Origin of the sequence: Vibrio hepatarius, assembly GCF_043642085.1 — a bacterium.
GTDB classification, from domain to species: Bacteria; Pseudomonadota; Gammaproteobacteria; order Enterobacterales; family Vibrionaceae; genus Vibrio; species Vibrio hepatarius_C.
In genome coordinates, this window is the sequence record NZ_JBHZSA010000004.1 from 440,149 (window position 1) to 497,819 (window position 57,671).

The 57,671-nt window shown below is 45.2% G+C and carries 54 protein-coding genes and 1 riboswitch (2 of these 55 only partly in view); of the genes, 32 read left to right on the forward strand and 22 right to left on the reverse strand.

The window, feature by feature from the left end:
- The 5 genes from ACHUFZ_RS11305 to torD form a co-directional block, all read right to left on the reverse strand.
- On the reverse strand, window positions 1-279 hold the 5' portion of the coding sequence (locus ACHUFZ_RS11305) for a putative signal transducing protein (protein WP_394127246.1). The gene continues 27 nt to the left of window position 1, outside the view; 279 of the gene's 306 nt are visible here — the first part of the coding sequence; its start codon is at window positions 277-279; its stop codon lies off the left edge, out of view.
- Window positions 279-971 (reverse strand): TVP38/TMEM64 family protein, encoded by a 693-nt coding sequence (locus ACHUFZ_RS11310; RefSeq protein ID WP_394127248.1) that lies wholly within the window; start codon window positions 969-971, stop codon window positions 279-281. Before ACHUFZ_RS11310 ends, ACHUFZ_RS11305 begins: the two co-directional genes overlap by 1 nt.
- A gap of 144 nt (window positions 972-1,115) precedes the next feature.
- Window positions 1,116-1,709, reverse strand: a complete 594-nt coding sequence (locus tag ACHUFZ_RS11315) for a TfoX/Sxy family DNA transformation protein (protein ID WP_394127249.1) — start codon at window positions 1,707-1,709, stop codon at window positions 1,116-1,118.
- Between the two features lie 134 nt (window positions 1,710-1,843).
- Window positions 1,844-1,931, reverse strand: a riboswitch (cyclic di-GMP riboswitch).
- Between the two features lie 144 nt (window positions 1,932-2,075).
- Window positions 2,076-3,083 (reverse strand): HTH-type transcriptional repressor PurR, encoded by a 1,008-nt coding sequence (gene purR, locus ACHUFZ_RS11320; protein WP_394127250.1) that lies wholly within the window; start codon window positions 3,081-3,083, stop codon window positions 2,076-2,078.
- Between the two features lie 210 nt (window positions 3,084-3,293).
- On the reverse strand, window positions 3,294-3,941 hold the full coding sequence (gene torD / locus ACHUFZ_RS11325) for a molecular chaperone TorD (RefSeq protein ID WP_394127251.1): 648 nt from the start codon (window positions 3,939-3,941) through the stop codon (window positions 3,294-3,296).
- 236 nt (window positions 3,942-4,177) lie between these two features.
- On the opposite strand from torD, the gene torR reads away from it, so the two are divergent.
- Window positions 4,178-4,891, forward strand: coding sequence for a two-component system response regulator TorR (gene torR, locus ACHUFZ_RS11330; RefSeq protein ID WP_394127252.1), 714 nt, complete (start codon window positions 4,178-4,180; stop codon window positions 4,889-4,891).
- A 51-nt stretch (window positions 4,892-4,942) separates the two neighbouring features.
- On the opposite strand, the gene elyC is transcribed toward torR, so the two are convergent.
- Window positions 4,943-5,746 (reverse strand): envelope biogenesis factor ElyC, encoded by an 804-nt coding sequence (gene elyC, locus ACHUFZ_RS11335; protein WP_394127253.1) that lies wholly within the window; start codon window positions 5,744-5,746, stop codon window positions 4,943-4,945.
- A gap of 114 nt (window positions 5,747-5,860) precedes the next feature.
- Between elyC and cmoM the strand changes: the two genes are divergently transcribed.
- The 4 genes from cmoM to mukB are packed head-to-tail and all read left to right on the forward strand — an operon-like array spanning window position 5,861 to window position 13,152.
- Window positions 5,861-6,652: a tRNA uridine 5-oxyacetic acid(34) methyltransferase CmoM gene (cmoM, locus tag ACHUFZ_RS11340; protein ID WP_394127254.1), complete on the forward strand. Its 792-nt coding sequence runs from the start codon at window positions 5,861-5,863 to the stop codon at window positions 6,650-6,652.
- A 2-nt stretch (window positions 6,653-6,654) separates the two neighbouring features.
- Entirely contained in the window at window positions 6,655-7,992 is a 1,338-nt protein-coding gene (mukF, locus tag ACHUFZ_RS11345) for a chromosome partition protein MukF (protein ID WP_004417831.1), read from the forward strand.
- Window positions 7,973-8,698 carry a chromosome partition protein MukE gene (mukE, locus tag ACHUFZ_RS11350; protein ID WP_394127255.1) on the forward strand — a complete coding sequence of 242 codons (726 nt, stop codon included), beginning with the start codon at window positions 7,973-7,975 and terminating at the stop codon, window positions 8,696-8,698. The genes mukF and mukE overlap by 20 nt, the downstream gene beginning before the upstream one ends.
- Entirely contained in the window at window positions 8,695-13,152 is a 4,458-nt protein-coding gene (gene mukB, locus ACHUFZ_RS11355) for a chromosome partition protein MukB (protein ID WP_394127256.1), read from the forward strand. The genes mukE and mukB overlap by 4 nt, the downstream gene beginning before the upstream one ends.
- 66 nt (window positions 13,153-13,218) lie before the next feature.
- Here the strand turns inward: mukB and ACHUFZ_RS11360 are convergent, their stop codons facing one another.
- Window positions 13,219-14,259 carry an AraC family transcriptional regulator gene (locus ACHUFZ_RS11360; RefSeq protein WP_394127257.1) on the reverse strand — a complete coding sequence of 347 codons (1,041 nt, stop codon included), beginning with the start codon at window positions 14,257-14,259 and terminating at the stop codon, window positions 13,219-13,221.
- A 164-nt stretch (window positions 14,260-14,423) separates the two neighbouring features.
- Here ACHUFZ_RS11360 and ACHUFZ_RS11365 point away from each other — a divergent pair, with 164 nt between their 5' ends.
- The 3 genes from ACHUFZ_RS11365 (at window position 14,424) to ACHUFZ_RS11375 (ending at window position 17,839) form a co-directional block, all read left to right on the forward strand.
- Window positions 14,424-15,914, forward strand: coding sequence for a coniferyl aldehyde dehydrogenase (locus ACHUFZ_RS11365; RefSeq protein ID WP_394127258.1), 1,491 nt, complete (start codon window positions 14,424-14,426; stop codon window positions 15,912-15,914).
- A gap of 81 nt (window positions 15,915-15,995) precedes the next feature.
- Window positions 15,996-16,199 carry a hypothetical protein gene (locus ACHUFZ_RS11370; RefSeq protein WP_394127342.1) on the forward strand — a complete coding sequence of 68 codons (204 nt, stop codon included), beginning with the start codon at window positions 15,996-15,998 and terminating at the stop codon, window positions 16,197-16,199.
- Complete coding sequence (locus ACHUFZ_RS11375; protein ID WP_394127259.1) at window positions 16,199-17,839, forward strand: GMC family oxidoreductase; 1,641 nt, start codon at window positions 16,199-16,201, stop codon at window positions 17,837-17,839. Before ACHUFZ_RS11370 ends, ACHUFZ_RS11375 begins: the two co-directional genes overlap by 1 nt.
- A gap of 85 nt (window positions 17,840-17,924) precedes the next feature.
- Here the strand turns inward: ACHUFZ_RS11375 and ACHUFZ_RS11380 are convergent, their stop codons facing one another.
- From ACHUFZ_RS11380 to ACHUFZ_RS11405, 6 genes are all read right to left on the reverse strand, one after another.
- Window positions 17,925-18,905, reverse strand: coding sequence for an alpha-L-glutamate ligase-like protein (locus ACHUFZ_RS11380; protein WP_394127260.1), 981 nt, complete (start codon window positions 18,903-18,905; stop codon window positions 17,925-17,927).
- 2 nt (window positions 18,906-18,907) lie between these two features.
- Window positions 18,908-20,413 carry an inactive transglutaminase family protein gene (locus ACHUFZ_RS11385; protein WP_394127261.1) on the reverse strand — a complete coding sequence of 502 codons (1,506 nt, stop codon included), beginning with the start codon at window positions 20,411-20,413 and terminating at the stop codon, window positions 18,908-18,910.
- A 17-nt stretch (window positions 20,414-20,430) separates the two neighbouring features.
- On the reverse strand, window positions 20,431-21,174 hold the full coding sequence (locus ACHUFZ_RS11390; RefSeq protein WP_134836870.1) for an ATP-dependent zinc protease family protein: 744 nt from the start codon (window positions 21,172-21,174) through the stop codon (window positions 20,431-20,433).
- A gap of 240 nt (window positions 21,175-21,414) precedes the next feature.
- Window positions 21,415-22,386 (reverse strand): tRNA 5-methoxyuridine(34)/uridine 5-oxyacetic acid(34) synthase CmoB, encoded by a 972-nt coding sequence (cmoB, locus tag ACHUFZ_RS11395; protein ID WP_394127262.1) that lies wholly within the window; start codon window positions 22,384-22,386, stop codon window positions 21,415-21,417.
- Between the two features lie 85 nt (window positions 22,387-22,471).
- Window positions 22,472-23,209 carry a carboxy-S-adenosyl-L-methionine synthase CmoA gene (gene cmoA, locus ACHUFZ_RS11400; protein ID WP_394127263.1) on the reverse strand — a complete coding sequence of 246 codons (738 nt, stop codon included), beginning with the start codon at window positions 23,207-23,209 and terminating at the stop codon, window positions 22,472-22,474.
- Window positions 23,210-23,322: 113 nt separating this feature from the next.
- Window positions 23,323-24,204, reverse strand: a complete 882-nt coding sequence (locus ACHUFZ_RS11405) for a DUF72 domain-containing protein (protein WP_394127264.1) — start codon at window positions 24,202-24,204, stop codon at window positions 23,323-23,325.
- 274 nt (window positions 24,205-24,478) lie between these two features.
- Here ACHUFZ_RS11405 and aspS point away from each other — a divergent pair, with 274 nt between their 5' ends.
- Window positions 24,479-26,257 (forward strand): aspartate--tRNA ligase, encoded by a 1,779-nt coding sequence (gene aspS, locus ACHUFZ_RS11410; RefSeq protein WP_394127265.1) that lies wholly within the window; start codon window positions 24,479-24,481, stop codon window positions 26,255-26,257.
- A 258-nt stretch (window positions 26,258-26,515) separates the two neighbouring features.
- Here the strand turns inward: aspS and ACHUFZ_RS11415 are convergent, their stop codons facing one another.
- The gene (locus ACHUFZ_RS11415) at window positions 26,516-27,208 is read right to left on the reverse strand and encodes a pseudouridine synthase (protein ID WP_394127266.1); all 693 of its coding nucleotides are present in this window, start codon (window positions 27,206-27,208) and stop codon (window positions 26,516-26,518) included.
- 289 nt (window positions 27,209-27,497) lie between these two features.
- Between ACHUFZ_RS11415 and ACHUFZ_RS11420 the strand changes: the two genes are divergently transcribed.
- A complete protein-coding gene (locus ACHUFZ_RS11420; protein ID WP_394127267.1) occupies window positions 27,498-29,723 on the forward strand; it encodes an NADP-dependent isocitrate dehydrogenase in 2,226 nt (741 codons plus the stop codon).
- Window positions 29,724-29,885: 162 nt separating this feature from the next.
- Here ACHUFZ_RS11420 and cspD read toward each other — a convergent pair whose 3' ends face one another.
- Window positions 29,886-30,119 (reverse strand): cold shock domain-containing protein CspD, encoded by a 234-nt coding sequence (gene cspD / locus ACHUFZ_RS11425; protein ID WP_394127268.1) that lies wholly within the window; start codon window positions 30,117-30,119, stop codon window positions 29,886-29,888.
- Window positions 30,120-30,581: 462 nt separating this feature from the next.
- Here cspD and clpS point away from each other — a divergent pair, with 462 nt between their 5' ends.
- Together clpS and clpA are read left to right on the forward strand one after the other, a co-directional pair.
- The gene (gene clpS / locus ACHUFZ_RS11430) at window positions 30,582-30,902 is read left to right on the forward strand and encodes an ATP-dependent Clp protease adapter ClpS (protein ID WP_006879492.1); all 321 of its coding nucleotides are present in this window, start codon (window positions 30,582-30,584) and stop codon (window positions 30,900-30,902) included.
- A 42-nt stretch (window positions 30,903-30,944) separates the two neighbouring features.
- Window positions 30,945-33,215, forward strand: coding sequence for an ATP-dependent Clp protease ATP-binding subunit ClpA (gene clpA, locus ACHUFZ_RS11435; RefSeq protein WP_394127269.1), 2,271 nt, complete (start codon window positions 30,945-30,947; stop codon window positions 33,213-33,215).
- Between the two features lie 60 nt (window positions 33,216-33,275).
- Here the strand turns inward: clpA and ACHUFZ_RS11440 are convergent, their stop codons facing one another.
- The 3 genes from ACHUFZ_RS11440 to ACHUFZ_RS11450 are packed head-to-tail and all read right to left on the reverse strand — an operon-like array spanning window position 33,276 to window position 35,630.
- Window positions 33,276-33,911, reverse strand: a complete 636-nt coding sequence (locus ACHUFZ_RS11440; RefSeq protein WP_394127270.1) for a YdcF family protein — start codon at window positions 33,909-33,911, stop codon at window positions 33,276-33,278.
- Between the two features lie 13 nt (window positions 33,912-33,924).
- Window positions 33,925-34,746, reverse strand: coding sequence for an NAD(P)H-binding protein (locus ACHUFZ_RS11445; protein ID WP_394127271.1), 822 nt, complete (start codon window positions 34,744-34,746; stop codon window positions 33,925-33,927).
- Window positions 34,743-35,630, reverse strand: coding sequence for a LysR family transcriptional regulator (locus tag ACHUFZ_RS11450; RefSeq protein ID WP_394127272.1), 888 nt, complete (start codon window positions 35,628-35,630; stop codon window positions 34,743-34,745). Before ACHUFZ_RS11450 ends, ACHUFZ_RS11445 begins: the two co-directional genes overlap by 4 nt.
- A 90-nt stretch (window positions 35,631-35,720) precedes the next feature.
- On the opposite strand from ACHUFZ_RS11450, the gene ACHUFZ_RS11455 reads away from it, so the two are divergent.
- Window positions 35,721-36,149: a PACE efflux transporter gene (locus ACHUFZ_RS11455; protein ID WP_134834471.1), complete on the forward strand. Its 429-nt coding sequence runs from the start codon at window positions 35,721-35,723 to the stop codon at window positions 36,147-36,149.
- An 83-nt stretch (window positions 36,150-36,232) separates the two neighbouring features.
- Here the strand turns inward: ACHUFZ_RS11455 and ACHUFZ_RS11460 are convergent, their stop codons facing one another.
- Window positions 36,233-36,466: a TIGR02647 family protein gene (locus ACHUFZ_RS11460; protein WP_053438508.1), complete on the reverse strand. Its 234-nt coding sequence runs from the start codon at window positions 36,464-36,466 to the stop codon at window positions 36,233-36,235.
- A 499-nt stretch (window positions 36,467-36,965) separates the two neighbouring features.
- On the opposite strand from ACHUFZ_RS11460, the gene focA reads away from it, so the two are divergent.
- Complete coding sequence (gene focA, locus ACHUFZ_RS11465) at window positions 36,966-37,808, forward strand: formate transporter FocA (RefSeq protein ID WP_394127339.1); 843 nt, start codon at window positions 36,966-36,968, stop codon at window positions 37,806-37,808.
- Between the two features lie 406 nt (window positions 37,809-38,214).
- Here focA and ACHUFZ_RS11470 read toward each other — a convergent pair whose 3' ends face one another.
- A complete protein-coding gene (locus tag ACHUFZ_RS11470; RefSeq protein WP_394127273.1) occupies window positions 38,215-39,000 on the reverse strand; it encodes an ABC transporter permease in 786 nt (261 codons plus the stop codon).
- Between the two features lie 440 nt (window positions 39,001-39,440).
- On the opposite strand from ACHUFZ_RS11470, the gene torE reads away from it, so the two are divergent.
- Genes torE through torA form a run of 3 tightly spaced genes read left to right on the forward strand, consistent with a single transcriptional unit; the run spans window position 39,441 to window position 43,342 of the window.
- The gene (gene torE / locus ACHUFZ_RS11475; RefSeq protein ID WP_004413423.1) at window positions 39,441-39,620 is read left to right on the forward strand and encodes a trimethylamine N-oxide reductase system protein TorE; all 180 of its coding nucleotides are present in this window, start codon (window positions 39,441-39,443) and stop codon (window positions 39,618-39,620) included.
- A 49-nt stretch (window positions 39,621-39,669) separates the two neighbouring features.
- The gene (gene torC, locus ACHUFZ_RS11480; RefSeq protein WP_394127274.1) at window positions 39,670-40,854 is read left to right on the forward strand and encodes a pentaheme c-type cytochrome TorC; all 1,185 of its coding nucleotides are present in this window, start codon (window positions 39,670-39,672) and stop codon (window positions 40,852-40,854) included.
- 25 nt (window positions 40,855-40,879) lie between these two features.
- Window positions 40,880-43,342 carry a trimethylamine-N-oxide reductase TorA gene (gene torA / locus ACHUFZ_RS11485; RefSeq protein ID WP_394127275.1) on the forward strand — a complete coding sequence of 821 codons (2,463 nt, stop codon included), beginning with the start codon at window positions 40,880-40,882 and terminating at the stop codon, window positions 43,340-43,342.
- A gap of 51 nt (window positions 43,343-43,393) precedes the next feature.
- Here torA and ACHUFZ_RS11490 read toward each other — a convergent pair whose 3' ends face one another.
- Window positions 43,394-44,137, reverse strand: a complete 744-nt coding sequence (locus ACHUFZ_RS11490) for a substrate-binding periplasmic protein (protein WP_394127276.1) — start codon at window positions 44,135-44,137, stop codon at window positions 43,394-43,396.
- 373 nt (window positions 44,138-44,510) lie between these two features.
- Here ACHUFZ_RS11490 and ACHUFZ_RS11495 point away from each other — a divergent pair, with 373 nt between their 5' ends.
- Window positions 44,511-45,503 (forward strand): porin, encoded by a 993-nt coding sequence (locus ACHUFZ_RS11495; RefSeq protein WP_394127277.1) that lies wholly within the window; start codon window positions 44,511-44,513, stop codon window positions 45,501-45,503.
- 119 nt (window positions 45,504-45,622) lie between these two features.
- Here ACHUFZ_RS11495 and ACHUFZ_RS11500 read toward each other — a convergent pair whose 3' ends face one another.
- A complete protein-coding gene (locus ACHUFZ_RS11500; RefSeq protein WP_394127278.1) occupies window positions 45,623-46,513 on the reverse strand; it encodes a sulfotransferase in 891 nt (296 codons plus the stop codon).
- A 223-nt stretch (window positions 46,514-46,736) separates the two neighbouring features.
- Between ACHUFZ_RS11500 and ACHUFZ_RS11505 the strand changes: the two genes are divergently transcribed.
- The 14 genes from ACHUFZ_RS11505 to tolB all read left to right on the forward strand — a co-directional run.
- A complete protein-coding gene (locus tag ACHUFZ_RS11505; protein ID WP_394127340.1) occupies window positions 46,737-48,476 on the forward strand; it encodes a glycoside hydrolase family 36 protein in 1,740 nt (579 codons plus the stop codon).
- Window positions 48,477-48,529: 53 nt separating this feature from the next.
- The gene (gene ruvC, locus ACHUFZ_RS11510; protein ID WP_004413431.1) at window positions 48,530-49,051 is read left to right on the forward strand and encodes a crossover junction endodeoxyribonuclease RuvC; all 522 of its coding nucleotides are present in this window, start codon (window positions 48,530-48,532) and stop codon (window positions 49,049-49,051) included.
- A 2-nt stretch (window positions 49,052-49,053) separates the two neighbouring features.
- Window positions 49,054-49,206, forward strand: coding sequence for a hypothetical protein (locus ACHUFZ_RS11515; RefSeq protein ID WP_394127279.1), 153 nt, complete (start codon window positions 49,054-49,056; stop codon window positions 49,204-49,206).
- Between the two features lie 72 nt (window positions 49,207-49,278).
- Window positions 49,279-49,896, forward strand: coding sequence for a Holliday junction branch migration protein RuvA (gene ruvA / locus ACHUFZ_RS11520; RefSeq protein ID WP_134834485.1), 618 nt, complete (start codon window positions 49,279-49,281; stop codon window positions 49,894-49,896).
- Between the two features lie 12 nt (window positions 49,897-49,908).
- A complete protein-coding gene (gene ruvB / locus ACHUFZ_RS11525) occupies window positions 49,909-50,913 on the forward strand; it encodes a Holliday junction branch migration DNA helicase RuvB (RefSeq protein WP_053438515.1) in 1,005 nt (334 codons plus the stop codon).
- 460 nt (window positions 50,914-51,373) lie between these two features.
- On the forward strand, window positions 51,374-52,960 hold the full coding sequence (gene cydA / locus ACHUFZ_RS11530; RefSeq protein ID WP_134834464.1) for a cytochrome ubiquinol oxidase subunit I: 1,587 nt from the start codon (window positions 51,374-51,376) through the stop codon (window positions 52,958-52,960).
- Between the two features lie 13 nt (window positions 52,961-52,973).
- Complete coding sequence (gene cydB / locus ACHUFZ_RS11535; RefSeq protein WP_134834463.1) at window positions 52,974-54,110, forward strand: cytochrome d ubiquinol oxidase subunit II; 1,137 nt, start codon at window positions 52,974-52,976, stop codon at window positions 54,108-54,110.
- Between the two features lie 12 nt (window positions 54,111-54,122).
- The gene (gene cydX, locus ACHUFZ_RS11540; protein WP_000270284.1) at window positions 54,123-54,230 is read left to right on the forward strand and encodes a cytochrome bd-I oxidase subunit CydX; all 108 of its coding nucleotides are present in this window, start codon (window positions 54,123-54,125) and stop codon (window positions 54,228-54,230) included.
- Entirely contained in the window at window positions 54,223-54,525 is a 303-nt protein-coding gene (gene ybgE / locus ACHUFZ_RS11545) for a cyd operon protein YbgE (RefSeq protein ID WP_394127280.1), read from the forward strand. Before cydX ends, ybgE begins: the two co-directional genes overlap by 8 nt.
- Window positions 54,526-54,688: 163 nt before the next feature.
- The gene (gene ybgC / locus ACHUFZ_RS11550; protein WP_394127281.1) at window positions 54,689-55,108 is read left to right on the forward strand and encodes a tol-pal system-associated acyl-CoA thioesterase; all 420 of its coding nucleotides are present in this window, start codon (window positions 54,689-54,691) and stop codon (window positions 55,106-55,108) included.
- On the forward strand, window positions 55,098-55,796 hold the full coding sequence (gene tolQ / locus ACHUFZ_RS11555) for a protein TolQ (protein WP_394127282.1): 699 nt from the start codon (window positions 55,098-55,100) through the stop codon (window positions 55,794-55,796). Before ybgC ends, tolQ begins: the two co-directional genes overlap by 11 nt.
- A 5-nt stretch (window positions 55,797-55,801) precedes the next feature.
- Entirely contained in the window at window positions 55,802-56,245 is a 444-nt protein-coding gene (locus tag ACHUFZ_RS11560; protein WP_394127283.1) for an ExbD/TolR family protein, read from the forward strand.
- A 12-nt stretch (window positions 56,246-56,257) separates the two neighbouring features.
- A complete protein-coding gene (tolA, locus tag ACHUFZ_RS11565) occupies window positions 56,258-57,328 on the forward strand; it encodes a cell envelope integrity protein TolA (RefSeq protein WP_394127284.1) in 1,071 nt (356 codons plus the stop codon).
- Between the two features lie 49 nt (window positions 57,329-57,377).
- On the forward strand, window positions 57,378-57,671 hold the beginning of the coding sequence (gene tolB, locus ACHUFZ_RS11570; protein WP_370447442.1) for a Tol-Pal system beta propeller repeat protein TolB. Its footprint extends 1,020 nt past the window's final position; 294 of the gene's 1,314 nt are visible here — the first part of the coding sequence; it begins with the start codon at window positions 57,378-57,380; its stop codon lies off the right edge, out of view.

Genomic DNA, 57,671 nt, shown 5'->3' on the forward strand with positions numbered 1-57,671 from the left:
GCAGGCACCAAACTGACCTTCATTCCGCTCGCCACACTCATCGCATTGCCAGTCTTGCTTTCTTTGTTCAGACTGAAACTCTTTAATGATCTCAGATGCTTTTTCGCTGTCACGTTGATCAAACAGCCAAATGTACGGCTCGCTGCTTTCTCCAAACGGGATCTCTCCTTGCAAACCAAAGATTCCTTCACCACGAACTTCACAATCGATGTATTGAGACTTGAGAAGCTCACAGACGATGTGAGCTTCGGTGGGTGTAATGGCTGAAAATATCTTCATCAAACGTTTCCGTTAGACGCAGACGGCTCTGTTCTTATCTTAGCCATAACCCACTTAGCGATAACTGGGAATAAGCCGAGCAGAGCAAACGACGCTAAAACAGTCGGTGAGGCAATACCAGAGAGCGAGTCAATTTGCGCAAGCTGAGTGCCCGCGTTTATGTATACCGCAGTGCCCGGTAGCATACCAAGTTGACTCACCACGTAGTATCTGGCGGTTGAAATTGGGGTAAGCCCCATTAACAAGTTGATTAAGAAAAATGGGAACACTGGGATTAGGCGTAGTGAAAACAGGTAGAAAGCGCCATCTTTTTTAACACCGTTATTGATAGCAGACAGCTTCTCGCCAAACTTACCCTGTACCCAGTCGCGTAGTAAAAATCGACTGCTTAAAAAGGCTAGCGTGGCACCAATCGCACTAGCAAATGAAACGATAAGTAACCCGGTTGAAAAACCGAAAAGAGCACCACCTAATAAAGTGACGACAGCAGCTCCTGGTATAGAGAATGCAGTAATCGCCACATAGGCTAAGAAATAGGTAAGTACCGCAACAACGAAATTCTCTGAGATAAAGGCGGCTAGCTCAGCTTGTTGCGCTTTAGCGTTGTCTAATGTGAGGTACTGGCCAAAGTTTACACCTAACAGAATGATGAGTGATACAAAGATAACGCCAAGTATGATTTTTTTATTCATGTGCTGCTCCATCAAGAATCATGGCCGATTAATACAAAGTGTTAATAGACTAGACAGGGAAAGCAAGCAGTAAATTTCAATAAACAAAAAAAAGTCAGCACAACGGCTGACTTTTTAAAAAGGGAAAGGAAAATGTGTTGCCGATTAATGACTTAATTGGTTGAGTAACTCTTCACGACGGCTATGAGGGATCACAGACCAATGTGTGCCGTTAATTGCGCCTTCTAACGCCCAAAGCAACTCGACGTTAACTTCAGCAGAATGCGAAGATTGAATCGCTTTAAATGCGTTTACCGCACCTGTTTCTTCCAGATTTTCAACGCTATCAATACCGGCTTTTTTCAGCATACGTTCCGTTGCCAGTCTTAAGTTCGGCAGATCTTTAAGGCGATTAGGCTTAGCTTTCGCTTGCTGTTTCTTTTCGCTGTTCGCTGCAGTTAGCGCAGCTTGGGCAATCTCAAGCGTATTCTCCTTGTTCTCAAACCAATCATCGCTTAGAGCGAAGTATTTGGTGACCACGGGAAAGCCGCGTTTTTTGTAGATGTAAGGTTCTAAGCTAAGAGATTTAAATTGCTTTGCAAGTGCGTCGTCTGCCCTAACGTGCAACTTATCATTGACGACTAATGCAAACATAGTGTCGTCGGCAAATATACCGAAGCCACCAAACATTGAGCGAGACTTGATTAAGCCTAACGGCTCAAATAGTCGCATTGAGTCTTTTAGTATTGGTTTATCCATGCTGTGTATTCTCGGTGTATATGTATACGCCACCAATTCAGGTCCGAGAGAGTAGCAAAATTATGCAGGCTTTTTGTCAGTCTGGTGTCATACGATTGCTAGCAATTACAATATGACTTGTGTGCATATTTACCATCGGCAACCCCGCTACCAAACAATTAACTTGTTGAAGGCCGGAGGCTTTGCGTCCCATCCTTTCGAAATGGTTTGCCCTGTTCGTGGCATAATCGAACAATAATAAGGATAAATGGATTTTGGGCTGGACATCACGTCCGAATAGGATAAGTGTGATCTCGGTTCAGTAAATAGGGCTGGCTCATACACTTAGCCAATGAAAGTATCTCGGCTAAGTGTATGTCAAATAAGTTATTTCTTAATGTTCTGTACGGTATTTCGCTCAACGATCTCTGGGTGCATTTCAAAGATACGCTTTTCGTGCTCTTTGTCTTTAATGCGTTCTAGCAGAATCTCGAAGGCGTTTTTACCTACACGACGTTTTGGTTGGTGAACCGTGGTCAAAGGTGGCGAGAAGTACTCTGCTAGCTCAATATTGTCGTAACCAATCACAGACATATCTTCTGGGATACGAATACCCTTCTGCTGTAAGCGACTCATTAGGCCCAGAGCCATAGTGTCGTTGAAGCAGAAGATCGCGCTTGGCTTGTTGTCCATTGCTGCGATTTGGTCAGCCGCAAGCACAGCAGTGTCACACTCGAAGTTACCTTCTAAAATCCAATCTTCTTTAACTGGAAGTTTTGCTTCGTTCATCGCACGTTTAAAGCCACGGATACGTTCCTGACACGCTGCTTTTTCAAAGTGTCCGCTTAGGCAGGCAATATCAGTATGACCACGGTCAATCAGGTACTTAGTCGCTAAGTAGCCACCTTCTTCTGAGTTATCGATGATCTTATCTGCTTGAGAGCTCTCAGGACCCCAATCCATAACCACTTTCGGGATGTCTTTGTGGCGGTCCAGCATTTCGCTCAGTTCTTCAGTTAAGTCTGAACACATCACCAAAATACCGTCTACGCGCTTTTCAGCAAGCATGCGAATGTAGTCGCGTTGCTTCTCATAGATACCACCGGTATTACATAAAATCAGCGTATAGCCTTGGCGGTAACAGTAGCTTTCTACGCCATCAATGACTTCAGAGAAGAAAAGGTTTGTAGACTGAGTCACCAGCATACCAATCGTGCGCGTGGTATTACACTTCAGGCTGCGTGCAACAGCGCTTGGTGCGTAGTTTAGCTCTGTCACTGCTTCCATTACTTTTTCTTGAGTAGCTTCAGCAACAAAGCGCGTTTTATTGATTACATGTGACACAGTTGTCGTTGATACACCAGCTAGGCGAGCAACGTCTTTAATAGTGGCCATAAGGTTCTGTCCTGTCGATGACTGCCTAGGAATTATATTCAGTTTAGAATACCTAGGTAGAAAGTATCAGAAACACAAAAACCGCTCTATTTAGCGGTTTGTATTTGATTCGTTTGTTTTTATCGTTTGCGATCACAATTTTAGACCGCAAAACTCTTAAGAGCAAACAAAAAACACTAAAGCAACCTGCTGGAGGTCACAATGTTGTCTTTATTCGCCTAACAGATAGCTACAATCTAAAGCTAAGAAGGCAACAGCGAATGTGCTGATTGCCGAGTAGAAACCGAACTCATCAAACTTCTGACACTTGTCTGAAAACTGTGGCATCCAACTTAGAAGGTGTTGACGAATAAACTGTTCTTGAACAGCAAAAGCTTCTTCGATCTTAGCTTCGTCTTCTGCTTCATTTGAACGGATGATCAAGTTACCTAAGAAATCGAGTTCAATCGCAATGTGGTCTGCTGGTTCGTTAAGGTTTTTGTCTACCTCGACACCATGTTCAGCCATCACTTCTTCCATCTCTTTGGCTGGCGTATCGTTTAATAGGCCAGACTTACCGATATACATTGACGCGTATGGCAGGGCAGAGTCTTTATCTGACTTTAAGAAAAGGTCACAAAAATCAGCCGCTAGCTCAAGTTGTGCGTCTTCGCGGTCCATAAGACGGTTTAGAGCATCAGTAATGCGGTCGATTGACGGCTTAAGTTGCTCGTTTTCGCCCAATCCAGTAAGAAAAGAACGGATCTCAGGCGAATGATATTGCGTGATGTTTTCTTCAGTTAGCTCTTTAGCGAAAAGGCTCGACAGCCACCAGTAGATTTCAGCGCGTTTTTCATTGAATGCTTTGATTTCTTGCATTAGGTGTTACTCCCCAAATAATTACCGCTATTGTAACCAATAAAAATGAACAGCGGTAACCACTTATATGACAAGTTAAAATCAAATATTGGAAGATATTAATGTGTGGAAAAGTTTTGTCTTGAATCAATAAAAAATCATCTTTCTAGCTTTTAAAGTGATAAATACTAGAAATGTTACTATTTATGAATAGAATAATAGAAAGAGCAAATCCCAATGTAAATTAAGTGGTGTAGATGAGTTATCACGTACTAGTTGTAGAAGATGACGCAGTTACTCGCAGTAAGCTGGTGGGGTACTTTCAAAATGAAGGTTACAACGTCAGTGAAGCGGAAAGCGGCGAGCAAATGCGCGACATGCTACAAAGTAATGCGATAGATTTGGTGATGTTGGACATTAACCTACCTGGTGAAGATGGTTTAATGTTAACTCGCGAACTTCGCAGTCAGTCTGACATTGGAATTATCCTGGTAACAGGACGCACGGATAGCATTGATAAAATTGTTGGCCTAGAAATGGGCGCAGACGATTATGTCACTAAACCTTTTGAACTGCGCGAGCTACTGGTTCGAGTTAAAAACTTGCTGTGGCGAATTTCTGCTGCGCGCAACTCTGCAGGAAACGTCGAGAGCGACAAAGCGAACGAGAATATGGTTCGCTTCGGTGATTGGACGTTCGATGTTCAACGTCGCGCTTTGAGTCGCAACGGCGAGCCAGTGAAGCTAACGAAAGCAGAGTATGAGTTGCTAGTGGCGCTGTCTTCGTACCCGAACCAAGTATTAAGCCGTGAGCGTATTCTAAACATGATTAGCCATCGTGTTGATGCGCCAAACGATCGTACGATTGATGTCTTGATTCGTCGTATGCGTGCAAAGATGGAGTTCGACCCTAAGAACCCACAAATCTTTGTCACAGTGCACGGTGAAGGTTACATGTTCGCTGGTGACTAACGAGATACAAACATAAAAATACCGAGGCATGCCTCGGTATTTTTTTATCTGTTAAAGCGCACTTTCGGCGGCATTGAGACTCTGTTCTTCATAGTCTGACGCCCAGTCGCGTAATGATTGCCAGATACGGCCAAGCGTTTCATGCCAGTAGCGTTCGGTCTGCTCAAGATATTTGCCTTTTGGCGTGTACTTTTCCCACGCTTGGGTAATGTTATCGTGAGCTAGGTAGTTCGTTGGGGCAGGGTAAGGATCCATGCCTGCCGAGTGAAACTCATTCAGTGCTCGTTTCATATGGCTAGCTGACGTGACAACGACCAGTTTCTTTGTTGTAACGAAAGCCGCAGCCTGCCTTGCTTCTTCCCAAGTATCTTTTGCTGTTTCTAGCAAGATAATGTCAGATTTTGAAACGCCGAGTGATAACGCTACCTTTGCCATCATGCGCGCATTACTCACTTCTGAACCACCAGAGTAGCCAGATAAGATAAGCTTAGAACCTGGGTAGATGCGCATTACTCGAATACCTTCGGCTAAACGCATTAAACCTGCGCGACTTAGCTCTGACGTCGGTGGGATCTTGTCATCGACAACATGACCACTTCCTAACACCATAACGTAGTCAATAGATTCATCGACCGGGAAAAATGCGGAGTACTGACGCTCTAAAGGCATCAATAGTCGAGAAGAAACCGGTTGGAAGGCAATTAAGAAAATGCCAATAAAAGAGAACAAAACAACAAAGCATCCTGTCTTCTGCTTACGAGTAAACATGATTAACATAAGACCCAACATACCAATGATTAACATCGCTGGTAGGGGCATTAGCAAAGAAGACACAACTTTTTTCAGCTCAAACATACTTAAATAGTCCGAAAAAACATCAATTGATTATATTTTAAGAGAAAGCCTCTTTATTCCTGCCTTTCTTGTGACAGAATAGCAGCACGATTAGACATAATAACTCATGCTGCTGTGACTGAAGACCGCAATTTCGACGATATTGCCCACAAATTTGCAAAAAATATTTACGGCTCTGATAAAGGCGAGATACGCCAAGTCATTGTTTGGGAAGATCTTCAACAGGTACTTGATACTGTTGATGGGGCAAATAAACAACTTAATGTGCTTGATGCAGGTGGTGGATTGGCACAAATGTCTCAAAAGCTTGCTAAGCTCGGACATCATGTAGCGTTATGTGATCTATCTTCTGAAATGCTGCAATTAGCAGAGCAGGATATTGCAAATAACGGCCTGCTTGAGCAGTATCGCTTCATTCATTCTCCTGTTCAATCTATTGAGAAACATCTCGATAAGAACGTTGATGTGGTACTTTTTCATGCAGTGATGGAGTGGTTAGCAGACCCTAAACCCGCACTGGAAAATGTACTTGAACAGGTGAAGCCGGGTGGGGTGGCGTCAATTATGTTCTATAACCATCATGGATTGGTATATAAGAACGTAGTGTGTGGCAACATTCCTCATGTACTCGATGGAATGCCACATAGAAAGCGATTTAAGCTGCAGCCGCAAAAGGGCTTAAAACCAGAAGAGGTCTATCAATGGATAGAAGACGCTGGTTTCACGATTTGCGGTAAATCTGGTATTCGTTGTTTCAGTGACTACATAGGCAATATGGAGTACATGGGCGACTACGAATATGAAGATGTGCTAGCACTAGAGAAACAACTTTGTAGACAAGAGCCATACCTCTCGTTAGGCCGATACATACATGTATGGGCACAAAAGAAAGAAAAGCAGGACTAACAATGAGCGAGATGACTCTAAATGCTGCTGAGCAACCCATCGATGAATTGGTTGGCTGGGTTAAGCAGAATGACTTCTCATTGAACCTCACGACAGAGCGGCTAGCATTTTTGATTGCTATCGCTGTGCTCAGTAACGAAAGGTTTGATGAAGAACTAGGAGAGGGCGAACTCCATGATGCGTTCACTATCGTTACTCGATTATTCGAAGAAACGGGTGATGCATCGGCATTTCGTGCCAACAACGCGATTAATGAGATGGTCAAGCAGCGCCTAATTAGCCGCTTTACCAGTGAAGTGACGGACGGTGCAAGTATCTACCGTTTGTCACCGCTAGCGATTGGTATTACCGATTACTATGTGCGTCACCGTGAGTTTTCAAAGCTAAAACTATCGATTCAGCTCTCTATGGTGGCTGATGAAATGGCGAAAGCGATTGAGTCGGCGCGTCAAGGTGGTACTCCGGGTCACTGGCGTAAAAACGTCTATGGCGTGTTGAAGTATTCTGTTGGCGAGATCTTCGATCAGATTGACCTTAACCAACGTGTGATGGATGAGCAGCAGCAATCTGTGAAGATTCAGATCGCTGAGCTGCTGAATAAAGATTGGCGTGATGCAATTAATAACTGTGAATCACTGCTATCTGAAACGTCGAACACACTGAAAGAGCTGCAAGATACATTGCAAGCTGCTGGCGATGAACTTCAGACTCAAATCTTAGATATCCAAGAACTGGTTTACGGTGATGACGAATTAGAGTTTATCGCAGAGACACTGTTTGGTCTGCAAATGAAGCTGGACCGCATAACCAGTTGGGGTCAGCAAGCGATCGATCTTTGGATTGGTTATGACCGCCACGTACATAAGTTTATCCGAACTGCCATTGATATGGATAAGAATAGAGCATTCAGCTCGCGCTTACGCCAATCAGTGAAAGACTATTTCGATATGCCTTGGTATCTGACTTATGCAGATGCTGAGCGTCTCTCAGACCTTCGTGATGAAGCTTTGGTACTTCGTGATGACGAAGTTACCGGTCAAGTGCCATTAGAAGTGGAATACGAAGAGTTTCAACAGGTCAACGATGAGCTGTCAGAGCGTATTGGTGGCATGCTAAAAGTTCACAAAGAACAAGGCTCACCAATCGATTTGGGCTTAGTGTTACGTGATTATCTTGCGCAGCATCCACAGACTCATCATTTTGATTTAGCACGAATTGTTATCGACCAAGCTGTGCGTCTGGGCTATTCAGAGTCCGACTATCAAGCGATCCAGCCAGATTGGCAAGCGATTAACGATTTTGGTGCAAAGGTACAAGCAAATGTCATCGACCGATATTAATGAATACATGTCAGATAAGCTGGCAAAAGCAATTTCCAACCCTCTGTTCCCAGCGCTAGATAGCATGCTGCGTGCAGGGCGTCATATTTCAAGCGAAGACCTCGACAACCACGCACTGCTGTCGGATTTCGAAATCGAGCTCTCATCGTTTTACCAGCGCTATAACACTGAGTTAGTGAAAGCGCCGGAAGGTTTCTTCTATCTGCGTCCACGTTCGACCTCTTTGATTGGCCGTAGTGTGTTGTCAGAGCTCGACATGTTAGTGGGTAAGGTATTGTGTTTCCTTTATCTAAGCCCAGAGCGTTTGGCTCACGAAGGTATCTTCACTAATCAAGAGTTATACGAAGAGCTCCTAGCGTTGGCTGACGAAAGCAAGCTAATGAAGCTAGTGACTAACCGCGCGACAGGCTCTGACCTAGATAAAGAAAAGCTATTTGAAAAAGTGCGTACATCACTACGTCGTCTACGTCGCCTAGGCATGATCATCAATATTGGTGAAACCGGTAAATTCAGTATCAGTGAATCGGTATTCCGCTTTGGTGCTGACGTACGTGTTGGCGATGATATGCGTGAAGCTCAACTACGTCTGATCCGTGATGGTGAAGCAGTAGTACACACCAAAGAACCAAGCCAAGGCAGCTTACTAGAGCAGTCTGCAAGCGAAGAAGATCAAGCCGAAGAAATGATAGAAGAAGGTGAAGCATGATTGAACGAGGTAAATATCAATCGCTGACCATGGTCAACTGGAACGGCTTCTTTGCACGTACATTTGATATTGATGGACTAGTAACCACGCTTTCTGGTGGTAATGGTGCGGGTAAGTCGACCACGATGGCGGCATTTATCACCGCATTGATCCCTGACCAAACGTTACTGCACTTCCGTAACACAACAGAAGCCGGTAGTAGCCAGTCATCGCGTGACAAAGGCCTTTACGGTAAGCTGCAAGCGGGCGCATGTTACGCCGCGCTTGATGTAGTCAACTCACGTAACCAGCGTCTATTGTTTGCGGTTAAGCTTCAGCAAGTAGCAGGTCGTGACAAGAAAGTCGACATCAAACCTTTCGTTATTCAAGGTCTGCCAAGTCACGTAAAACCGACTGATGTGCTTATTGAAAGCGTATCGGCAACTCAAGCGCGCGTTCGTCAGATCAACGAAGTGAAAGAGGCGATTGCTGAGTTTGAAGGCGTTCAATTCAAAGCATTCTCTTCGGTAGTGGAATACCACTCACAAATGTTTGAATTCGGTGTTATTCCGAAGAAATTGCGTAACTCTAGCGACCGTTCTAAGTTCTACCGTTTGATTGAAGCATCACTTTACGGTGGTATTTCAAGTGCGATTACTCGTTCACTGCGTGATTACCTATTACCACAAAACGGCGGGGTTAAGAAAGCGTTCCAAGATATGGAATCAGCGCTGCGTGAAAACCGCATGACGCTAGAAGCGATCAAAACCACTCAAGCAGACCGTGACTTGTTCAAACACTTGATTACCGAGTCGACCAACTATGTTGCTGCGGACTACATGCGTCATGCTAACGATCGCCGTAACAAGTTAGATAAGACCTTATCACTGCGTTCAGAGCTATTTGGTTCTCGTGAAACTCTGTTAGAGCAAAATAACCTGCTTAACCGCGTTCAAGAAGAGCTTGAGTTATTGGTTGAATCGGAGTCTTCGCTTGAGCAAGACTACCAAGCGGCATCGGATCACTTACAGTTAGTGCAAAATGCGCTGCGTCAGCAAGAGAAAATCGAGCGCTACCAAGAAGATCTTGAAGAGCTGCAAGAGCGTCTTGAAGAGCAGATGATGGTGGTTGAAGAAGCGCAAGAGCGTGTTCTGATGGCTGAAGAGCAAGCGACCGTTTCTGAAGAAGAAGTGGATAGCTTGAAGACTCAGCTTGCTGACTACCAACAAGCCCTAGATGTTCAGCAGACTCGCGCATTGCAATACCAACAAGCGGTTCAAGCGCTGGATAAAGCTAAGCAGCTACTGGGTAATGACGGCCTAACGGCAGAGTCAGCACAAACCTTAGTCAATGAACTGAAGGCACAAGAAGCACAAAGCACCACTGAACTTCTGGCAACCAAACACAAGCTAGATATGTCGTCAGCAGCGGCAGAGCAGTTTGAAGCAGCGCTTGAACTGGTTCGCTCGATTGTTGGCTCTGTTGAGCGTCAGGACGCAGCGGCTAAAGCGAAAACAGCGATTCAACAAGGTCGTGATGCTCAGCAATTAGCACAAAATGAACAGCAATGGCGTGCGCAGCACCGTGATGTTGAGCGTCGTCTACATAAGCAGCGTCAAACACAAGAGCTGGTGGCTGAGTACCAAAAGCAGCACAACGCTGATTTGGTTGACGAGCTTGCGTTTGAGCAAGAGCGTGAACGCCATGCAATGCAAATCGAATCCCTTGATATGTCTCAAGAAGATCTTCGTGAGCAACGCAGTGAACAGCGCCGCCTTGAGCAAGATGCCGCTTCTGAGATTAATAAGCTTGAAGCGATTGCACCGACCTGGATTGCTGCGAACGATGCACTTGAAAGCTTACGTGAGCAAAGTGGCGCAGAGCTAGAAGATAGCCAATCGATCATGGCGCACATGCAAGTGGTGCTGGAAGACGAAAAGCAGCAATCACTAGCGAAAGATAAACTGGCAGAGCGTCGCTCGCAGCTAGATACTGAAATTGAGCGTCTAGCATCGCCTGGTGGTTCAAACGACCCGCGTCTTAAAGGCTTAGCCGATACATTAGGCGGCGTGCTGCTGTCTGAGATTTATGACGACATCACTATCGATGATGCGCCATATTTTAGTGCAATGTACGGTCCTGCTCGTCACGCGATTGTAGTGTCTGACCTATCAGGTATCGAAGAGAAGCTTGTTGAGTTGGATGACTGTCCAGAAGATTTGTACATCATCGAAGGCGATATCGACGCGTTTGATGACAGCTCTTTCGATGCTGAAGAGCTAGAAGGCGCAGTGTGCGTTCGTATGAACGATCGTCAGATGCGTTACTCACGTCTACCAGAGATTCCTCTGTTTGGCCGTGCGGCACGTGAGCAGCGTTTAGAGCTGCTACGTAACGAACGTGATGAAGTGGTCGAGCAACACGCGAAAGCGGCGTTTGATTCGCAGAAACTTCAGCGTCTATACCAAGCGTTCAACAACTTTGTCGCGAAACACATTCAGGTAGCGTTCGAATCTGATCCTGAACAAGCGCTGGTGGGTGTACGTGAAAAACGTAACCAAGCGGCGCGTCTGCTGGCTGAACTGGATGCCAAAGAGCAGCAGCAACGTAGCCAACTGCAGGTGAGCAAACAAGCACTATCAGCACTGGATAAGATTGCGCCAAATATGGCGTTGATTGAAGATGATGCGCTAGCGGCTCAGTTTGAAGAGCTTGCGCAGAACATCGAAAAACTGACCGAAGCGAAAGCGTTTGTTGCTAACCATGGCAAGGCGCTATCAGAGCTTGAGAAGATTGTTTCAGCGCTGGATGCCGATCCAGAGCAGTTTGATGCACTCGAGAGTGAATACCAAGCGGCTGACCAGAAACTGCAAGCGCTAAAGACACAAATCTTCGCGCTGGCTGATCTCGTTGAACGTCGTCACTACTTCGCTTACTCAGATTCTGTTGACCTATTAAACCAGAGCAGCGAACTGAGTGAGCAGCTTAAAGCTAAGCTGGTAGAAGCAGAAAAATCGCGTACACGTACTCGTGACGAACTAAAACAAGCACAAGGTCAGATGAACCAATACAATCAAGTATTGGCATCACTTAAGAGTTCGCACCAAGCGAAACTTGAGACCGTGCAAGAGTTCAAGCAAGAGCTACAAGAATACGGTGTAACGGCGGATGAAGGCGCAGCAGAGCGTGCACAACGTCGTCGTGATGAACTGCAAGAGCGTCTACACACTTCTCGTTCACGTAAGAGTGAGTACGAGCGTACCATCACCTCAACTGAGCTAGAAATGAAGTCGCTGGCGAAGCGCCTGAAGAAAGTTCAGAAAGAGTATATTGAGCTGCGTACCTTCGTGGTTGCCGCGAAAGCAGGTTGGTGTAGCGTACTGCGTTTAGCACGTGAAAACGATGTTGAGCGTCGTTTGCACAAGCGTGAGCTTGCCTACATGTCAGCCGACGAGCTGCGTTCAATGTCGGATAAATCATTGGGTGCTCTGCGTCTAGCGGTTGCGGACAACGAAGATCTACGTGATGCGCTGCGTCTATCTGAAGACAACGCCCGTCCTGAGCGTAAAGTTCTGTTCTACATTGCCGTTTACCAGCATCTACGTGAGCGTATTCGCCAAGACATCATTCGCACTGACGATCCAGTTGAAGCGATTGAAGAGATGGAAGTAGAGCTTGCGCGTCTAACAGAAGAGCTAACGCAGCGTGAAAACCGCTTAGCAATCAGCTCTGAGTCTGTGGCGAGCATCATCAAGAAGACGATTCAGCGTGAGCAAAACCGTATTCGTATGCTTAACCAAGGCCTATCAAACATCTCGTTTGGCCAAGTTAAAGGCGTGCGTCTAAACGTGAAGATCCGCGAAAGCCACGAAGTACTACTGAACGGTCTTTCAACGCAGCAAGAGCAGCACAAAGATCTGTTCGAGTCTTCACGCTTTACCTTCTCTGAAGCGATGGCGAAATTGTTCCAGCGTGTGAACCCGCATATCGACATGGGCCAACGTTCACCGCAAGTTCTGGGTGAAGAGCTACTTGACTACCGTAACTACCTAGAGCTAAGCGTTGAAGTGAACCGTGGCTCTGATGGTTGGCTACAAGCCGAGTCTGGCGCACTATCAACGGGTGAAGCGATCGGTACCGGTCAATCAATCCTACTGATGGTTGTCCAAAGCTGGGAAGAAGAGTCACGCCGCCTGCGTAGCAAAGACATTGTGCCTTGTCGCCTATTGTTCCTTGATGAAGCAGCGCGTCTGGATGCGAAGTCTATCTCGACCCTATTCGAGCTTTGTGACCGTCTGGATATGCAGCTTCTTATCGCAGCGCCAGAGAACATCAGCCCAGAGAAAGGTACGACCTACAAACTGGTGCGTAAGGTGTTTAAAGACCACGAACACGTACACGTAGTTGGTCTGCGCGGCTTTGGCCAAGAGAAGAAACCGAAAAGTGAAGTTCAGCAATTGGTTGAAGAACTCTAACGCTAGACCCAAGTAAAACTAAAAGCCCGCATCTTGAGATGCGGGCTTTTTCATTACGGTAGGCGATTATTTAGCGCTCTCTTCTGTTGGCGTTTGGCGATATTGTCGCGGCGTGCAACCGCTCCATTTTCGAAAAGCATGGCGAAAGTTGGCGCTGTCTGAGAAGCCAATGCGTTCCGCGATTTCCTCGACAGACATTTGCGTGGAGGTAAGGTAGTGGCGAGCGAGATGTAAGCGTACGTGATCGAGGATCTGCTGATAGCTGGTCTCTTCTGCTTTAAGGTGCCGTCTTAACGTTCTTGATGACATGCCTAACTCGGCAGATAGTTCTTCAATCGAAGGATAGTCGCCTAATCGTTCAACAAACATTTGTGTGATTTTCTCTTTCAGACTGGCATCCCCAGTGACCTTTTCCAGCATCTCATCGCAAGATTTCAAACACATCTGGAGCGTCATCGTATTGGCTGCTGGGAGCGGATCATACAGTTTCGTCGCGTCGAATTGCCATTCTAGTTGTTCGCTATTGAATTCGATTTTGCAGTGGAATATTTGTTCATAGAGTTCGCTATATTCAGGCTCGGGATAGGGGAACCTGATTAGCGTGGATGGAAACGGCTGTTGCATCACTTCTTCGCATAAATTCTGAATCGCAGCAAACCAATATTCACAACAAAATGGTAATAGGGACTGAAGATCGATCAGTTGTTCAGCGCGAAAGTAACCTTGGTTATCCTCAACCCACATCTTTTTCTTCAACACAGGGCCGGCAAGTCGTAAATACTTAAAGCCCATCATCAACGCATCGAGCAAGGTATTGCTGCTAAACACGGCGTAACCGAGTACGCCAAAGTCACTAAACCGCGCTTGTTGGCCGATTTTCAAACCCAATCCGAGTTCTTGTGAGTGCTCTAGCGCATTACTGAAGATGGTCAGCTTTTGCGCCAGTGTGATGTGAGTATCGGGAACATGCAGCGCAGCAGCATCGACATCACTACCATCAAGTAAGTGTTCAACATCGACTTTGGTTTCTAAATAGCGCCTAAGCAGCTGTAAGTCGAGGATGCCACAAGATTGAGTATCTGGTACGTAAACTGCGGTGTATTCCATTTTTATTCCTTTTATGCGGGCCATTATCCTAGCGTCAGTCGAAATGTGATTCTGTCGTCATTGTCTCAAAGCTGTCCGAATTTCACCTTTTATTGTCTTTTTGTAACCTTTGCCACATGTTATGAAAATGTTGTAATCGACAAATTGAATAGTGGGAGACAAACATGAATGTACTGGCTAAGCAAGATATGGAAGTACAGCGCGATCAAGGATTGATTGACACTAATGAGTCTAAAGAAAATGAACTCGCAACATGGTTTTCCGAATTACAATCCTCTTATCAAGCTGAACCTAGCGTGAGTTATGCGGTGAGAAAGCAACGTTTGGTGGCCCTCAAGAAACAACTTTCTCGATACCAAGATGTATTAGCGGAAGCAATGAGCCAAGATTTTGGTGGTCGTAGCCATACTGAATCCATCATGGCGGATATTTTGGCGCCTATTCTTGATATCAACCATGTGGTTAAACATCTAAAGAGCTGGATGAAACCAAGCTCTCGTCCTACTGAATGGTTGTTTAAAGGCAACAAGCTGGAAGTTCGGTATCAACCCAAAGGTGTGGTCGGTATTATTTGCCCTTGGAACTTCCCGATATATTTATCGATAGGTCCGATGATCACGGCGTTAGCGGCAGGCAACCGTTGCATGATTAAAATGCCACCAAACTGCCCCGAAACCACACGTCAACTGCGTTGTATGCTTGCGGAGATTTACCCAGAGAATTTAGTGCGTATTGTTGAAGGGAATCATCCAGAAGCGATGGAAATCTCTCATCTTCCTTTTGATCATCTTGTGTTCACTGGATCGCCAGCGAGCGGAAAGATCATCATGGCAAATGCCGCCGCGAATCTTACTCCTGTGACTTTGGAGTTAGGGGGTAAATCTCCAGTGGTGGTTTTTGACGATTACGATGTCACCAAAGCAGCAGAGCGTATTGCTCATGGCAAAGGCTTTAACTCTGGTCAAATTTGTATCGCTCCAGATTACGCATTTGTGCCAGAAGGTAAGCAAGGGACTTTTGTTGAAGCGTTAAAACTCGCACATAAAAAGATGTATGATGAGATAAAAGCTAATCAAGATTACACAGCGCTGGTGGATGCTACACAGCATAAGCGTTTCCATGAATTACTCAAGGATGCGTGCGAGAAAGGCGCAACCATTACCCAGTGTCTTGATTATGGCGAAGGGCGTCAAACACCGCTATTTATTGCGACCAATCTGATGCCGGACATGCGTATCTGCCAAGAAGAAATTTTTGGGCCGCTTTTGCCCGTGCATACCTATCGTTCAATCGATGAAGTGATTCAATACATTGTTCAGAGACCTCGTCCACTGGCTTGTTATCTGTTTAGCAACAACTCAGATCAACGCGAGACTTTGCTTACTCAAACCCATAGCGGCGGTGTCACCATCAACGATTGGGGATGGCACGTACTTAATCATTCAGCACCATTTGGTGGTGTAGGTAATTCAGGTATCGGAAATTACCATGGGGAAGAAGGTTTCCGCGAACTTAGCCACGCGCGTACAGTACTTAAAATGCGTGATTGGTTTCCAATTCAGTTGTTTGCACCACCATACGGAAACATAGTGCAAAAACTGGTGCTACGAGTGTTTGTGGGTAAACCCGACCGGAAATTAAACAAGCGCTCATAACCCTCAATTCTTATTTCCCTACCTATAGAATCTTCAGCAGCCAGTGCTCGCTGGCTGCCTTGCGACCAAAGGAGATCATGGATGCATAACCTTGCTGTCAATCTAGAGCGTAGTGCTGCGCTCTTTCCTACAAAAGCGACACTCAGGATAGGCGATGGAGATATCAGTTTCTCACTGCTCACCCAGCAGTTGAATCATGATGCTACGAACACCTTGCCAATGACAAAAACAGGCAAAATTCTAAAACGAGGAACTTCATGCATAAAATACCGAGGAGGCCGCTAATGGAGAGCTACGATTTCATCGTCGTTGGAGGCGGTTCAGCTGGCTGTGTTGTAGCTTCTAGGCTAACCGAAGACCCAGATGTTTCTGTATGTTTGTTGGAAGCGGGGGGGACGGATTCAAGTCCTTTAATTCATACGCCAGTTGGTGCGGTCGCAATGATGCCAACTAAGATAAACAATTGGGGGTTTGAAACGGTTCCTCAACCGGGGCTGAATGGACGCAATGGCTATCAGCCTAGAGGTAAAACCTTAGGTGGTTCGAGCTCGATTAACGCCATGATGTATGCCAGAGGGCATCGCTATGACTATGATTTGTGGGAAAGCTTAGGGAATAAAGGATGGAGCTATAATGAGTGCTTGCCGTATTTCAAAAAGGCGGAAAACAACGAAGTCCATCATAATCAGTTTCATGGTCAAGGTGGTCCCTTGAATGTGGCCGATCTCCGATCGCCAAGTGATTTGCTTGAGCGTTATTTACAAGCTTGCGAATCGATAGGTGTACCACGAAATCATGATGTTAATGGCGCAGAACAAGTCGGTGCAATGCCAACCCAAGTGACTCAATTAAATGGCGAGAGATGCAGCGCTGCTAAAGCTTACCTCACCCCAAGCTTAACTAGGCCCAATCTAACGGTTATCACTAGGGCCACTACTCACAAAGTTCTATTTGAAGACAAAAAGGCAGTGGGTGTTGAGTATGGTTTGAAGGGACAACGATTTCAGATCAAGTGCACCAAAGAAGTGATATTGTCAGCAGGTGCATTTGGATCTCCGCAACTTCTGATGTTGTCAGGTATAGGCGCTAAAGAAAATCTTGATGTCCACGGTATCCCTCAAATTCACGACTTGCCCGGCGTAGGGGAGAATCTACAAGACCATATTGATTTGGTTCATAGCTATCGTAGCAGTTCTAAACGAGATACTTTCGGTGTATCAATGCAGATGGTTGTTGAAATGAGCAAAGCCGTTCCGCAGTGGATAACACGGCGTAGTGGTAAAATGAGCAGTAACTTTGCAGAAGGGATTGGTTTTCTATGTTCTGAAAGCGACGTACAGGTGCCGGATTTGGAGTTTGTGTTTGTTGTGGCTGTGGTTGATGATCATGCTCGCAAGATCCATGCGAGTCATGGTTTTAGTTCTCACGTGACGTTATTGCGGCCAAAAAGTATTGGTACAGTAAAGCTAAATAGTGCTGATCCTTATGATGCGCCAAGAATTGATCCGGCGTTTTTTAGCCATCCTGAAGATATGGAAATCATGATTAAAGGTTGGAAGAAACAACGCCAAATGCTAGAAAGCAACGCGTTTGATGATGTGCGTGGGGAGACTTTTTATCCAGTCGATGAAACGGATGATAAAGCTATAGAGCAAGATATCCGTAATCGTGCTGATACCCAATATCATCCAGTTGGCACCTGTAAAATGGGAACACCAGATGACAAGTTCGCTGTGGTAGACAGTGATCTGAAGGTTTACGGCATGAGTGGCTTAAGAGTCGTAGACGCTTCAATTATGCCTACCTTAGTTGGAGGTAATACCAATGCGCCAACTATTATGATTGCAGAGAAGGTGGTTGATAGCATCAAGCAGCAGTATGCCTTGTTAAAACAAACTAAGACTGCGTCGTGTGAGCCTAGTTAACCACAATAATAAACGAGTTCTAAGATCAAAAGAAAAGCCGAGGTCATGATAACCTCGGCTTTTATTATTGAAACCTAACTGCGAACTAGAATTGCGCGGAAGATCCAAACTGTCTAGCAGCGTACTCGACTCGCTCTGCTGGTTTTGGGTATTCAGCTGGCATGCCGAGGCTTTCAATGTGGTGCAGCCTTGGTAGTAGACCTGCACCATTGGCAATTTGTATCGCTAAGCCAGGTCGAGCGTTGAGCTCAAGAACCATTGGACCTTCATCTCTATCAAGTACCATGTCGGTACCCATATAGCCCAACCCCGTCATTTCCCACGCGCTGGATGCTAGAACTAACAAACGTTCCCAGTGAGGAACTTGTAGTGTTGATAGATCTTTACCGGTGTCAGGGTGGTGAGTGATCGGTTGGTCAAACTGAACCGCTCGAATTGCTTTACCTGTTGCGATATCAATACCAACGCCAACCGCACCTTGGTGAAGGTTAGCTTTGCCGTCAGACTCCGCCGTTGAGCAGCGCATCATCGCCATGACAGGGTAGCCCTTAAAGACGATGATACGAACGTCAGGTACACCTTCATAACTGAAGCCTTCGAAGCAATCATCAAATTTAATTAGGTTCTCAACGATAGCTACGTCGTTCTTACCACCTAGCGAGAACAGTCCTGCTAGTGCGTTACTGATGTGACGTTCTACATCCTCTTTGTTGATAGTGGCACCCGATGGCTTGGTGTACACGCCATCTTTATGCGAGGTGATAACCAAGATGCCTTTACCGCCACTACCTTGAGCTGGCTTGATTACGAAACCAGGCCAATTCTCCACCATCTTATGGATAGTTCTTACTTCTGCCTGATTACAGATCTTGCCAATCAGTTCCGGTGTGGTTGCACCGTGCTGCTGGGCAATGATCTTGGTTTTTAACTTGTCGTCAACCAATGGGTACTTTGAGCGATCATTGTATCGCCCAATGTAACTATGGTTTCGCTGGTTCATGCCCATAATACCTTTATGGCGCAGTTTACCCGGCGAAGTAAATTGAGAGGTAAAACGTGAAAACATGTTTAGTCCTCCGCAAGTGGTTTAAAGCGACGAAGCTCTGTCAAACGGTAACCTGTGTAAGTACCTAGCAGTAGAATACCGCCTAGAACGATTAGCTGTAGGCCAATAAAGTTAAACGTTAGGTGCTGAATGTATGGGTTAGTCATTGCAAGGTAAACCAGTACCGCAGTCAGAAGTGAACCACCACCTTGAAGAACCACCTCTTTGGCACCTTCTTCTTCCCATAGGATCGACATACGTTCAATCGTCCAAGACAAGATAATCATTGGGAAGAAAGTAATGGAAAGACCCTCAGTCAAACCAATCTTAAATGCAACAACGGTAAACACAGAGATGATCATAATTACCGTGATGATCACCGCGGATATTCGCGCGACCAACAGCAAGTTGAGCTTGGACAGATAACTACGAATAACAAGACCAGTACCGACGATCAGTAAGAAACCAACAATACCCGTCACCAGTTGCGTTTGGACGAAGGCAACAGCGATCAGTACAGGCATGAATGTGCCTGATGTCTTAAGACCTATGATGACGCGCAGGAAAACAACAATAAGCGCACCAATTGGAATCAGCATGATGGTCTTAAACATCGCCTGTTCTTCCAGTGGTAGGCTATGGATTGAGAAGTTTAGTAGCCCATCTGCTTCGACTTTCTGCTGAGTTGCTTGAGAAGGAGAAACATCCTGAGCAATCATCGAGAAGTGCACTTGGCTGTTATTACCACCAACTACATCAAGCAGGGAAACATTAGACTCATCCCAAACCAAGATGTTTTCTTTGATTACCTGATTAGGATCATTGGCATTAAACAGTACCCAGTTATTACCATCCCACACTTGGTTCATGTGTTGAATCGTTTGGCGACGACGGCCATCTTCTAACTCAATAACGCCAACAACTTTGCTTGGGATCTTCGCATAAGCCAAAATCTTATCGACCGCATCCACTTTAGACATATGGTTGAGGAGCAGAGAGGCATTTTGGCTGTCACTGTCGTTGAGAGACTTAATCAGTTCACGTGTAAAGGTGATGTCGTCAGCTGAACGCTGGTTTGCTCGCTCAATGACGGCGATTGCTGCAGCTTCTGTTGGGCCATCAAAGGTTGGAGGCGTGATTTCACCGCTTGGTGGGATAGGGTCTACATTCGCTTGAGGGTCAACTAGGAATTGAACTTTGTAGTAGATTGTTTGAGCGCCTGTTGCTTGGCGGATTGACCACTCAGCGCGTCGGCCAGACTCGGTATTGACATAGGAAACGCCGTAACCTGGAGAAGATGAAGATTCGTTGATTAGGGTAAAGCCACTTTGTGTATGTGGCGCCGCAAGAGATGCTTTAACCGGCTTATCTTGCCCGTTGAACTCTACGCGAGCTTCAATATCCCAAACTTGGCTCGTTTCACCAGGTGTCCAAGGAACACCGTAGTTCTGATGACGAAACATACTTAAGACAATACCAGCAACGATAATCATTGCGACTGATATATAAAACGGGATTTTTGATGTCATAAGCTTACGCTACCTTACTATTTTTTTGGGACTTCCGTGTGGATGTATTTCTTGCTTACATCAACCATCGCAATATCTCTAATGAATTCACGGCCTAAGAGCACAGGATGGCTCATTTGAGAACGGTCTGCCAATGTAAATTGTGCTTTTTCATGGATTTTTCCGAGTTTAACCCATAACTCAACGACTGCGCGTCTTTCAACGTCTTCGGTGGTTGATTGACGGATTTTCACGAATCGAACGATAGGTGCTTCAATCCAATTGGTATCGTTGAGTTCTCTATCGCCATCAGACAGGTGGAATCGAACCCAGTTCTTGCCATTGCGTTCGAACTGTTCAATGTCTACGGCATTTAATGATGAAGTTGCTGCGCCGGTATCTACGCGCGCATCAAAAGATTGTTTAATCGAGTCGATTGTTACTGACTCGACTTCGCCAAGGATAATTCCATGAGTGGGAGTTTGAGCAACCGGTGCAGGAGCAGGGATCACTACCGGCTCTGGCTTTTTACGAACTTCTTCTAATGCTTCTTGCTTGAAGGCATTCAGTTGCTGTTCTAAATCATGAACCTGATCTTCGAGGCTTTCGATGTAATCAGATTGATTGCTTAGCTGTAAATTTAGGTTTTCATATTGATTGGTTAGATTTGCTTCAGAGGCTTGAATTGCCGCTAAGGTTTCTTGGTGATATTGCGTACTGTTAGTCAGGGTACAGCCTGAAAGTACCAGCATCGCCATAATAGGGGTCAATCTTTTCAACATTGATAAACCTGAATGAATTTAAATTGAAGATAAATAACAAGTTTAGCGTATAAAATTTGCCGCAAACAAGTGGTTGTGTGGCCTAAGCTCTCAAAAAATGAGGAATAAGTGGTATACGCAAAAAAATAAGGATGCATTGCATCCTTATCATTGTATGGGGGATTAAACATAAGAGAAACGGTTTGATACTCTAGTTGAGTTAACTCTTTGTCAATTTGTCCGTTTCACTCACATTTCCGACTAAGGTTTAGTAGCAACCAGTACCGCGCGACGTGGCGCTGGGTGCCCCTCAACTGTCTTAGACGGGTCGTTAGGGTCTAAGTAATTTGGTAGTGAGTTATGAGTCATCCAATCGGTGGTACGTTGCTCATCGGTTGATGTTACGTTTTCATCGACAATTCGAACATCTTCAAAGCCGACATTTTCTAGCCATACCTTCAAGGCACGAGCTGACGGGAAGAAATAGACATTACGCATTTGTGCGTAGCGATCGACAGGAACAAGCACAGACGTTTCATCGCCTTCAATTACTAAGGTCTCTAACACTAACTCACCGCCTGAAACTAACTGGTTTTTAAGCTGAATGAGGTGGTCTAGCGGTGAGCAGCGGTGATAAAGCACACCCATGCTGAACACAGTATCGAATGCTTCAAGCTTTGGTAGCTGCTCAATACCGAGCGGCAGTAGGTGCGCACGTTGGTCGCCGCCCATTAGTTTGCGGATCGCTTCAAATTGAATCAGGAATAGGTGCGATGGATCGATACCAACGGTTAGACGCGCGCCTTCACCTAGCATACGCCACATGTGGTAGCCATTGCCGCAGCCTACATCTAACACACTGCGATTTTTTAGCGGAGAGATATGCGGTAGTACACGATCCCACTTCCAGTCGCTACGCCATTCGGTGTCAATATGAATGCCGTGCACTGTGTATGGACCTTTACGCCAAGGGTGGAAGGTACGCAGCAGGCTCTCTAACTTTTTAAGTTCACCAACGTGGAATGGGGTGTCGTTGGTTAGCATCACCGCATTTTTGATATCAATTTGATCTGGGTGACCTTCTGGGATTTTATTGAGTGCTTTAAGCCAACGGCCGAAATCACCATGTTCAGCGTTTTGCCAATCTGTCAGTTGCTGAGGTAGCACATTTAGCCAAGGCTGTAGACGAGTATCTTGGGCAATAAGTTGGAAAAAGTTAGCAAAATTAAACATAGTTTTTCACTGAATTAGTCGTTTAAAAATTAGTATTGTTATTCCCTACAGTAGGGGGACGAAAGTGCTAGATTATTTGCGAAGTTTATTTTATCGCGAACATCGAACCGAAGTTAAAACACTGGAACCACACGTCGTAACTACTGAAGCCGATTTTAGCAAAGCGTTCTTTGTGTTCTTTCTTAGAATCTGGACGCATTACATTTTCAATCGCGCTGCGTTTTTGGCTGATTTCGAGTTCGCTGTAACCGTTAGCACGTTTAAAGTCGTGATGCAGATCGATCAATAGCTCATTAGATGCTTGATCTTCAAATACAAATTTTTCCGATAGGATCAAAATGCCACCTGGACGAAGACCTGCATAGATTTTTTCTAGCAGCGTGTAACGATCTTCTGGCGATAGAAATTGCAGCGTAAAGTTAAGCACAACCACAGAGGCGTTATTAATGTCGATATCGCGAATGTCAGCTTCAACCACATCAACCGGAGTATCGCTGCGGTAGGCGTTAACGTGTAATTTACAACGTTCAACCATCGCTGATGAATTATCGACGGCGATGATTTGACAACCTTCTTGCTGAATATGACGACGCATAGAAAGCGTTGCAGCGCCCAGTGAACAACCCAAGTCGTAAACATTTGAGTGTGGTTTAACAAATCGCTCAGCCAGCATGCCGATAGCAGAAATGATATTGCTATAACCAGGAACAGAGCGCTGAATCATGTCAGGGAACACTTCCGCAACACGCTCGTCAAAGGTGAAATCCCCAATTTTATCGATTGGAGCCGAAAAAATAGTATCTGGATTGGTCTTAGGGTTCATAACTCTGTTCTCATAACTATCAACGTATGGCGATATAGCTTGCGCATCTGCCACAAAAAGGCGCGTATTTTATGAGAAATTCGTCGCCATGTCATGTTCTGTCGCCGAATAGCTTAAAACATCTGTATTTGAGCATTGCCGTTACCGCCAGGAAACTCAGCTAAGTCAGGCAGTTCAGCATGTAATTGCAATTGGCTGTAGAGTTTCGCAGCGAGTTCAGGGGCAATCAGATTGTCTGAGGTATGAATCATCAAATAGGGCTGCTTCCCTTCAGCGATCCACTGCGGCAATTTAGTCAGCCAAGGTGCAAAGAAGGAATGGTTGAGTGCCTCTTCAGGGTGGCCAATAAAGCGAATCAGCGGGTTATTTCCGGTCGCGATGGCATGAACTGGCACTCTTGGTTTCTTCTGTTGAGCATCTAACAGGGATTCATAGTGAGGGTGCGTCGAGGTGATTTGTTCAGAGAACACCGGACGACTGTCCATGATGATGCGATCAAACCCTTTTTCCACTAACCATTGATTTAACCGTTTTTCATCGTCTCCCTTGTCAAAGAACGCAGGGTGACGGACTTCGACGCCAATAGGAAAATTAGGAGGAAACAAGGCACAAAAGCGCTTTAGTTGTTCAAGGTTTTGCGGACCAAATGCGGCGGGTAACTGTATTGTCCACTGACCAATTCGTTCGTGCAGTGGTTCCATAATCGCCATAAAACTTTTCAATTCACTTTGGCAGCCTTGCAGCATTTGCTGGTGGGTAATATGTTGCGGCAGTTTAAACGTGAAACGAAATTGATCGTGGGTTGCGGCGTGCCAGTTTTTGACCGTTGTCGTGTTCGGTGTGGCGTAAAATGTGGTGTTGCCTTCAACCGTATGAAAGACACTGGCGTACTTTTCCAGCCTTTGGCTTGGCTGAGTGCCGCGGCCATAAAAGCTTTGTTGCCATTGATTGTTGGACCACATGGTGAGGCCAAGACGAACTGGATAAAGGTGCATATTTGTTATTACGGTTCACATGAAAACGAGTTGCGCGAGAGTTTTGCTCAACGGACCAATATAGGGCTATAATCATCGCCAATTTTTTTGCTATTGGTGCAGTTTTACGCCTTTGTTGGTTTAAAAAGCATCAATAGATAATAAATCGCAATAAATTGTACGCTGGGTAGTCGATTTCATCTAACTTTCAGCGTATAAATGGAACTTTGCTCTATCGATAAATGTACACCGATAGATAGTAATCAACAAATTTTAAGAGATTGGGAAATTCATTATGCGTACCCATTACTGTGGTCACCTGAACAAGTCCCTTGCAGGACAAACTGTAGAACTTTGCGGCTGGGTTAACCGTCGCCGTGATTTGGGCGGTCTTATTTTCATCGATATGCGAGATCGTGAAGGCATCGTTCAGGTAGTTGTTGACCCAGATATGGCAGATGCGTATGAAGTAGCTAACACACTTCGTAATGAATTCTGTATCAAGCTAACGGGTGAAGTACGCGTTCGTCCAGACAGCCAAGTAAACAAAGATATGGCAACGGGTGAAGTCGAGATCATTGCGAAAGGTCTTGAAATCATCAACCGTGCTGACGTACTGCCACTAGACTTCAACCAGAAGAACTCAGAAGAGCAGCGTCTTAAGTACCGTTACCTAGACCTACGTCGCCCTGAAATGAGCGACCGCATCAAACTACGTGCAAAAGCGTCTAGCTTTGTTCGTCGCTTCCTAGATGACAACGGTTTCCTAGATATCGAAACGCCAGTACTAACGAAAGCGACACCAGAAGGTGCTCGTGACTACCTAGTGCCAAGCCGTGTTCACAAAGGCAGCTTCTACGCGCTTCCTCAATCTCCACAGCTATTCAAACAGCTACTAATGATGTCTGGTTTTGACCGTTACTACCAAATCGTTAAGTGTTTCCGTGATGAAGACTTGCGTGCTGACCGTCAACCAGAATTCACTCAGATCGATATCGAAACGTCATTCATGACGGCTGAGCAAGTCCGTGCGACTACTGAGAAAATGGTTCGTGATATGTGGCAAGAGCTTCTAGACGTAGATCTAGGCGAGTTCCCAATCATGCCATTCTCTGAAGCGATGCGTCGTTTCGGCAGCGATAAGCCAGATCTACGTAACCCACTAGAGCTAGTTGATGTAGCTGACCTAGTTAAAGACGTAGAGTTCAAAGTATTCTCTGGTCCTGCTAACGATGAGAAAGGCCGTGTGGCTGTTATCCGTGTACCGGGTGGCGCTAAGCTAACTCGTAAGCAAATCGATAGCTACGGCGAGTTTGTAGGCATCTACGGCGCGAAAGGTCTAGCTTGGATGAAGGTTAACGACCGTGCAGCAGGCATGGAAGGCATTCAGTCTCCAGTTGCTAAGTTCCTAAATGAAGACGTAATCAACGGTATTCTAGATCGCACTCAAGCAGAATCTGGCGACATCATTCTATTTGGCGCAGATAAAGCAAACACAGTATCTGAAGCTCTAGGCGCACTTCGTCTGAAACTAGGCATCGATCTAGAACTAACAAACGAGTCTGCATGGGCGCCACTATGGGTTGTTGACTTCCCAATGTTCGAAGAAGATGACGAAGGCAACCTGCACGCGATGCACCACCCATTCACATCGCCACTAGGTGTAAACGCGGAAGAGCTAAAAGCGAACCCAGCAGCGGCTAACTCAAACGCATACGACATGGTTCTAAACGGCTACGAAGTAGGCGGCGGTTCTGTACGTATCCACAACGCAGAAATGCAATCAGCAGTATTCGATATCCTAGGTATTGAAGCTGACGAGCAGCAAGCGAAGTTTGGTTTCCTACTAGACGCACTTAAGTTCGGTACACCGCCACACGCAGGTCTTGCATTCGGTCTTGACCGTCTAGTAATGCTACTTTGTGGTACAGAGAACATCCGTGACGTTATCGCGTTCCCGAAAACAACGAATGCTTCTTGTCTACTAACAGACGCTCCAAGCCTAGCTAACCCAGCTTCGCTTGAAGAACTAGCGATTGCTGTTAAGGCAGCAGAGAAGAAAGAAGAAGAGTAATCTACTCTTCATACTTGAAGTGGCAGCGTTGTTAACTGCGTAAGTTCACCCTAATTACATAGAAAACCTATGCGCATAGGGATGAACTTACTTGTTGCCTAGCTGAAACTCCAATTATTTTGAGTATATGGTTTCGCTGAATAGCAAAAGCCGCTTCAAACGAAGCGGTTTTTTTGTGTCTGGAAGTCCAAACTATATAGCGTCATTCCATAGAGTGACGAAGGAGCGAGTAGGGAATCTCTATAGATGTTCGACTATCTAAAGCTCAATCTCTTTCCATTCACCAGGCTGCAAGTCACCTAGTGTCACATCACCCATCGAATAGCGAATCAAACGCAGGGTAGGGAAGCCTATATTGGCCGTCATACGACGTACTTGGCGGTTACGCCCTTCAATAATCGTAATCGCTAACCATGTGGTTGGAATATTGGCGCGAAAACGAACTGGTGGGTTACGCTCCCACACAGAAGGCTCATCCATCACTTCCACTTTTGCAGGCAGTGTCATGCCATCTTTAAGCTCAACGCCGTTACGTAACTTGTTGAGATCTTCTTCGTTTGGCGCACCGTCCACTTGTACCCAATAGGTTTTTGGCGATTTAGAGCTCGGCTGAGTTAAACGTGCCTGCAAGATGCCATCGTTGGTTAGCATCATTAAACCTTCACTGTCTCGATCTAATCTGCCTGCAGCATAGATATCTTTGACTGGAATATAGTCAGCAAGTGTTTTTCTACCTTCACCATCAGTAAATTGGCTTAAAGTGTCAAAGGGCTTATTAAACACCACCACCTTACGATCTTCTGGCGCGATTTTAGGTTTATTTTTTATAGGCTTACGTCGTTGTCGGGATGAAGAACTATTGACGCTATTTTGATTATTTTTACGTTTAAAACCCGATTGATGCTTTTTTGATGGCGATGAGGATGAGTCACGGCGTGAGCGTGGTGACATGTTAACTACCTTGCAAAAATGTAAATAAAGTGTGGGTGAAAGTATCTAAAGAATCCGATTTGAGCTATCATTTGCGCGCCCAAAAACAGGATTGTTGGACAAGATAATAGACTATTATCGTGTTTTTGTTTAATTATAACTAATCGCTCTCAAGGATGTCGTACTTAAACGACGAAAACAAAAGAGACGGATAAATCGCAACAAGTGAGGGGATTATTCATAACTTGTTAGCGTTCACACACACAGGGCCACGTACCAAGCGGTCCGGTTAGAACAATAGGGAAATTTCATGCCTACAGAAAAACCTACAATTATTTACACTATTACTGATGAAGCACCTGCGCTAGCGACATATTCACTACTACCGATTATTCAGTCGTTTACTGCTTCTTCAGGCATCAATGTTGACACTCGTGATATCTCTCTAGCTGGGCGCATTATTGCTAACTTCCCAGAGCACCTAACTGACGAGCAACGCATTGGTGATGCACTTGCAGAACTAGGTGAACTAGCAAAAACTCCAGAAGCAAACATCATCAAGCTGCCAAACATCTCGGCATCTGTTCCTCAGCTAAAAGCAGCAATTAAAGAGCTTCAAGAGAAAGGCTTCAACCTACCAAACTACCCTGAAGAGCCAAGCACGTACGAAGAAGAAGCGATCAAAACGACGTATGACAAAATTAAAGGTAGTGCGGTAAACCCAGTGCTACGTGAAGGTAACTCTGACCGTCGTGCGCCTCTATCTGTTAAGAACTATGCGAAGAAGAACCCGCATTCAATGGGCGCATGGTCTGCAGACTCTAAATCACACGTTTCTAGCATGACTGGTAACGACTTCTTCGGTAGTGAAAAATCGCACACGGTTGCAGGCGCAACTGACGTTAAGATTGAATTCGTTGCGGCTGACGGCGCAGTGAAAGAGCTTAAAGCTGCTTTCCCTCTACAAGACAAAGAAATCATCGACTGTTCAGTAATGAACAAGAAAGCGCTAGTAGAGTTCTTTGAAGCGCAAATCGCTGAAGCGAAAGAGCAAGACGTTCTGCTTTCACTTCACATGAAAGCGACCATGATGAAAGTCTCTGATCCAGTGATCTTTGGTCACGCGGTTAAGGTTTACTACAAAGATGTATTTGCGAAATACGGCGAGCTGTTTGACAAGCTAGGTGTTGACGTAAACAACGGTATTGGTGACGTTTACGCGAAGATTCAATCACTACCAGCAGCGCAAAAAGAAGAAATTGAAGCGGCGCTTCTAGCGGTTTACGAAACGCAGCCACCGCTAGCGATGGTTGATTCTGACCGTGGTATTACTAACCTACACGTTCCAAGTGACATCATCGTTGACGCGTCTATGCCAGCGATGCTGCGTTCATCTGGCCAAATGTGGGGTCCAGATGGCAAGCAGAAAGATACTAAAGCAATGATCCCTGATCGTAGCTACGCGGGTATCTACCAAGCAGTTATCGACTTCTGTAAAGAGAACGGTGCGTTCAACCCAACAACTATGGGTAGTGTGCCAAACGTCGGCCTAATGGCTCAAAAAGCAGAAGAGTACGGTTCACACGACAAAACATTCATGCTAGATGCGTCTGGTACAGTACGTGTTGTTGATGCGTCAGGTGCAGTACTACTTGAGCAATCAGTAGAGGAAGGCGACATCTTCCGTATGTGTCAGGTGAAAGATGCGCCAATCCAAGATTGGGTTAAGCTTGCAGTAACACGTGCTCGTGCAACAGGTGTTCCAGCAGTATTCTGGTTAGATGAAAACCGTGCACACGATGCTCAGCTAATCAAGAAAGTAAACGCATACCTTCCACAGCACGATACTTCTGGCCTAGAAATCAAGATTCTTGCTCCACTTGAAGCGTGTCAGTTCTCGCTAGTTCGCATTAAAGAAGGTCAAGATACAATCTCAGTAACAGGTAACGTACTACGTGATTACCTAACTGACTTGTTCCCAATCCTAGAGCTAGGTACGTCTGCGAAGATGCTTTCTATCGTTCCGCTAATGAACGGTGGTGGTCTATTTGAAACAGGTGCTGGTGGTTCTGCTCCTAAGCACGTTCAACAAGTAGAGAAAGAAAACCATCTACGTTGGGATTCTCTTGGTGAATTCCTTGCACTAGCGGCATCTTTAGAGCACTTAAGCACAGTAGCGGGTAACGCTAAGGCACAAGTACTTGCCGATGCATTAGATAAAGCAACGGGTGATTTCTTAGACAACAACAAGTCGCCATCGCGTCGTGTTGGTGAACTAGATAACCGTGGTAGCCACTACTACCTAGCGACTTACTGGGCACAAGCTCTTGCAGCGCAAACAGCAGATGCTGACCTAGCCGCTGAGTTTGCTCCTATTGCTGAAGCACTTGCTTCAAATGAAGAGAAGATTGTTGCCGAGCTAAATGATGCGCAAGGTGTTGCAGGTGAACTGGGTGGTTACTATGCGCCAGTATTTGAAAAAGCGGCACCATTGATGCGTCCAAGCGCTACGCTAAACGACATCATCAATGCTTAATCATGCTTGATTGATAGATAAAACAAACCCGCCGAAAGGCGGGTTTTTTATGATCTTTACAACTGATATAAAAGAGTTTGTTATACCAATCTGGATAAGTAAGTGATTTTTACGAACGAAGGATCATTTACGTATTGAGGTTGGTATCTATTATGGCAGCGATTATTTTGCGGGTTGAGCTTCTAGTTGAGCTTCTACAGGTACCACAGAGCTGGCGTGATAGCCTTTAGGTCCTTCTTCCACTTCAAAGTTAACTTGTTGACCCGCTTTCAGAGTACGGTATCCATCCATTTTGATTGTCGAATAGTGCGCGAACACATCTCCATCTTCTCCTTCTGAACAGATAAAACCAAATCCTTTGGCGTTGTTAAACCATTTTACTGTACCTGTAGCCATGCTATACATCCCTCATGCATTTTGTTACTGACGTTGTTTAGGTGTTTACGTTGTTTCCTTGTAAACAGAAAGTGAATTTCCATTCAGCCGCTGCCAAATTTTCAGTCACTATTTGACCAATGTAGCTAATGATGAGGCGCAGTCAATAGGAAAAAGGTATTAAGGTCTACATATTTACAAACAATTCACTTTTGAGATTTACATTTTTGTTACTAATGAATGGTCGCTTCATAGGCATTAATTGGTTTAGTGAATGGTTTTTGGTTTCTTTTTAATCAATTAGATAGATGTAGTCGTTTGATAGAAATCTTTTATTTGCAGCGACTCAAATGCTGCATTAGTCTCTAAGTAAGAACAAAATTTTTTTGTCGCATTTTGTTCTAAATAGTAAGAGCTAAATTCAAAACTTTTGCTTTATGAAGTGGTAAAATTAATAAAGTTCAACATCAACATCGAAAAGCCATGAGCAAACATTTTGAATGGGTTACTCCAGATTCTGATCTACTGGAGTTAGAGAAAACCAAAGTAAAGCCACCGTCCATGTATAACGTTGTACTTAACAACGATGACTACACCCCAATGGACTTTGTAATTGAGATCCTAGAACGTTTTTTTTCTATGGATATCGACAAAGCGACGCAAGTGATGCTCCAGGTGCATTATGAAGGCAAGGCAATTTGTGGCACGTATACTGCAGAAGTTGCTGAGACTAAGGTAGCGCAAGTTACCATGTATTCTAAAGAGAATGAGCATCCTTTGCTTTGTACAATGGAACAAGCCTAACGCTTGTTTGAGCAACTTAAGTTGTTCTTAAAGGAGGTACTTATGCTGAATAAAGAATTAGAGTCGAGTCTGAACGGCGCATTTGCTCGCGCAAGAGACAAACGACATGAGTTTATGACTGTCGAGCACCTCCTGTTAGCATTGTTGGAAAACGATGCTGCGAGAGAAGCTCTGCAAGCCTGCCAAGCGGATATTGACGCATTGCGCAGTGAACTTGACATATTCATTGATCAAACAACCCCACTTATTCCAGAAAATGACGAAACACGTGAGACTCAACCAACCTTGAGCTTCCAACGTGTACTTCAGCGCGCCGTTTTTCATGTTCAGTCTTCTGGGCGCAGCGAAGTGACAGGTGCTAACGTACTCGTCGCGATATTCAGCGAACAAGAATCCCACGCTGCTTACCTGCTTAAGAAAAACGATATCAGCCGTTTAGATATTGTGAACTTTATCTCTCATGGCATAACTAAAGCGTCTAGTTCAGATGAGGATTCTGACTCTTCAGGCTCATTTGGTAGTGAAGCTGTGGAAGAAAACAGTTCCGAAGATCGCCTAGAGAGCTTTGCCACCAATTTGAATCAAATTGCCAAGCAAGGGCAGATTGATCCACTTATTGGCCGTGATAAAGAGCTAGAACGTACCATTCAAGTTCTATGTCGCCGTCGTAAAAACAACCCTTTGCTAGTCGGCGAAGCTGGTGTCGGTAAAACGGCCATTGCTGAAGGTCTTGCTTGGCGCATTGTTGAAGGGCAAGTCCCAGAAATTATTGCCAACAGCGTTATCTATTCGCTAGACATCGGTTCTTTGTTAGCGGGTACTAAGTACCGTGGTGATTTCGAGAAGCGTTTTAAAGCGATCTTGAAACAACTTGAGAAAGAAGACGATGCGATTCTGTTCATAGATGAAATTCATACCATCATCGGTGCGGGTGCGGCGTCGGGTGGTCAGGTTGATGCTGCTAACCTGATCAAGCCATTGCTAAGTAGTGGTAAGTTGCGTTGTATCGGTTCAACGACTTACCAAGAATACAGCACAATTTTTGAGAAAGAACGCGCACTGTCTCGTCGTTTCCAAAAAATTGATGTGGTTGAACCATCACTTGATGACACCACTAAAATCTTGATTGGTCTGAAGCCGAAATACGAAGCGCACCACGAGGTTCGTTATACCAATAAAGCACTACGTGCTGCGGTAGAGCTATCAGCGAAATACATCAACGAGCGTCATTTGCCGGATAAGGCGATTGACGTGATCGATGAAGCCGGTGCTCGCAGCCGTTTAGCACCAGCGAGTCGTCGTAAGAAGACTGTCGGTGTTGCAGACATTGAAGCGATGGTTGCTAAAATGGCGCGTATTCCTGAAAAATCCGTTTCTTCTTCAGACAAAGAGATTCTGCAGAATCTAGATCAGAAAATGAAGATGCTGGTATTTGGTCAAGATGATGCGATTGACGTACTAAGTGAAGCGATCAAGCTAACTCGTGCTGGCCTAGGCGCTGACCATAAGCCCGTTGGTTCATTCCTATTTGCTGGTCCTACGGGGGTTGGTAAAACGGAAGTGACCGTTCAGCTTTCTAAGCTGCTGGGTATTGAGCTGCTTCGTTTTGATATGTCTGAGTATGGCGAACGTCACTCTGTGAGTCGATTGATTGGTGCGCCTCCGGGTTACGTTGGCTACGATCAAGGTGGCCTACTGACTGATGCGGTTATCAAGCATCCTCACTCTGTTGTTCTACTCGATGAGATTGAGAAAGCGCACCCAGATATCTTCAACCTGCTTCTTCAGGTGATGGATAACGGTACGCTAACAGACAACAATGGTCGTAAAGCGGACTTCCGCAATGTGATCCTTGTGATGACCACCAACGCGGGTGTTCAGGAAACGGAGAAGAAATCGATCGGCCTGATCCAACAAGATCACAGCCATGACGCGATGTCAGTGATCAAGAAAGTGTTCACGCCGGAGTTCCGTAACCGTCTTGATAACATCATTTGGTTCAATAGCCTGGATGAACACGTTATTCATCAAGTGGTTGATAAGTTCATTGTTGAACTACAAGCTCAACTTGATGCACGTGGCGTCTCACTTGAGGTCTCCGATGATGCTCGCCATTGGTTAGCTCTGAAAGGCTACGATAAAGCAATGGGCGCCCGTCCAATGGGACGAGCGATTCAAGAGCAGCTTAAGAAGCCGCTGGCGAATGAACTGTTGTTTGGTTCGTTAGTTGATGGGGGTACGGTGAAAGTGAATCTGAAAGATGATGAACTGAAGTTCGAGTATCTCAGTGAGAAAGAAGCCGCGATTCATTAAGATGTAACGATATGAGAAAGCCAGAGCAACTGCTCTGGCTTTTTTTATTGGGTACTAAAGCTATTCAAAGTAGGGCTTAACGGCTTGATAGGAATCCTCAACCGATTGAGGGATCACTTGTTCGCTTTGAAATCCAAGCTGCGGGTACTCTTTAATTCGCTGAAAATCACCCAGCATTGCGGTGATGGTTGTTTCAATATCAATCTCATCATTGAAATAGTCGCAGAATGAAAGCTTAGGGGAGGTGACACAGGCTAGTTGATATGGGCTTGGCCATTGCTTTTCAAACGTGGCTAAAGTGCGTCTTTCCATATAAGGCTTTTGCACCAAGATAAATGAATTGACGTTGATGTTTCGCTCTTTAAGCAGTCGATGAGTGAATTTAACGTTCTCACCAGTATTGGTCGCTTGGTTTTCAATGATGATCGCGTGATGAGGCACCCCCATCGTTTGAGCGATAGCGGCAAAGGTTTCTGCCTCGCTACTTTCAAATGTCCCTTGCGTTAATCGACCGACGCCACCGGAAAAGATCAGCCAATCTGCCCAGCCTTGTAAGTATAAATTCGCAGCGTGCTCTGCTACTCGTATGTCATTGCTGCCCAGTACAAAAATACAGTCTGATTTTTCTAATTGATGATCGAGCTGCATATAGTCCCAAAGGTGTTCGATATGCTGGTAGAGCTTCTTGTTACTCATCCAGTGTTCCTTCTTAAAGCATTTCTAACGTATGTTGGAAATGAAAATGGTATCCCAACTGTATCAATCGATCGGCTACGATGCGTTTGTCAGGTGTTGCTGAGAGAGGAGGAAGCGGGTCATTGCTGCCAGATTGTTCGAGAGCCGCCTGATAAAACTCCGCCTTGCTGACGGTATTAGGTGTGGTGGCATTCACGACTACGTTGGTCGCGTTCAAGGTGACAAAACATGTTGCACCGATAGCATCGTGCAAATGGAGCATGTTGGCTGGGGCCTGATTACTCACTTGCTTTAGTTTGGAGACAAACCGGGCCGGGTTTCTGTCTGGGCCGATAAGACCACTGCAGCGAACAACGCCGTAGCCTAAACCGGAATCAATCAGATATTGCTCTGCTTGGAGCATCACTTTGGCGTTGTCGGTGAAGTCCGCACTGGATTGAGCCAAAGCTAACGTTGCTTGGTCTTCACTCATCTCTTGGGCGATATTTGGATAAACCGTGGTTGAGCTGACCATAACCAAGCGCGCCACGCCAACTTGTTGGCATATCTGGATCAGCTTGTTCCAGTGATGAGCATACTCGTCGCCTTTGCCCTTCCTAAAGCCGGGTGGGAAACAACCAATTACGATATCTGGACTAAGCGCTTTGAGTGACTGTGACAGTACGGAGATATCTTGATTCAGATCGAACTCAAATCCATTCAAGTGTTTTTCAGTGAGCTCTATGACACCCTGTGCAGTAGTGCGACTTACGGAGACTTTATGGCCAAGGTTTTCAAGACATTGTGCGAGTGGTTGTCCTAACCAACCGCCACCAATAACGGTTATCTGCTTCATGACGATTTCCCTAATAGTTGTCTTAATTCGGAGCGTAGATACGCATGGATGGGGTGAGAGCTAAACGCTGGGTGCTGAATAATATCGACGTTTGCATGCCAGCTTAAATTTTCAAACTCTGCAGGTAGACGTACGATGCCACTCTCTTTGAGCCCATAATTGGCAATATGTTTTGGTAGTACGCCCCAGCCAAATCCTTTCTGTACCAACTCTCTTAACATGTAGTAATTATCAGCATACCAAATGTCAGGGCTATAGGCTTTTTGAAAGCTACTGGTCTTGCTATTTTTTGACCTGACCAACAGTTGGCGGTGCAATATCAGTTGATCAATATTACTGACCTTATGTTTAGCAAGAGGGTGATTAGCGCCGACATAAACATCAAACTCAATACTTCCGACAGACTCAAAGTCTAAGCCCGCAGGTAAGGATACCTCGGAGAACATCACTCCTGTCGTTGCTCTCTTTGACTCAACCAGTTCGATCACATCTACGCTGGAGGCGGAAAGGAACTCAAATGTCACGCCAGGAAATTTCTCTGCGACATGTTCGATGACGCTAGAAAGGTTATCCATAGGAATGCCTTCGTCCACCGCTAAGCTTAATTGTGTCGATTCATCGTTGGCTATCTGGGTGATGCTTTGGCGCAATCGGTAATGCTGCTGTAGTAAAGCGTGCGCATGAGGTAACAGCTTCTCCCCGTTGGTAGTGAGCTTTGGGTAACGGGATGAACGATCAAATAGTTCCAGTCCGCTGTCGATCTCAAGGTTCATAATGTGTTGGCTAATTGCCGATTGCACTTTGTTTAGCGACCTTGCCGCCGCCGAAAAGGACCCTTGTTCGACCGTGGCAACAAACGCTTCTAGCTGTTCAATACTAAACATATCACTTTTACTGATGGTATCTAATTATATTACATCTTTAATATAGATGATAATGAGTGCATCGACTATGACATTGATTGGAAAATTGAAATGAACAAGCAAGAGAGAATATTTCACGCAGTAGTATTTGAAGCGTTGGCGTTAGCGATGATCGTGCCAGTTTCAGCGTTAATCACAGGCAAAGGCACCAGTGACTTAGCGTTTGTCGGTATTGGACTCAGCCTGTTTACCGTGGTTTGGAACTACTACTACAACCTGATGTTTGATCGCGTGTTTGGCCAAGACAGAGAAAACCGTTCATTGAAAATGCGTATTGGGCATACTGCCGGGTTTGAAGGAGGGCTTATCTTTATCACCGTTCCTTCCATTGCATGGTTTTTGCAAATCACTATTGGCCAAGCTTTATTGCTAGAAGCCGGTTTCTTGGTGTTTTTCTTCTTTTATGCGACCGCATTTAACTGGGGCTATGATCGTATTCAGCCATATCAGCGTTGGATTCAGAATCAAAGAGTGTCGTAATTGAATGGAATAGGGGAAGTACGACAAAGGGGATAAGAGCTTGGTAGGACACCAAGCTCTGATTTAGCTGTAATCGGAGTCGCTTAGCTAGACAGCACTCTTAGAATTTTATCTGCGTGTTCTGCGATTTCGATACCTTCATCAGTTAGGTAACCACCATCTGGTAACGTGCATAGGCCCTTCTCATAAAGACGTTGGACTGCCGCCTGCATTTCTTCGGACGCATCATGATGAACTTTAATCCCCGTCGCAGCACTGCTGATATCAAATTGAAGCAGAAGGTTAAGTTCAGACATATATTCAGGCGTAAGTTTCATATTTAATTCCTTCATAGAAAGTACTTATCTCAACTTAATCAGGATGTTGGAAATCAGCAACTTTATCCATTGAGAAATGTTAGCCATCCCTTACTTTCTAGAAAAGAATCAGGCGATTTGGTGTCTGAGTAATCGAATGCCAACAGATTAGACCCAAATCAAAGATTAATCAGAATTACCCTGTTGGGGGATGGTTATTCACTTTTAATAGCGAAACTGCATATTAAATCAGGTTATTATGAATAATCAGCCTAAAGTGACTGTGAGATACAGAAATTTATACCTGTATATTTCTAAGCTTATGAATTTTAAATAGTAATGTTTAAATCTAAGTGGTTCGTTTATCTAATTTTAGCAGCGTGTTTTGATTCAATTAGCGAAAGTTTCCTTAAGATTAAAAACATTTTGTTTAACGCAACCAATTAGCGCTTGAATTTGATCACAAATCACGTAATTATCCGCGGCCAATAACCCACATGTTGCAAAATGTTTCGTAATGATAAATCTAAACCAGTTTGATTCTTTACTTCCTCCTCAAATGGCAGAGCGTGCGGCGGAAATTGGCGTAGGCAAAGCAACCAAAGACCCAATGAAGTCTTTCTTATTGGCAATATCTGCTGGAATTCATATCGGTATTGCTTTTGTGTTCTACACCATAGTAACGACCGGAGCAGGTGACTTGCCGTGGGGCATCACACGCTTACTTGGCGGCTTAGCGTTTAGCTTAGGTTTGATCTTAGTGGTTGTAACTGGTGGTGAGCTTTTTACCAGTTCAGTACTGACGCTGGTTGCTCGCGCGAGTGGCAAGATTACGTGGAAATGTTTATTTAAGAACTGGGCAGTGGTTTACGGCGGTAACTTAATCGGCGCACTGTTGCTTGTCGTTTGTATGCTGCTGACCAAGCAATACATGTTTGATCACGGCCAAGTCGGCTTAAATGCGATGGCCATTTCTCAGCATAAAATGCATCACACTTTCTTATCTGCAGTTGCACTTGGTGTAATGTGTAATGTACTGGTTTGTATTGCGGTGTGGATGACATTCAGTGCTCGTACATTGACAGATAAGATTGCAGTTATGATTTTACCAGTGGCAATGTTCGTTTCTGCTGGCTTCGAGCACTGTATTGCAAATATGTTCCAAGTTCCGATGGCGATTGGTATTAAGAACTTTGCGCCAGCTGAATTTTGGCAAATGACAGGCGCGAATATCGCAGACTACGCGGATCTAAACATGATCGATTTCATCACCAATAACCTAATTCCAGTGACGCTTGGTAACATCATTGGTGGTGGTGTGTTTGTCGGCATGTGGTACTGGCTAATCTACCTTCGCGACTAATTAGACGTACAGAGATGATTCATAAGACTCACTTAGGTGGGTCTTTTTTGTTTGTGGAGAAAGTTCGAACCCATCGAATGAAGCTAGTGGGGCAGGTGTGGTGATCAACCAATCATGAAGATCGGGTGAATTTGTCTTCACCACTCCGAATTCATTGCTGTCGACACTATTAGACATGGTCATTGCCTCTCTTTGTTCGCATTGTGAACACAATAGAAGGGGGGAATGACAAAATTATTACGTCTCACGAATTAATCGATATGCGCCTGAATGCAAAAGAAATTTTTGTTGACCTTGATGGCAAAGTCAGTACGCCAGATTGTTTGCGAAGTATCACCACGGTTATCCACAGAATCTGTGGATAAGATCTTTAATCGTTTGTTCATGGAACAAAAGATCGGGCAGATTACTGTGATCTAACCAAGATCTTCCCCTGATTATTGATGCAATTTCGTACCGTCAGTCGTAGTGAAAGTGTGATAGAAATGGACATCATGACGAAGATCGCCACCATGATCATGATCTGATATTTAATGGCGACAATTGGGCTCGCCCCCCCAAGAATTTGGCCTGTCATCATCCCTGGTAACGTGACAAGTCCGCTGGTGGTCATTGTGGCTAGCGTCGGGGCGAGAGAGCGCTGAATGGCTTCTCTGACAAAAGGTAAAGTGGCGTACTCTTTAGATGCTCCTAATGAAATCGCCGCTTGATACTCTCCTTGTCTCTCTTCTAAAGCGCTAAAAAAGCTTTGTAATGAGACGATATTTCCACTCATTGAGTTACCAAGCAACATACCAGCTAATGGGACTAAATATTGCGCATTATAGAGTGGCGTAGGTTGTATGATGGCGAGGGTAATAATAGATAAGACAGGTAAAAGGCCTAGAAGTAGACCGATGACTACAGGCATGATCATAGGCTTTCTTGGCAGTTTTGCCTTGGAAATGATCGCACTAGCGCCAATCAACATCATCAGGGCAATCCAGACGATATTGATCATGAAACTGTTAAGGGTAAACAGGTACTCAAGGTAGACCCCAACAAGCAGTAATTGCAGTGTCATTCGACCAACACTCAGCAAGATTTCTTGACTGATTTTTAGTTGGTAGAGCCGACTAATGGCGAGAGGAATTGCTAACAAACTGAAAAATAAAGCTAATGTTAGCCAAGGTATATCGACCACGCTTTCCATAAATCCTCCCTACAACAATCAGTGTATTGTACTGATTATTGTCGTCGAGTCACCATGCCTTAATTTTGAAAAAATGACGATTTATCACCTAGCATTGAAACAACTCGGTTACAAATAGACTAAAATTAGCACGTAATGTCTGTGCCTCTAAAGTGGTAGATGTTACATTTGTTAAGTCAGTGTTGTGATGAATGGTGGTTTTTTGCTGCCAATTGTCTGTTAACAATTGTTCATAAGGTTTGGTTTATTTACATATAAAATTGTAATTAAACACATCTCTGGATGAGCTCAAAAAAGTGTTGAATAACAACGACTGATGGGTCGGAATTGATTGAACCCTACTTATAGTATGGTCTAACATTTCCATCTAGAGATAGAAGAAAATTTAGCTCAATTATAAGAGCTAACCAAATAACACTAGATACAAAATAGGCAAATGTATGAGTGATGTTAATAAAATCGAGAGTGGTGAAAAACGCTCTTTGGAGTGGAAGTCTTTCCTCTTCATCGCGGTCGTTCTCTTCCCTGTGTTGAGTGTGGCATTTGTTGGCGGTTACGGATTCCTTGTATGGGCAATGCAAGTGTTCTTCTTTGGACCTCCAGGTGCACACGGCATGTAAGCTGTGAGCTCATTTCCACATTTTTGAACAGATTTTAAGAGAGCAAACTATGAAATCATTTATCATCAAGCTGTGGCGTACAATGACGCGTCCTGCAGTTCATATCAGCCTTGGTGTGCTGACTATGGGCGGCTTTATTGCTGGTGTTATTTTCTGGGGTGGCTTTAACACAGCACTTGAAGCGACCAACACAGAAGAGTTCTGTATCAGCTGTCACACAATGCGTGATAACGTTTATGTAGAGCTACAAGAAACCGTTCACTGGAAAAACCACTCTGGTGTTCGTGCGACATGTCCTGATTGTCACGTACCACATAACTGGACTGACAAAATTGCACGTAAAATGCAGGCATCTAAAGAAGTATTCGCTCAAGTATTTGGTAACTACGATGAACCAGGTGTGTTTGAAGAGCGCCGTATCGAACTTGCTAAACACGAATGGGATCGTTTCTCTGCAAACAAATCTTTAGAGTGTAAAAACTGTCACAACTACGAATCTATGGATTTTGAGCAAATGTCTCCAACTGCTCGCATCCAAATGAAGCAAGCAGCAGAGAAAGATCAAAGCTGTGTTGACTGTCACAAGGGTATTGCGCACAAACTTCCAGCTGGTATGGACAGCATCGGTGGTATTGTTGGCGATCTTGAAGGTCTAGCTTCGAACACTAACTACGGTGTTGGTCAGTCTCTAGTGAGCGTTCGCCATCTACCTATCTACTTCGATGCTGAAGGTAAAACAGAAGCGGGTCTATTAAATCCTGCATCAGTAGTTAAAGTTCTTGCTGATAAAGGCGATTACGCAGAGATCGAAATCGACGGTTGGCGTAAAGCGAAAGGCTTTGGTCGTGTAATTCAAGAAGACTTTGGTAAGAACATTGCGGTTGCTTCACTACTTAAAGAAGCGTCAACAGACAGCAACGTTGTTACAACCGGCGAGAAAAAAGTGGATGAGCTAACAGGTCTTCCATGGGAGAAAGTGGCGGCGAAAGTATGGATCAAGAAAGAATCTATGCTGAACGACATTACGCCTGTATGGGAAAAATCAGCTGAAGCATACAAAACTAACTGTTCAGTATGTCACACGCAGCCTGACGAAGCGCACTTCGATGCGAACACATGGCCTGGTATGTTTGACGGTATGCTTGCATTCGTTAACCTAGACACAGACAGCGAAGCACTGATCTTGAAGTACCTACAGAAGCACTCTTCAGATTATGCTGAAGGCCACCACTAATAAGCGTCGGATTGGAGTAAATTAAATGGCTATTTCACGAAGAAGTTTTCTTAAAGGTGTTGCGACGACAAGTGCAGCATCAGTAATCGGTCCAAGCTTATTGGCATCAGCATCTGCAAGTGCAGCTGAGTCTACAGGTACTTGGAAGGTTTCAGGTTCACACTGGGGCGCGTTCCGCGCCCACATCTACGCGGGTAAAGTTCAAGAGATTAAAGCACTTGAGCTTGATAAGAACCCAACTGAGATGTTGAACGGTATTAAAGGCATTATCTACAGCCCATCACGTGTTCGTTACCCAATGGTACGTCTAGATTGGCTGAAAAAGCACAAGTACAGTGCAGATACACGCGGTGACAACCGTTTTATCCGTGTAACTTGGGATGAAGCACTTGACCTGTTCTACCGTGAACTAGAACGTGTACAGAAAGATTACGGTCCATGGGCTCTACACGCTGGTCAAACAGGTTGGAACCAGACTGGTGCATTCAACAACTGTACAGCTCATATGCAACGTGCTGTTGGTATGCATGGTAACTTCATCACTAAAGTGGGTGACTACTCAACAGGTGCTGGTCAAACAATCCTACCTTACGTTCTAGGTTCTACAGAAGTATACGCACAAGGTACTTCTTGGTCTGAAATCCTAGAAAACGCAGACAATATCGTTCTTTGGGCAAACGACCCAGTGAAGAACCTGCAAGTAGGTTGGAACTGTGAAACGCACGAATCTTTTGACTACCTAGCTCAACTAAAAGAGAAAGTAGCAAAAGGCGAGATCAACGTTCTTTCTGTTGACCCAGTTAAGAACAAGACTCAGCGTTACCTAGATAATGATCACCTGTACATCAACCCGCTAACAGACGTAGCATTCATGCTTGCTGTTGCGCACGTGCTGTACAACGAAGACCTATACGACAAGAAGTTCATTGAAACTTACTGTCTAGGCTTTGACGAGTTCATCCAGTACGTTCAGGGTGAGACAAAAGACAAAGTTGTTAAAACGCCTGAATGGGCTGCTGAGATCTGTGGCGTTAAAGCTGACAAGATCCGCGAATTTGCTCGCATGCTCGTAAATGGCCGTACACAGATCCTGATGGGTTGGTGTATTCAGCGTCAGGAACACGGTGAGCAGCCTTACTGGGCAGCAGCGGTTGTTGCAGCAATGGTTGGTCAAATTGGTCTACCTGGTGGCGGTATCTCTTACGGTCACCACTACTCAAGCATCGGTGTTCCTTCTACTGGTTTTGCTGGCCCTGGTGGTTTCCCTCGTAACTTAGATACAGGTATGAAGCCAAAATGGGACAACAACGACTTTAACGGTTACAGCCGCACAATTCCTGTTGCGCGTTGGATCGACTGTCTACTTGAACCAGGTAAAGAGATCCGTTACAACGGCGGTAAAGTTAAACTGCCTGACTTCAAGATGATGGTTATCTCGGGCAACAACCCGTGGCACCACCACCAAGATCGTAACCGCATGAAGAAAGCATTTAAGAAGCTTCAAACGGTTGTGACGATTGAGTTTGCTTGGACTGCAACTTGTCGTTTCTCTGATATCGTGCTTCCTGCATGTACTCAGTGGGAACGTAACGACATCGACGTTTACGGTTCATACTCAAGCAAAGGCCTGATCGCAATGCATCGCTTAGTGGATCCTCTGTTCCAATCTAAGCCTGACTTCCAGATCATGAGTGAACTGACTCAACGCTTTGGCCGTCGTGATGAATACACACGTGGCATGAGTGAAATGGAGTGGATCGAAAGTCTATACAATGACTGTCGTGCTTCGAACAAAGGTAAGTTCGAGATGCCAGACTTCAATGAATTCTGGGAGACGAGCGTACTAGACTTCGGTCAAGGTAAGCCTTGGGTTCGTCACGCTGACTTCCGTCAAGATCCAGAAATCAATCCACTGGGTACACCTTCTGGTTTCATCGAGATCACTTCTCGTAAGATCGGTCGTTACGGTTACGAACACTGTCAAGAGCACCCAATGTGGTTCGAGAAATCTGAACGTTCACACGGTGGTCCTGGTTCTGACAAACACCCATACTGGCTGCAATCTTGTCACCCAGACAAGCGTCTGCACTCTCAGATGTGTGAATCAGAAGAGTTCCGTGCAACTTACGCTGTTCAAGGTCGTGAGCCTGTATACATCAACCCGGTTGATGCGAAAGCGAAAGGCATTAAAGATGGTGACCTAGTACGCGTATTCAACGACCGTGGTCAGCTTCTAGCGGGCGCAGTTGTGACTGATAGCTACCCACGTGGCGTTATCCGTATTGAAGAAGGTGCTTGGTACGGCCCTCTAAACGAGAAAGAAGGCGCTATCTGTACTTACGGCGATCCAAATACGCTGACTCAAGACATCGGTTCTTCTGAGCTAGCTCAGGCGACCTCTGCGAACACATGTATCGTAGATTTCGAGAAGTTCACTGGTAAAGTTCCCCCAGTTACTTCATTCGGTGGTCCAATCGAAGTCGCGTAATCCAACGTAGTTGAATGAAAATACCAGCCAATAGGCTGGTATTTTTTTATCTTAAGGAAATGCGATCCCATATTTCTCCCTGAGCAATTTCATTTGAGCCGCTCCATGCTGTTTAAAATATAGGTTTAACGCGTTGACGATCTCTTGTGCTTGGGGGTGAGTTCTTCTCACAGCTGCATGTACCGGTGATGAGTCTAAAAACTTCCGGCTGAAATGGAGCTGCTCGGCTTCTATACCCATCTCCTTTATTGTCCATCGGCCAACAATCTCATCGGTCACCAGTACATCAGCACGTGAAGAAAGCAGTAAGCGAATACTATTTGGTAGATCTATCGAGCTCACTCGGTACATATGCTGATAATTGCTCAACTTTGCTGCGTAGGCATAGCCATTTATCATGGCGACGCGCTTTTCTTTTAAGTCCTCAATGGAGTGATACTCAAAACCGACCTCAACAGGAGAGACAACCGCCATCTGGTTATACATGTATGGCTCAGTAAATAGGTACTCTTGATCTCTTTTGGGTGTTTTCCAGATAGCGACAATGATGTCGCTCTTTCCTCTTAGCGTCTCTTTAAGAATTCTTGCCCACGGTTTTTCAACAAACTCAACCTGATACCCAGCGTTTATTAATCCTTCCATGACGAGGTCATGTGCAATGCCTCTCCCTTGAGGAGAGTTCATGATAAAGGGAGGCCAAGCCGTTTGCGCGACTCGAAGTACTGAAGCGAAACTGGATATAGAAAAAGCATAAAAAAACAGCACACAAAAGAGGATATACCCGCGAATAGACACCTGATCCTCCTAAATAAAGACACTATTAGAAAGTGTAGACGAGAGTAATAAAGTCAAAGATTTTTAGTTAAATCTCATTTATTAAGAAAATGAATGAACTTTTCTTGCTATCTGTAAACACTAAGTGGTTTTAGGTGTTTTTATGAATTTAACAGAAACGGTGTGATTTCATTCACTTTATTTGATGGTTTTTGGTTGTTATTTGTTCGCTTGCGCGTGGTTTTTAGAAATTTACCGTGCTTTCTTGGTTTGTTTCTTATCTATTTTTTGATCGTTTTATTTGTCAATCATTGGTTGTGGGAATAGTTTCTTCGGCCAGGGCAAGCCGGTGGAACTGGCGCTCATAAATAAAAATTTATAGGAACAAATAAAAATGAAAAAGACAGTATTAGCAGTAGCTCTTTCACTTGTTGCTGGTTCTGCAATTGCAGCAGACGTAAACCAAGACGTTTCAGAACGTGCTCGTGAATCAATCATTGACCTGATCCTTTCTGGTGAAGAGTTCTCTGTTGGTGGTCAAGTAGCAGTTGGTGGTTACTACGCTGAAGGTCCAGAGCGCGTTGGACAAAAAGACGAATTCTACAACGGTGGTGTAACTGGTTTCGATCTGTTCATCAACTACCAAAAAGGTAATGTACTTGGTCAGTTCGCAGGTGAATTCGACCTAGCTGACAACTACTCTTCAATGGATGCTTCATTCGCAGTTATCGATACTTGGGTTGGTTACAAAACAGGTTTCGGTGTCGCTTCTATCGGTTATGCAGCTGACTCTGCTCTAGACGCAGTAGACGGCGCAGCTGACCTAACTGTTGAATTTGGTGCTTCAGCATCAGACGCTTCAGACGTTAACCAAGTAGTTAAGTTTGAAGGTATCAAAGAAGGCTTCAAATACGGCGTATCTTACTACGGTGACCGTCAAGCAAACGCTAAAGGCCAAAAAGGTTTCAACGGTTACGTTGGCTTCCAAAACGACAGCTTCCAAGTTAACGCTGGTTACGAAAACAACGACGAAGACAACAGCGAAAAAGACCAAACTGAGCAAATCATGCTAGTAAACGGTGTAGCTTACTTCGGTGACTTCGCTGTAGGTGCTAACCTTGCTCAACACGAAAACTTCGCTGGCCAAGACTCTCTACTTGTTAGCACATCTGTTGGTTACACAATGGACAAAGTGTACCTAGCAGCGGGTTACGCGAACCAAGAAGCATACGTTTCTTCTGAAGCAGATACTGAGTGGGTTAACTTCGGTGCAACTTACCAAATCACTAAGAAAACATCTGCACTTGTAGACTTCAAAGTTGATCTAACTGACGACAACGGCAGCGATGATCTAGAAGCATTCTTCAAGCTAGCTTACGACTTCTAATAGCCTTTTGGCTCTGTAAATAACGGCCTGCATAGCAGGCCGTATATTTTTAAAGCAGGACGCTTTGCGCAATAATCCACTGCCTTTTTGCCCTCCGGAGATGGAGGGCTTTTTCGTTTTTAACAGGCGAGTTTGGCTGGGCACCATCGCTCGATGGTCTCTCTCGAAGTTGTTTCGATCTGCTTAGTTAATTGGCGGTTGGAATAGATAGTATTTTCCAGTTTATGGGTTATTCGCTGATCATTGCTTAAATGACAAAACGACATGATCGAATGAATGGCATATTTAGGGTTGCTGAGAAACTGTTCATAATGAATGGTCAGCATGTTCGCTTTGACTCGTGCCTGTTCTTCTTTTGTCGTCGTCAAAATCTTATTTAGCTGGAATGCCGTTCCCGCGACAGGGTTTCGAGCGATAGCGTTATAAGTATTGAGTTCTTTCTTTGAATAGGCACCATGCCACCATAACTGCTTTGCCCCTTGCTGCTGCCAAAATGGAGTATTTAATAAAGAAGTCACGGTTGCTGTCGGCTCTCGGACAATATTAATGAAGTAGGCATTTGGGAAGATACTGTGCAGATATTCAAGCCGAGCGGGTCCTGTCAGTTTCAAGGCGAGGCGTTGTTTTCCTTGTAGCTTGAGCATGGCATCGAACGTATGGCGGATTGTCTGTTTTTCTGTTTCAGAAGCGCGTTTGTAGAGCAAAAAATCGCGACTAAAATCGATATCGCTGCGGGTCATCTTTTGCCATAAACTCCACGCTTCAGCAGGTCTGGGGACATAGTTATTTAGAAATTTTGTTTTTTGCTGCTGAGATTTTTCTCCCGAAATCCACCAAAAGTCATTGTTACTGAGCCGTGTTAAGGCAGAAAGCCAAGGCAGTGTTGGCTGCCATTCTGAGTAGTTAGTAGGGCCGCCGAGCTCGTGATGAGCAAACACGATTTCTGAAATAATCGTTGAGCCAGAACGTCCGGGCCCGATCACGATAATGGGTTTCTCTAAACGTTTCATCGCACTTCCTCGCAAAGGTATTTGTAGTGAATCAGCAATGTACGTACCAGCTTTAATTTCCCCGGTTTTCATAAACTTATTGCACACAGAATGAACACTCTCATTTTGCTTCTCATATTGATTTGAAAAACGTGAGCTTGGTAAAAAAGTGCGGTGCTGAGCAAATAGACAATAACCATGCGCAGTGCTCTAATTGAGTAATCATCAAGTGGTTGAGTGCTTTATTGTGAGAAGTATTGAGTTAGAGAATGAACGCAGATTGCTGGTTACCAATAGCGATCTAGGTGTGACTGTTTTTAAAAATGAGGCAACGTTTTCTTACCGAGGATTATCGAATTCGTCCGTCGATGATCACTACCTGCTGTTTCAGACTGAGTTTGATTTTGAAAGGCAGGCAACATTATTAGGCGATGGTTTCCAAATGTTGGCTCAAACAACAGGAACCTGTGATTTACCGGTCGATATTGGACGTTGCCCAGATAACAATTCAAGTTATCGCATCTACTCATCTCAAGACCCTAAGCGCTATTACAACTATTTGGTAGTTGAAGATTCGCTTGGCTACGCGCTGTTCGGCTTTACCTCTTGTCATCGTTTCGCTGGCTATTTCACCGTTAGTGACAGAGATGGTAAGTTGCAGGTGAACGCCTATATCGATGGAGAGAATACTCATCCACAAGATTGGGCAACGAGCCAGCTAGAGTCAGTGGTAGTATTGCGCGGTGAGTCGTTATCCGAACTCTACAGTGAATTTAGTGGCTATATTCATGCTCAGCATTCAGTGCGCCCAGGTGTTAAACAGTCAGCGCCATTAGGTTGGTGCTCTTGGTACGCGTATTACGCTGAGGTGACTGAGCGCAACATTGAAGACAATGTCGAGTATATGGCGGCGAACTTAAAGCAGTTTGAGTACGCCTTGCTCGATGACGGCTACCAAGCGTTTATGGGTGATTGGTTGACGCCTTCCGATAAGTTTCCATCAGGGATTAAGTCGGTAGTGACTGAAATTAAATCCCGAGGCAAAAAGCCGGCGATCTGGATGGCGCCTTTCATTGCTCAACCTGAGTCTGAAATATTCACGCAGCACCCCGATTGGTTTGTGCGCCACGCTGATGGCAGTTTGCTCAAAGCAGAAGACATCACCTACGCGGGCTGGCGCTGCACGCCTTGGTACATTTTAGATACCACCAATATTGATGTTCAAGAGCACCTGACTCACGTGGTTAAAACCATGCATGAAGAGTGGGGTGTTGAACTGTTTAAGCTCGATGCCAATTACTGGGGCGCTTTAAAAGGCGTTCGAAGCGTATCTGGTGTGACAGGTGTAGAAGCGTACCGAATTGGCATGCAGGCCATCGCCAAAGGTGCAGGTGATGCGTTGATCTTAGGCTGTAATGCGCCGATGTGGCCCTCTCTTGGTTTGGTTGACGCTATGCGCGTGTCTGATGATGTAGAGCGCTGTGGTAGCCGCTTTGAACAGATTGCCAAAGAGACCTTTTACCGTAGCTGGCAACATCGCAAGCTTTGGCAAATCGACCCTGATTGCGCCACTTTTGTTTCTTTAGCCAACCAAGCAACCGATCGTCACCATTATGAGTTTCACCGTGACGTCCTGCTCGCCTGTGGGGGAATGCTGTTATCCGGAGACCCGCTGCCAGAGTTGACGCCATTTGCGAAAAAGTCGCTCAAAAAATTGGCGCTAAGGCAGAAACACAACCAAGAATCGGCGCGCTTTACTGCATTGAATCTTCACCATGCATTCCTGCCGCTTACTGAGCGTAATGACTTACACTGTTTGTTCAATTATCGCCAATCGGCCCGCGAGGTAACGCTTACCGCTGATTATCCAGTCTATTGGTATGATTACTGGAGCGGGGAAAAGCTGACATCAGAGCCAACACAGGTTTATGAAGTGGCATTGGAGTCAGGTTTAGCCAGCAGAGCGATAATTACCTCGCCATAGCGCACAGCGTGGACTAAAATGGCGCTCAGAAACTAGCGACAATAAAGAACCTGATGACAATTATACTTGGGATCGATCCGGGCTCTCGGATTACAGGCTATGGAGTGATCCGCCAAACGGGTCGCCATTTACAATACCTAGGCAGTGGTTGTATCCGAACCTCTGAAAAGGAACTGCCGGGCCGTTTAAAGCAGATTTATGCCGGTGTTTCAGAGATCATTACTCAGTTTCAGCCAGATGTGTTTGCGATTGAACAAGTCTTTATGGCGCGCAATGCCGATTCTGCGTTAAAGCTAGGGCAGGCGAGGGGCAGTGCGATTGTTGCTGCGGTGAATGCAGATTTACCCGTTTCTGAATACGCGGCAAGGCTAATTAAGCAAGCCGTGACGGGGACGGGTGGCGCTGACAAAGAGCAGGTACAGCACATGGTTCAGCAAATGCTTAAGTTGCCGGCTAGGCCACAAGCGGATGCCGCTGATGCTCTAGGTGTTGCGATATGTCATGCCAATACCAATAAAACCTTAGTTGCGCTTGCCGGTAAGGCAACAGGCGCGCGAAGAGGCCGTTACCGTTAATTATGTTTGAGCCGATTTTAGACCCTGAGCCGATCCCAGAACAACGCCCTGAAGGTTGCTCGGATGAGCAACCCAACATCAGCACTAACTGTTTAGGCTGCCCTCGTGCTTGGGTATGCCCCGATCATTTACAGGTTTGGCAAGATTCTCTCTAGGCCAGTTTTTACTGGCTATCCATCCAGTTCTTTATTATCCTGTCGCAAATTCATTTCAAAAGAGTATTAACCGTGATTGGACGTCTACGCGGCATTCTAATTGAGAAACAACCACCTGAACTGCTTATTGAAGTTAACGGTATTGGCTATGAAGTACAGATGCCAATGAGCTGCTTTTACGAGCTACCAAACATCGGTGAAGAAGCGATTATCTATACTCATTTCGTGGTTCGCGAAGATGCGCAGCTGTTATACGGTTTCAATACTGTGAAAGAGCGCGCGCTATTTAGAGAAGTAATCAAAGCCAATGGTGTTGGGCCTAAACTAGGTTTAGGTATTCTTTCTGGAATGACGGCGAGCCAATTTGTTGCAAGTGTTGAACGTGAAGATGTTTCGACGCTGGTTAAGTTGCCGGGCGTAGGTAAGAAGACTGCCGAGCGCCTTGTGGTTGAAATGAAAGACAGACTAAAAGGGTGGGGCGCAGGCGATCTATTTACTCCGTTTACTGACGCAGCACCGGTAGACTCAGCGCCGCAGGCCACACAAGAAAGTGCCGAAGAAGAAGCGATCAGTGCACTGCTTGCCCTTGGTTATAAGCCAACACAAGCATCTAAAGTCGTTTCACAAGTTAAGAAAGCGGATATGAGTAGCGAGCAGCTTATCCGTGAAGCATTAAAGTCGATGGTATAAAAGGCATAAGTCATGATTGAAGCGGATCGCTTAATTGCGCCAGACAATACAGTATATAAAGAAGAAGATGTTATCGACCGCGCGATTCGTCCGAAAAAGCTTGAAGACTATAAAGGCCAAGATCATGTGCGTGGTCAGATGGAGATCTTCATCAAAGCGGCTCAGTTGCGTAATGAAGCACTCGATCACTTGCTAATATTTGGTCCTCCTGGTCTGGGTAAAACGACCTTGGCGAATATTGTTGCCAACGAAATGGACGTGAACATCCGCACTACGTCAGGCCCAGTGCTTGAAAAAGCAGGCGACCTTGCTGCATTGCTGACTAACCTTGAAGAAAACGACGTGCTCTTCATCGACGAAATTCACCGTCTTAGTCCAATGGTTGAAGAGGTGCTGTATCCAGCAATGGAAGACTACCAGCTTGATATCATGATTGGTGAAGGTCCGGCTGCCCGATCAATCAAAATCGATTTACCGCCATTTACTTTAATTGGTGCAACCACACGTGCGGGTTCATTGACCTCACCACTGCGTGACCGATTTGGTATTACTCAACGTCTGGAGTACTACAAGATCCCTGACCTGCAAAACATTGTACAACGTAGTGCCGATTGCCTAGGTTTATCGATGGAGTCAGAAGGGGCGTTAGAAGTGGCAAGACGAGCACGTGGTACGCCGCGTATCGCTAACCGATTATTGCGCCGTGTCCGTGATTACGCGGAGGTGAAGGGCAATGGCCATATTTGTGCTGATGTTGCCGATAAAGCGCTCAACATGCTTGATGTCGATGCACAAGGTTTCGACTACATGGATAGAAAGCTGCTTCTAGCGATTATGGAGAAGTTTGGCGGTGGACCGGTTGGCCTTGATAACATGGCTGCAGCCATTGGTGAGGAAAAAGACACCATCGAAGATGTCCTTGAACCCTATCTTATCCAACAAGGCTATTTGCAACGCACGCCGAGAGGGCGGATTGCAACCGACCGAGCCTACCTTCATTTCGGAATTGAAAAATAAGTTTTCAGAAGCCTGCTAAAAATAGCAGGCTTTTTTATTTAGTGATCAAGATCACAGTGGTAATAATTATTTACTACTTAATAGGTAACGGGGTTGAGTGACTTGTTAAGTTGTTGTTTTGCATAAATAGTGATCGGGGGCTGCGGTATAACTCGTACGTAACAAAAGGGGCTTATTTTGGTTGATACAGATCAAATTGATGAAATTCTAAACAAGAATGCCGCACAAAAGTTGATACAAATCAAAGCGAACTCTGCCTATAAACCTTTTGAAACAACCTGTTTTTACCAGTAATATTAGCGCCAGCTATATTAGCTGATGCTTAACAATTAACTAACCGTTACGGTACATTTTTGCAACAGTATGACGTTATTTGATAACAAATCTAAATATTGAATAACGACTATTTATGCTGGCATGGATGTAAGAAAGTGTCTTCAGCCGACACATAGGAGTAATCATGATCGATGTTGTTGATCTATCGCGGTTGCAGTTTGCACTGACTGCGATGTATCACTTCCTCTTCGTACCTTTGACTCTAGGTATGGCATTCCTACTTGCCATTATGGAATCTTTGTACGTAATGACGGACAAGCAAATCTATAAGGACATGACCAAGTTCTGGGGTAAGCTTTTCGGTATTAACTTTGCACTTGGTGTGGCGACCGGCCTAACCATGGAATTCCAGTTTGGTACTAACTGGTCATACTATTCGCATTACGTAGGTGATATTTTCGGTGCGCCTTTGGCGATTGAAGCCCTTGTTGCCTTCTTCTTAGAGTCTACCTTCGTAGGTCTATTCTTCTTTGGCTGGGATCGTCTATCGAAACGTCAGCACCTAGTGGTGACATGGTTGGTTGCTCTTGGCTCTAACTTCTCAGCACTATGGATTCTTGTTGCAAACGGCTGGATGCAAAACCCAGTTGGCGCAGAATTTAACTTCGAAACCATGCGTATGGAAATGGTGAGCTTTGCTGAAGTGGTACTAAACCCAGTAGCTCAGGTTAAATTCGTCCATACCGTAGCATCAGGCTACACGACAGGCGCAATGTTCGTTCTAGGCATCAGTTCATACTACCTACTAAAAGGTCGTGACATCGCATTCGCTCGTCGTTCATTCGCAATTGCTGCCTCTTTCGGTATGGCTGCGATTCTTTCTGTAATCGTGCTAGGTGATGAATCTGGTTACGAGTTAGGTGAAGTACAGAAAGTGAAGCTTGCTGCAATTGAAGCAGAATGGCACACAGAGCCAGCACCAGCTGCATTTACCCTGTTCGGTCTACCAAACCAAGAAACAATGAACACTGACTACGCAATTAAGATCCCTTATGTAATGGGTATTATTGCGACGCGTTCATTTGATGAGCAGGTGACAGGTCTACGTGATCTTCGTGAGGACCACGTTGAGCGTGTTCGTACTGGTATGTACGCGTACGAGCTACTTGAAAAGCTTCGCGCAGGCGACAAGTCTGAAGAAAACAAAGCTGCTTTCGATGAAGTGAAAGGTGACCTAGGTTACGGCCTTCTTCTTAAGCGCTACACAGAGAATGTTGTTGATGCAACAGAAGAGCAAATCCAAGCCGCTGCGGATGATTCAATCCCAACAGTTTGGCCGCTATTCTTCTCATTCCGTATCATGGTTGTGTGTGGCTTCATCATGCTATTCGTATTCGGCGCGGCATTTGTTCAAACATGTCGTCAGAAGATCGAACAGAAACCTTGGATTCTTAAAGCTGCGCTGTTCAGTATCCCATTACCTTGGATTGCGATCGAAGCAGGTTGGTTTGTAGCCGAGTTCGGGCGTCAACCATGGGCAGTAGGTGAGATCCTACCGACGCACGTAGCCGCTTCTGCGCTGACGGTCGGTCAGTTATGGACTTCACTATTTGCAATTATCGCACTGTACACAGTGTTCTTAATTGCTGAAGTTTACCTAATGCTGAAATTTGCACGTAAAGGTCCAAGTAGCCTGAAAACAGGTCGCTACCACTTCGAACAAGAAGCTAACTCTGTTGAAGACAAAGTCGGCCGTTCAGTCGAAGTATAAGTGAGGGAATATTATGTTTGATTACGAAATCTTACGACTTATTTGGTGGGTCCTAATCGGTGTACTACTGGTAGGCTTCGCTGTAACAGATGGTTTTGACATGGGTGTCGCGTCTCTTTCACCGGTTATCGGTAAAAGCGACACTGAACGTCGTATTATGCTAAACACGATTGCCCCTCACTGGGATGGCAACCAAGTTTGGTTAATCACAGCTGGTGGTGCGCTATTTGCGGCGTGGCCATTGGTCTACGCAACGTCGTTCTCTGGCTTCTACCTAGCAATGTACGTGACTCTAGCTGCGCTTTGGCTACGTCCACTTGCTCTTGATTACCGTTCAAAGATCGAAGACCCAAAATGGCGTAAAGCTTGGGACTACGCACTTTGCTTTAGTGGCACAGTACCACCAATCATCTTTGGTGTGGCGTTTGGTAACCTACTTCAAGGTGTGCCATTTGAGCTAAACGATCTGCTAATGTCTCAGTACAAAGGTACCTTCTTCGCTCTGCTTAACCCATTTGCTCTGCTATGTGGTGTGCTAAGCCTAATGTTGTTTGTTCTTCAGGGCGCAACTTGGCTACAAATGAAGACTACAGAGGCGCTACATGTTCGTGCTCGCGGTGTTGCACAAATCACTGGTTTGATCGCAGTGGCATTGTTTGTAGTAGGTGGTTTCTGGGTTCAGTCAATTGATGGTTATGTTATCACTAGCACAATCGACACATTCGCTGATTCAAACCCACTGAACAAAGAAGTGGCCGTTCAAGCAGGCGCTTGGATGACAAACTTCGAAACGTACCCAGCGCTATGGGCAGCGCCTGCATTAGGTGTGGTAATGCCACTTCTAGCAGCGTTCGCTTCTCGCATTGAGCGTGGTGGCTTTGCATTCCTATTCTCAAGTCTTGCTAACGCGGGTGTTATCTTGACAGCAGGTTTTGCAATGTTCCCATTCATTATGCCTTCTAGTCTAATGCCAAACCACAGCCTAACAATGTGGGATTCAACGGCAAGTGAGCTAACACTGGGTCTAATGACTGCAGTTGCAGCGGTAATGGTTCCTGTGATTCTTGGTTACACGACGTGGACATACTACAAAATGTTCGGTCGTCTAGATAAGAAACACATCGAAGACAACGACGTTTCAGCTTACTAAGGAGCAATAGATATGTGGTATTTCGCATGGATTCTGGGTGTATTGCTAGCTTGTGCATTCGGCATCATCAACGCTCTTTGGTTAGAGCATTCAGAAATGATGGACAAAGACAGTGAGTAATCTCGCTGAGCAGGTAGCTAAGCTACACGTGCCTGTTGATAAGGCTCTGTTTAGAGTCTTATCGCTAGTGCTTGGTTTCTACCATGTTGCTATGGTGATGTGGGATCCTGAGCTCTATTCTAATTCTATTGGTGGCTTCAATGCGGTTATTTCACCACTGCTGATTTGGGCAATTTGCTCAAGCATGGTGTTTGGAATTGGCTTTAAGCCGCGCAATTGGTATTGGCAGGTTCTTTTCAGTCCTTACTTCTCATTGGCGATTCTAATCTACCTAACGGTACTTCGCCTTTTATAGAATGCTAGGGCAAACTCTGCTCATTTCGTATAAAAAAAGCGCGGCTCTTACACGAGTCGCGCTTTTTTTTGTTTCAAGCTTTGAAAACATCCAAATGAGCGTTGCACAAATAGCAAGGAGTTGCGTTATAGTATTCGCCTAAACCAATAATTCGGATATCCAAGTGCAGGAACAAACAGCAATTTTTGAGTGGCCAGTCACTGTCTATTATGAAGATACCGATGCTGGTGGCGTTGTCTATCACTCAAACTATCTTAAATTTTTTGAGCGAGCGCGTACCGAGCTACTTCGCACCATTGGTGTTTCGCAACAAACTCTATTGGAACAAAACATCGGTTTTGTAGTCCGACACATGGATATTGATTTTTTGCAGGGTGCGCGTCTTGACGATCATCTTGTGGTAAAAACATCTATCTCTGACCTAAAGAAAGCTTCTCTCACATTCTGTCAGGAGATCGTTAATCCTGACGGGGCGATATTGTGTAAGGCAAAGGTTAAGGTAGCATGTATCGATAATATAAAAATGAGGCCAAAAGCTATGCCTCAATCAATCGTTATGGAGCTTACAAACAGTGAACGCTGATATTTCGATGCTAGACCTATTCTTACAAGCAAGTCTGCTGGTAAAAATGGTTATGCTGATTCTTTTGGGTATGTCTATCGTATCTTGGGCGATGATCATCAAGCGCAGCAAAGTGCTTTCCCAAGCATCGAAAGATGCAGAAGCGTTTGAAGACAAATTCTGGTCAGGAACGGATCTATCTATCTTGTACCAAAATGCAAAAAAACGTAAAGACGACCTGGTTGGCACAGAAGAGATTTTCTACTCAGGCTTTACTGAGTTTGCCCGTCTTCGTAAGTCGAACGCTGATTCACCTGACTTTATTATGGAAGGCACTGGCCGAGCGATGCGTGTTTCTGTTGCGCGTGAAGTCGATGAACTTGAAACGAATCTTCCATTCCTAGCAACTGTTGGTTCTATCAGCCCGTATATCGGCCTATTTGGTACGGTTTGGGGCATCATGCATGCCTTTATTGCACTTGGTGAAGTTAAGCAAGCTACACTGGCTATGGTTGCGCCTGGTATCGCAGAAGCACTTGTCGCGACGGCAATGGGCCTTTTCGCAGCAATCCCTGCTGTAATGGCTTACAACCGTTTAAGTAATAAAGTCGGCAAACTAGAGCACAACTATGCGACGTTCTCTGAAGAGTTTCATAGTATTTTGCACCGCCAAGCTATGGCCGGTCGTGACGCGACGGGTAAGGAATAGTTTTCATGGCAGGTTACCAACCTAAAAAACGCAAACTGACTGCAGAAATCAACGTCGTCCCTTATATCGACGTTATGTTGGTTCTGTTGATCATTTTTATGGTGACATCCCCGTTTGTCACGCAAGGGGTTGAAGTCGAGTTGCCTGCTACGGAAACGGCAGTCTCAGCACAAGATATGGCGGGTGACAGCGACGCAAGCTTTATTATTGTTGAAATCGACAGAGATGGAAATCTAGGTCTGAGTGTCAATGATGAAGACATGATGCGCGGCGTTTCGCTCCAAGACATCATTGTTCGAGTAAAAGCTGAGCTATCGCTCAAGCCTGATTCGCCAGTCGCCGTGGGCGGTGATGCTGCAACTCCGTATGCGGAAGTGGTGTTGGTATTGGATGAACTTAGTCGTGCGGGTATTCCTAAAGTAGGGCTACTGACAGACATAAAGGAATAGCGTTCGTCGTTCATGAAAGAGAAAAAAAGCAGAAAAAGCGATTATAAGAAGCCGATAGTGATATCTGCTTTTTTGCATGCGCTCTTGATCGTCACCTTGATTTGGGGAACCGACTTTACCATGTCGAAACCTGAACCCGTCGGGCGTATGGTGCAAGCGGTAGTGATTGATCCAGCAATGGTTCGCGAACAAGCGCAGCAAATTCGTAGCCAGCGCGAACAAGCCGCGAAGAAAGAGCAAGAAAGGCTCGATAAACTGCGTCGTGAAAGCGAGCAGTTAGAGAAAAATCGTAAGGCGGAAGAGGAACGTATTCGCAAGCTGAAAGAACAGCAAGTGAAAGAGGCGAAAGCCGCTCGTGAAGCAGAGAAGCAACGAGTAGCGAAAGAGAAAGAACGCAAGGCAGAAGAGCAGCGCGCTAAGAAAGAAAAAGAGCGAGCAGCGAAATTAGAAGCTGAACGTAAAGCCAAAGAACAAGCGGTCAAGAAAGCGGAGCAGGAACGTCTAGCTAAAGAAGCGGCGATTGCAAAAGCCGAGCAACAGCGTATTGAACGTGAAAAGGCAGCTAAAGCCGCGGAAGAAAAAGCCAAACGTGAACGTGAAGCTGCAGCAAAAGCTGAGAAAGAACGCATAGCGAAAGAAAAAGCGGCCAAAGAAGCGGCTGAAAAAGCTCGTAAAGAGAAAGAACGTTTAGAGCGTCTTGAGCGTGAACGCAAAGAGCAAGAAGCGGCGTTGAACGACATCTTTACCGGTCTTGAGTCGGAATCTGAGGCGAACACTTCAGCGCGCTCGAGTCATGTTAGCAGTGAAGCAGATCGATATGGTGCGATCTATACCCAGCTCATCCAACAGAACTTATTGTTGGAGGACAGCTTTAGGGGAAAGTCATGCCGAGTTAACTTGCGTCTTATTCCAACCGGAGCAGACGCGATTGTCGGCAATCTTTCGGTATTAGATGGTGATAGCCGATTGTGCGCTGCGACTAAGCGTGCCGTCGCGCAAGTAAACAGCTTCCCATTGCCTAAAGACCCAGATGTGGTCAGCAAGATTAAGAATATTAACCTAACTGTAGTACCTGATTTATAAGGAATTGCTTGTGTTAAAGCGACTAATAATAGGATATGTGCTCACTGTGATGAGTGTATTCCAAACCGCGAATGCGGCGTTGGAACTGGTGATTACAGATGGTATCGACTCGGCTCGCCCGATCGCTATCGTCCCATTTAAGTGGGAAGGCAACACTAAACTTCCTGAAGACGTTTCTAAGGTGATTGCCTCAGACCTTCAGCGCAGTGGTAAATTCAGCCCTGTTGCAACCAGCAAAATGCCGCAAACACCATACAATGAATCAGAAGTCGATTTTGGTGCCTGGACTGGTTTAGGTGTTGATGCGTTAGTGACTGGCTCTATCAGTCAAAACGCCGAAGGC

Excerpts from the sequence above, each read along its gene's own strand:
- ACHUFZ_RS11310 (WP_394127248.1), bottom strand. The coding sequence starts at position 971 with ATGAATAAAAAAATCATACTTGGCGTTATCTTTGTATCACTCATCATT.
- ACHUFZ_RS11315 (WP_394127249.1), bottom strand. The coding sequence starts at position 1,709 with ATGGATAAACCAATACTAAAAGACTCAATGCGACTATTTGAGCCGTTA.
- purR (WP_394127250.1), bottom strand. The coding sequence starts at position 3,083 with ATGGCCACTATTAAAGACGTTGCTCGCCTAGCTGGTGTATCAACGACA.
- torD (WP_394127251.1), bottom strand. The coding sequence starts at position 3,941 with ATGCAAGAAATCAAAGCATTCAATGAAAAACGCGCTGAAATCTACTGG.
- torR (WP_394127252.1), top strand. The coding sequence starts at position 4,178 with ATGAGTTATCACGTACTAGTTGTAGAAGATGACGCAGTTACTCGCAGT.
- elyC (WP_394127253.1), bottom strand. The coding sequence starts at position 5,746 with ATGTTTGAGCTGAAAAAAGTTGTGTCTTCTTTGCTAATGCCCCTACCA.
- mukF (WP_004417831.1), top strand. The coding sequence starts at position 6,655 with ATGAGCGAGATGACTCTAAATGCTGCTGAGCAACCCATCGATGAATTG.
- mukE (WP_394127255.1), top strand. The coding sequence starts at position 7,973 with ATGTCATCGACCGATATTAATGAATACATGTCAGATAAGCTGGCAAAA.
- mukB (WP_394127256.1), top strand. The coding sequence starts at position 8,695 with ATGATTGAACGAGGTAAATATCAATCGCTGACCATGGTCAACTGGAAC.
- ACHUFZ_RS11360 (WP_394127257.1), bottom strand. The coding sequence starts at position 14,259 with ATGGAATACACCGCAGTTTACGTACCAGATACTCAATCTTGTGGCATC.
- ACHUFZ_RS11365 (WP_394127258.1), top strand. The coding sequence starts at position 14,424 with ATGAATGTACTGGCTAAGCAAGATATGGAAGTACAGCGCGATCAAGGA.
- ACHUFZ_RS11370 (WP_394127342.1), top strand. The coding sequence starts at position 15,996 with ATGCATAACCTTGCTGTCAATCTAGAGCGTAGTGCTGCGCTCTTTCCT.
- ACHUFZ_RS11375 (WP_394127259.1), top strand. The coding sequence starts at position 16,199 with ATGGAGAGCTACGATTTCATCGTCGTTGGAGGCGGTTCAGCTGGCTGT.
- ACHUFZ_RS11380 (WP_394127260.1), bottom strand. The coding sequence starts at position 18,905 with ATGTTTTCACGTTTTACCTCTCAATTTACTTCGCCGGGTAAACTGCGC.
- ACHUFZ_RS11385 (WP_394127261.1), bottom strand. The coding sequence starts at position 20,413 with ATGACATCAAAAATCCCGTTTTATATATCAGTCGCAATGATTATCGTT.
- ACHUFZ_RS11390 (WP_134836870.1), bottom strand. The coding sequence starts at position 21,174 with ATGTTGAAAAGATTGACCCCTATTATGGCGATGCTGGTACTTTCAGGC.
- cmoB (WP_394127262.1), bottom strand. The coding sequence starts at position 22,386 with ATGTTTAATTTTGCTAACTTTTTCCAACTTATTGCCCAAGATACTCGT.
- cmoA (WP_394127263.1), bottom strand. The coding sequence starts at position 23,209 with ATGAACCCTAAGACCAATCCAGATACTATTTTTTCGGCTCCAATCGAT.
- ACHUFZ_RS11405 (WP_394127264.1), bottom strand. The coding sequence starts at position 24,204 with ATGCACCTTTATCCAGTTCGTCTTGGCCTCACCATGTGGTCCAACAAT.
- aspS (WP_394127265.1), top strand. The coding sequence starts at position 24,479 with ATGCGTACCCATTACTGTGGTCACCTGAACAAGTCCCTTGCAGGACAA.
- ACHUFZ_RS11415 (WP_394127266.1), bottom strand. The coding sequence starts at position 27,208 with ATGTCACCACGCTCACGCCGTGACTCATCCTCATCGCCATCAAAAAAG.
- ACHUFZ_RS11420 (WP_394127267.1), top strand. The coding sequence starts at position 27,498 with ATGCCTACAGAAAAACCTACAATTATTTACACTATTACTGATGAAGCA.
- cspD (WP_394127268.1), bottom strand. The coding sequence starts at position 30,119 with ATGGCTACAGGTACAGTAAAATGGTTTAACAACGCCAAAGGATTTGGT.
- clpS (WP_006879492.1), top strand. The coding sequence starts at position 30,582 with ATGAGCAAACATTTTGAATGGGTTACTCCAGATTCTGATCTACTGGAG.
- clpA (WP_394127269.1), top strand. The coding sequence starts at position 30,945 with ATGCTGAATAAAGAATTAGAGTCGAGTCTGAACGGCGCATTTGCTCGC.
- ACHUFZ_RS11440 (WP_394127270.1), bottom strand. The coding sequence starts at position 33,911 with ATGAGTAACAAGAAGCTCTACCAGCATATCGAACACCTTTGGGACTAT.
- ACHUFZ_RS11445 (WP_394127271.1), bottom strand. The coding sequence starts at position 34,746 with ATGAAGCAGATAACCGTTATTGGTGGCGGTTGGTTAGGACAACCACTC.
- ACHUFZ_RS11450 (WP_394127272.1), bottom strand. The coding sequence starts at position 35,630 with ATGTTTAGTATTGAACAGCTAGAAGCGTTTGTTGCCACGGTCGAACAA.
- ACHUFZ_RS11455 (WP_134834471.1), top strand. The coding sequence starts at position 35,721 with ATGAACAAGCAAGAGAGAATATTTCACGCAGTAGTATTTGAAGCGTTG.
- ACHUFZ_RS11460 (WP_053438508.1), bottom strand. The coding sequence starts at position 36,466 with ATGAAACTTACGCCTGAATATATGTCTGAACTTAACCTTCTGCTTCAA.
- ACHUFZ_RS11470 (WP_394127273.1), bottom strand. The coding sequence starts at position 39,000 with ATGGAAAGCGTGGTCGATATACCTTGGCTAACATTAGCTTTATTTTTC.
- torE (WP_004413423.1), top strand. The coding sequence starts at position 39,441 with ATGAGTGATGTTAATAAAATCGAGAGTGGTGAAAAACGCTCTTTGGAG.
- torC (WP_394127274.1), top strand. The coding sequence starts at position 39,670 with ATGAAATCATTTATCATCAAGCTGTGGCGTACAATGACGCGTCCTGCA.
- torA (WP_394127275.1), top strand. The coding sequence starts at position 40,880 with ATGGCTATTTCACGAAGAAGTTTTCTTAAAGGTGTTGCGACGACAAGT.
- ACHUFZ_RS11495 (WP_394127277.1), top strand. The coding sequence starts at position 44,511 with ATGAAAAAGACAGTATTAGCAGTAGCTCTTTCACTTGTTGCTGGTTCT.
- ACHUFZ_RS11500 (WP_394127278.1), bottom strand. The coding sequence starts at position 46,513 with ATGAAACGTTTAGAGAAACCCATTATCGTGATCGGGCCCGGACGTTCT.
- ruvC (WP_004413431.1), top strand. The coding sequence starts at position 48,530 with ATGACAATTATACTTGGGATCGATCCGGGCTCTCGGATTACAGGCTAT.
- ACHUFZ_RS11515 (WP_394127279.1), top strand. The coding sequence starts at position 49,054 with ATGTTTGAGCCGATTTTAGACCCTGAGCCGATCCCAGAACAACGCCCT.
- ruvB (WP_053438515.1), top strand. The coding sequence starts at position 49,909 with ATGATTGAAGCGGATCGCTTAATTGCGCCAGACAATACAGTATATAAA.
- cydA (WP_134834464.1), top strand. The coding sequence starts at position 51,374 with ATGATCGATGTTGTTGATCTATCGCGGTTGCAGTTTGCACTGACTGCG.
- cydB (WP_134834463.1), top strand. The coding sequence starts at position 52,974 with ATGTTTGATTACGAAATCTTACGACTTATTTGGTGGGTCCTAATCGGT.
- cydX (WP_000270284.1), top strand. The coding sequence starts at position 54,123 with ATGTGGTATTTCGCATGGATTCTGGGTGTATTGCTAGCTTGTGCATTC.
- ACHUFZ_RS11560 (WP_394127283.1), top strand. The coding sequence starts at position 55,802 with ATGGCAGGTTACCAACCTAAAAAACGCAAACTGACTGCAGAAATCAAC.
- tolA (WP_394127284.1), top strand. The coding sequence starts at position 56,258 with ATGAAAGAGAAAAAAAGCAGAAAAAGCGATTATAAGAAGCCGATAGTG.